At 38.6% G+C, this 57671-nt stretch carries 55 protein-coding genes and 1 pseudogene (1 of these 56 running past the window's edge); 31 read left to right on the forward strand and 25 right to left on the reverse strand.

Going from position 1 to position 57671, the window contains the following annotated elements:
• Positions 1 to 157: 157 nt before the first annotated feature.
• Positions 158 to 700: a flagellar biogenesis regulator UmoA gene (gene umoA, locus ACYUCW_RS03250; RefSeq protein ID WP_004246526.1), complete on the reverse strand. Its 543-nt coding sequence runs from the start codon at positions 698 to 700 to the stop codon at positions 158 to 160.
• A gap of 213 nt (positions 701 to 913) precedes the next feature.
• On the opposite strand from umoA, the gene ACYUCW_RS03255 reads away from it, so the two are divergent.
• From ACYUCW_RS03255 to ACYUCW_RS03285, 7 genes are all read left to right on the forward strand, one after another.
• Positions 914 to 1885, forward strand: a complete 972-nt coding sequence (locus ACYUCW_RS03255; protein ID WP_004249780.1) for a nitrilase family protein — start codon at positions 914 to 916, stop codon at positions 1883 to 1885.
• A 124-nt stretch (positions 1886 to 2009) separates the two neighbouring features.
• Positions 2010 to 2897, forward strand: a complete 888-nt coding sequence (locus ACYUCW_RS03260; protein ID WP_004249779.1) for a LysR family transcriptional regulator — start codon at positions 2010 to 2012, stop codon at positions 2895 to 2897.
• A gap of 412 nt (positions 2898 to 3309) precedes the next feature.
• Positions 3310 to 4122 (forward strand): Slam-dependent surface lipoprotein, encoded by an 813-nt coding sequence (locus tag ACYUCW_RS03265; RefSeq protein ID WP_004249778.1) that lies wholly within the window; start codon positions 3310 to 3312, stop codon positions 4120 to 4122.
• Positions 4123 to 4296: 174 nt separating this feature from the next.
• Complete coding sequence (locus ACYUCW_RS03270) at positions 4297 to 5484, forward strand: tetratricopeptide repeat protein (RefSeq protein ID WP_460408204.1); 1188 nt, start codon at positions 4297 to 4299, stop codon at positions 5482 to 5484.
• A 43-nt stretch (positions 5485 to 5527) separates the two neighbouring features.
• Complete coding sequence (locus ACYUCW_RS03275; RefSeq protein ID WP_245217709.1) at positions 5528 to 5644, forward strand: surface lipoprotein assembly modifier; 117 nt, start codon at positions 5528 to 5530, stop codon at positions 5642 to 5644.
• A 44-nt stretch (positions 5645 to 5688) separates the two neighbouring features.
• Complete coding sequence (locus ACYUCW_RS03280) at positions 5689 to 8742, forward strand: TonB-dependent receptor domain-containing protein (protein WP_004249776.1); 3054 nt, start codon at positions 5689 to 5691, stop codon at positions 8740 to 8742.
• 27 nt (positions 8743 to 8769) lie between these two features.
• Entirely contained in the window at positions 8770 to 9573 is an 804-nt protein-coding gene (locus ACYUCW_RS03285; RefSeq protein ID WP_004249775.1) for an energy transducer TonB family protein, read from the forward strand.
• A 53-nt stretch (positions 9574 to 9626) separates the two neighbouring features.
• Here the strand turns inward: ACYUCW_RS03285 and ACYUCW_RS03290 are convergent, their stop codons facing one another.
• The 10 genes from ACYUCW_RS03290 to rpmH all read right to left on the reverse strand — a co-directional run bounded on the left by ACYUCW_RS03290 (position 9627) and on the right by rpmH (position 19210).
• Positions 9627 to 11588 (reverse strand): insecticidal delta-endotoxin Cry8Ea1 family protein, encoded by a 1962-nt coding sequence (locus ACYUCW_RS03290; RefSeq protein WP_460408205.1) that lies wholly within the window; start codon positions 11586 to 11588, stop codon positions 9627 to 9629.
• Between the two features lie 31 nt (positions 11589 to 11619).
• Positions 11620 to 12549 (reverse strand): metallophosphoesterase, encoded by a 930-nt coding sequence (locus tag ACYUCW_RS03295; protein WP_460408206.1) that lies wholly within the window; start codon positions 12547 to 12549, stop codon positions 11620 to 11622.
• A gap of 184 nt (positions 12550 to 12733) precedes the next feature.
• Positions 12734 to 13198 carry a DUF1097 domain-containing protein gene (locus tag ACYUCW_RS03300; RefSeq protein ID WP_004249773.1) on the reverse strand — a complete coding sequence of 155 codons (465 nt, stop codon included), beginning with the start codon at positions 13196 to 13198 and terminating at the stop codon, positions 12734 to 12736.
• A gap of 402 nt (positions 13199 to 13600) precedes the next feature.
• Complete coding sequence (locus tag ACYUCW_RS03305) at positions 13601 to 14914, reverse strand: type II toxin-antitoxin system HipA family toxin (protein ID WP_004249772.1); 1314 nt, start codon at positions 14912 to 14914, stop codon at positions 13601 to 13603.
• Entirely contained in the window at positions 14915 to 15172 is a 258-nt protein-coding gene (locus ACYUCW_RS03310) for a helix-turn-helix domain-containing protein (RefSeq protein WP_004249771.1), read from the reverse strand. It lies immediately after the preceding gene.
• A gap of 148 nt (positions 15173 to 15320) precedes the next feature.
• Positions 15321 to 16685: a tRNA uridine-5-carboxymethylaminomethyl(34) synthesis GTPase MnmE gene (gene mnmE, locus ACYUCW_RS03315; RefSeq protein WP_004246513.1), complete on the reverse strand. Its 1365-nt coding sequence runs from the start codon at positions 16683 to 16685 to the stop codon at positions 15321 to 15323.
• Between the two features lie 137 nt (positions 16686 to 16822).
• A complete protein-coding gene (yidC, locus tag ACYUCW_RS03320; RefSeq protein ID WP_460408207.1) occupies positions 16823 to 18463 on the reverse strand; it encodes a membrane protein insertase YidC in 1641 nt (546 codons plus the stop codon).
• Between the two features lie 2 nt (positions 18464 to 18465).
• Positions 18466 to 18726, reverse strand: coding sequence for a membrane protein insertion efficiency factor YidD (gene yidD, locus ACYUCW_RS03325; protein ID WP_012368639.1), 261 nt, complete (start codon positions 18724 to 18726; stop codon positions 18466 to 18468).
• Positions 18690 to 19049 (reverse strand): ribonuclease P protein component, encoded by a 360-nt coding sequence (rnpA, locus tag ACYUCW_RS03330; protein ID WP_004246510.1) that lies wholly within the window; start codon positions 19047 to 19049, stop codon positions 18690 to 18692. The genes yidD and rnpA overlap by 37 nt, the downstream gene beginning before the upstream one ends.
• A gap of 17 nt (positions 19050 to 19066) precedes the next feature.
• Positions 19067 to 19210 (reverse strand): 50S ribosomal protein L34, encoded by a 144-nt coding sequence (rpmH, locus tag ACYUCW_RS03335; RefSeq protein WP_004246509.1) that lies wholly within the window; start codon positions 19208 to 19210, stop codon positions 19067 to 19069.
• A gap of 722 nt (positions 19211 to 19932) precedes the next feature.
• Here rpmH and dnaA point away from each other — a divergent pair.
• From dnaA to gyrB, 4 genes are read left to right on the forward strand one after another with little or no spacing between them, the layout of a single operon-like run.
• Positions 19933 to 21333 carry a chromosomal replication initiator protein DnaA gene (gene dnaA, locus ACYUCW_RS03340; protein WP_004246507.1) on the forward strand — a complete coding sequence of 467 codons (1401 nt, stop codon included), beginning with the start codon at positions 19933 to 19935 and terminating at the stop codon, positions 21331 to 21333.
• 4 nt (positions 21334 to 21337) lie between these two features.
• On the forward strand, positions 21338 to 22441 hold the full coding sequence (gene dnaN / locus ACYUCW_RS03345; RefSeq protein ID WP_004246506.1) for a DNA polymerase III subunit beta: 1104 nt from the start codon (positions 21338 to 21340) through the stop codon (positions 22439 to 22441).
• Positions 22442 to 22452: 11 nt separating this feature from the next.
• Complete coding sequence (gene recF / locus ACYUCW_RS03350) at positions 22453 to 23541, forward strand: DNA replication/repair protein RecF (protein WP_004246505.1); 1089 nt, start codon at positions 22453 to 22455, stop codon at positions 23539 to 23541.
• Between the two features lie 20 nt (positions 23542 to 23561).
• Positions 23562 to 25976, forward strand: coding sequence for a DNA topoisomerase (ATP-hydrolyzing) subunit B (gene gyrB / locus ACYUCW_RS03355; protein ID WP_004246504.1), 2415 nt, complete (start codon positions 23562 to 23564; stop codon positions 25974 to 25976).
• A gap of 77 nt (positions 25977 to 26053) precedes the next feature.
• On the opposite strand, the gene asd is transcribed toward gyrB, so the two are convergent.
• Entirely contained in the window at positions 26054 to 27160 is a 1107-nt protein-coding gene (gene asd, locus ACYUCW_RS03360) for an aspartate-semialdehyde dehydrogenase (RefSeq protein WP_004249769.1), read from the reverse strand.
• A gap of 499 nt (positions 27161 to 27659) precedes the next feature.
• On the opposite strand from asd, the gene ACYUCW_RS03365 reads away from it, so the two are divergent.
• Positions 27660 to 28229, forward strand: a complete 570-nt coding sequence (locus tag ACYUCW_RS03365) for a class I SAM-dependent methyltransferase (RefSeq protein WP_004249768.1) — start codon at positions 27660 to 27662, stop codon at positions 28227 to 28229.
• Positions 28230 to 28284: 55 nt separating this feature from the next.
• On the opposite strand, the gene pdxR is transcribed toward ACYUCW_RS03365, so the two are convergent.
• Positions 28285 to 29772: a MocR-like pyridoxine biosynthesis transcription factor PdxR gene (gene pdxR, locus ACYUCW_RS03370; protein ID WP_049208367.1), complete on the reverse strand. Its 1488-nt coding sequence runs from the start codon at positions 29770 to 29772 to the stop codon at positions 28285 to 28287.
• A 128-nt stretch (positions 29773 to 29900) separates the two neighbouring features.
• Between pdxR and ACYUCW_RS03375 the strand changes: the two genes are divergently transcribed.
• The gene (locus tag ACYUCW_RS03375; RefSeq protein WP_049203077.1) at positions 29901 to 30359 is read left to right on the forward strand and encodes a GNAT family N-acetyltransferase; all 459 of its coding nucleotides are present in this window, start codon (positions 29901 to 29903) and stop codon (positions 30357 to 30359) included.
• 95 nt (positions 30360 to 30454) lie between these two features.
• Here the strand turns inward: ACYUCW_RS03375 and ACYUCW_RS03380 are convergent, their stop codons facing one another.
• Positions 30455 to 31192, reverse strand: a complete 738-nt coding sequence (locus tag ACYUCW_RS03380) for a tetratricopeptide repeat protein (protein WP_004249950.1) — start codon at positions 31190 to 31192, stop codon at positions 30455 to 30457.
• Positions 31193 to 31300: 108 nt separating this feature from the next.
• On the opposite strand from ACYUCW_RS03380, the gene murQ reads away from it, so the two are divergent.
• A complete protein-coding gene (gene murQ, locus ACYUCW_RS03385) occupies positions 31301 to 32200 on the forward strand; it encodes an N-acetylmuramic acid 6-phosphate etherase (protein ID WP_017826985.1) in 900 nt (299 codons plus the stop codon).
• Between the two features lie 299 nt (positions 32201 to 32499).
• Here murQ and ACYUCW_RS03390 read toward each other — a convergent pair whose 3' ends face one another.
• The 4 genes from ACYUCW_RS03390 to ACYUCW_RS03405 form a co-directional block, all read right to left on the reverse strand.
• The gene (locus ACYUCW_RS03390; RefSeq protein WP_004246498.1) at positions 32500 to 32814 is read right to left on the reverse strand and encodes a helix-turn-helix domain-containing protein; all 315 of its coding nucleotides are present in this window, start codon (positions 32812 to 32814) and stop codon (positions 32500 to 32502) included.
• 407 nt (positions 32815 to 33221) lie between these two features.
• Positions 33222 to 33605, reverse strand: coding sequence for a type II toxin-antitoxin system death-on-curing family toxin (locus ACYUCW_RS03395; RefSeq protein ID WP_004246497.1), 384 nt, complete (start codon positions 33603 to 33605; stop codon positions 33222 to 33224).
• Positions 33602 to 33823, reverse strand: a complete 222-nt coding sequence (locus ACYUCW_RS03400) for a type II toxin-antitoxin system Phd/YefM family antitoxin (RefSeq protein WP_004246496.1) — start codon at positions 33821 to 33823, stop codon at positions 33602 to 33604. Before ACYUCW_RS03400 ends, ACYUCW_RS03395 begins: the two co-directional genes overlap by 4 nt.
• 244 nt (positions 33824 to 34067) lie before the next feature.
• Positions 34068 to 34931 (reverse strand): YicC/YloC family endoribonuclease, encoded by an 864-nt coding sequence (locus ACYUCW_RS03405; RefSeq protein WP_004249947.1) that lies wholly within the window; start codon positions 34929 to 34931, stop codon positions 34068 to 34070.
• Between the two features lie 125 nt (positions 34932 to 35056).
• Between ACYUCW_RS03405 and rph the strand changes: the two genes are divergently transcribed.
• Both rph and pyrE read left to right on the forward strand, forming a co-directional pair.
• Positions 35057 to 35773, forward strand: a complete 717-nt coding sequence (gene rph, locus ACYUCW_RS03410; RefSeq protein WP_460408208.1) for a ribonuclease PH — start codon at positions 35057 to 35059, stop codon at positions 35771 to 35773.
• An 80-nt stretch (positions 35774 to 35853) separates the two neighbouring features.
• A complete protein-coding gene (pyrE, locus tag ACYUCW_RS03415) occupies positions 35854 to 36498 on the forward strand; it encodes an orotate phosphoribosyltransferase (RefSeq protein ID WP_004246493.1) in 645 nt (214 codons plus the stop codon).
• Between the two features lie 318 nt (positions 36499 to 36816).
• On the opposite strand, the pseudogene slmA reads toward pyrE, so the two are convergent.
• From slmA to coaBC, 3 genes and pseudogenes are all read right to left on the reverse strand, one after another.
• Positions 36817 to 37422: pseudogene (gene slmA / locus ACYUCW_RS03420) on the reverse strand (nucleoid occlusion factor SlmA).
• A 119-nt stretch (positions 37423 to 37541) separates the two neighbouring features.
• Entirely contained in the window at positions 37542 to 38000 is a 459-nt protein-coding gene (gene dut / locus ACYUCW_RS03425) for a dUTP diphosphatase (RefSeq protein WP_004246490.1), read from the reverse strand.
• Complete coding sequence (gene coaBC / locus ACYUCW_RS03430) at positions 37984 to 39192, reverse strand: bifunctional phosphopantothenoylcysteine decarboxylase/phosphopantothenate--cysteine ligase CoaBC (RefSeq protein WP_036919447.1); 1209 nt, start codon at positions 39190 to 39192, stop codon at positions 37984 to 37986. The genes dut and coaBC overlap by 17 nt, the downstream gene beginning before the upstream one ends.
• A 286-nt stretch (positions 39193 to 39478) precedes the next feature.
• Here coaBC and radC point away from each other — a divergent pair, with 286 nt between their 5' ends.
• From radC to ACYUCW_RS03465, 7 genes are all read left to right on the forward strand, one after another.
• Entirely contained in the window at positions 39479 to 40150 is a 672-nt protein-coding gene (gene radC / locus ACYUCW_RS03435; protein WP_049203078.1) for a RadC family protein, read from the forward strand.
• Between the two features lie 247 nt (positions 40151 to 40397).
• Positions 40398 to 40634 carry a 50S ribosomal protein L28 gene (gene rpmB, locus ACYUCW_RS03440; protein ID WP_004246485.1) on the forward strand — a complete coding sequence of 79 codons (237 nt, stop codon included), beginning with the start codon at positions 40398 to 40400 and terminating at the stop codon, positions 40632 to 40634.
• Positions 40635 to 40645: 11 nt separating this feature from the next.
• A complete protein-coding gene (rpmG, locus tag ACYUCW_RS03445) occupies positions 40646 to 40813 on the forward strand; it encodes a 50S ribosomal protein L33 (RefSeq protein ID WP_004246483.1) in 168 nt (55 codons plus the stop codon).
• A 148-nt stretch (positions 40814 to 40961) separates the two neighbouring features.
• Entirely contained in the window at positions 40962 to 42089 is a 1128-nt protein-coding gene (locus tag ACYUCW_RS03450; protein WP_460408209.1) for a glycosyltransferase family 4 protein, read from the forward strand.
• A 138-nt stretch (positions 42090 to 42227) separates the two neighbouring features.
• The gene (locus ACYUCW_RS03455; protein ID WP_012368652.1) at positions 42228 to 43229 is read left to right on the forward strand and encodes a glycosyltransferase family 9 protein; all 1002 of its coding nucleotides are present in this window, start codon (positions 42228 to 42230) and stop codon (positions 43227 to 43229) included.
• 3 nt (positions 43230 to 43232) lie between these two features.
• A complete protein-coding gene (locus ACYUCW_RS03460; RefSeq protein WP_036919452.1) occupies positions 43233 to 44339 on the forward strand; it encodes a glycosyltransferase family 4 protein in 1107 nt (368 codons plus the stop codon).
• Complete coding sequence (locus ACYUCW_RS03465) at positions 44336 to 45514, forward strand: glycosyltransferase family 4 protein (RefSeq protein ID WP_036895900.1); 1179 nt, start codon at positions 44336 to 44338, stop codon at positions 45512 to 45514. The genes ACYUCW_RS03460 and ACYUCW_RS03465 overlap by 4 nt, the downstream gene beginning before the upstream one ends.
• On the opposite strand, the gene rfaL is transcribed toward ACYUCW_RS03465, so the two are convergent.
• Entirely contained in the window at positions 45507 to 46775 is a 1269-nt protein-coding gene (gene rfaL / locus ACYUCW_RS03470) for an O-antigen ligase RfaL (RefSeq protein ID WP_163748160.1), read from the reverse strand. The two genes, ACYUCW_RS03465 and rfaL, sit on opposite strands and share 8 nt — an antisense overlap.
• 121 nt (positions 46776 to 46896) lie before the next feature.
• On the opposite strand from rfaL, the gene mutM reads away from it, so the two are divergent.
• The gene (gene mutM / locus ACYUCW_RS03475; protein ID WP_004249751.1) at positions 46897 to 47721 is read left to right on the forward strand and encodes a bifunctional DNA-formamidopyrimidine glycosylase/DNA-(apurinic or apyrimidinic site) lyase; all 825 of its coding nucleotides are present in this window, start codon (positions 46897 to 46899) and stop codon (positions 47719 to 47721) included.
• On the opposite strand, the gene coaD is transcribed toward mutM, so the two are convergent.
• From coaD to waaA, 3 genes are read right to left on the reverse strand one after another with little or no spacing between them, the layout of a single operon-like run.
• The gene (coaD, locus tag ACYUCW_RS03480) at positions 47718 to 48203 is read right to left on the reverse strand and encodes a pantetheine-phosphate adenylyltransferase (RefSeq protein WP_004246474.1); all 486 of its coding nucleotides are present in this window, start codon (positions 48201 to 48203) and stop codon (positions 47718 to 47720) included. The genes mutM and coaD overlap by 4 nt on opposite strands.
• Positions 48193 to 48972, reverse strand: a complete 780-nt coding sequence (locus ACYUCW_RS03485) for a glycosyltransferase family 2 protein (RefSeq protein WP_004246473.1) — start codon at positions 48970 to 48972, stop codon at positions 48193 to 48195. The genes coaD and ACYUCW_RS03485 overlap by 11 nt, the downstream gene beginning before the upstream one ends.
• Entirely contained in the window at positions 48972 to 50249 is a 1278-nt protein-coding gene (gene waaA / locus ACYUCW_RS03490; protein WP_004246472.1) for a lipid IV(A) 3-deoxy-D-manno-octulosonic acid transferase, read from the reverse strand. Before waaA ends, ACYUCW_RS03485 begins: the two co-directional genes overlap by 1 nt.
• A gap of 217 nt (positions 50250 to 50466) precedes the next feature.
• Here waaA and rfaQ point away from each other — a divergent pair, with 217 nt between their 5' ends.
• The 7 genes in view from rfaQ to ACYUCW_RS03525 are tightly spaced (at most 1 nt apart) and all read left to right on the forward strand, a layout consistent with a single transcriptional unit that may run on beyond the window.
• Entirely contained in the window at positions 50467 to 51531 is a 1065-nt protein-coding gene (rfaQ, locus tag ACYUCW_RS03495) for a putative lipopolysaccharide heptosyltransferase III (RefSeq protein ID WP_460408212.1), read from the forward strand.
• Positions 51528 to 52658, forward strand: coding sequence for a glycosyltransferase family 4 protein (locus tag ACYUCW_RS03500; protein ID WP_163748165.1), 1131 nt, complete (start codon positions 51528 to 51530; stop codon positions 52656 to 52658). The genes rfaQ and ACYUCW_RS03500 overlap by 4 nt, the downstream gene beginning before the upstream one ends.
• Positions 52655 to 53770 (forward strand): glycosyltransferase, encoded by a 1116-nt coding sequence (locus ACYUCW_RS03505; protein WP_163748168.1) that lies wholly within the window; start codon positions 52655 to 52657, stop codon positions 53768 to 53770. Before ACYUCW_RS03500 ends, ACYUCW_RS03505 begins: the two co-directional genes overlap by 4 nt.
• Positions 53770 to 54858, forward strand: a complete 1089-nt coding sequence (locus ACYUCW_RS03510; protein ID WP_104459525.1) for a glycosyltransferase family 9 protein — start codon at positions 53770 to 53772, stop codon at positions 54856 to 54858. Before ACYUCW_RS03505 ends, ACYUCW_RS03510 begins: the two co-directional genes overlap by 1 nt.
• Complete coding sequence (locus ACYUCW_RS03515; RefSeq protein WP_004246467.1) at positions 54849 to 55940, forward strand: glycosyltransferase; 1092 nt, start codon at positions 54849 to 54851, stop codon at positions 55938 to 55940. The genes ACYUCW_RS03510 and ACYUCW_RS03515 overlap by 10 nt, the downstream gene beginning before the upstream one ends.
• Positions 55937 to 56899 (forward strand): polysaccharide deacetylase family protein, encoded by a 963-nt coding sequence (locus ACYUCW_RS03520; RefSeq protein ID WP_163748171.1) that lies wholly within the window; start codon positions 55937 to 55939, stop codon positions 56897 to 56899. The genes ACYUCW_RS03515 and ACYUCW_RS03520 overlap by 4 nt, the downstream gene beginning before the upstream one ends.
• Before the next feature lies 1 nt (position 56900).
• On the forward strand, positions 56901 to 57671 hold the 5' portion of the coding sequence (locus ACYUCW_RS03525) for a glycosyltransferase family 9 protein (RefSeq protein ID WP_460408213.1). It continues 306 nt past the right edge of the window; only the first 771 of its 1077 coding nucleotides appear in the window; the start codon lies at positions 56901 to 56903; the stop codon falls past the right edge of the window.

The raw sequence follows: 57671 nt of genomic DNA on the forward strand, positions 1-57671 counted from the left end.
AAAGAATACAGATATATTCTTTGTTGTATTATCATTTTTTTATATAGAATCAATGGCTTTCTAGATAAGCTTTATAGAATAAAAAAACTATTATAGAAGAGAAAGCAATATTGACATTAAGAGAGAATTAATAAAAAGATGAGAAATTAAATATATATTAATATGTAGACCAATTTGTTATATTTATAGGTCTATCCCAGCGGTTAAAACGCAATCCTTTGCCTGTCCTATTTCCATGTGTATCTAAAATCTCATAATACTCTTCAACTATTTGGCTACGACCGCGTTGCCATTCATTGGTGGTAGCAGCAGGATCGATTAAATAAATATCACCGACAACGGTATATAACTCACCTAAATAACGAACTTTACGTGTGGTGGTGGTGGAATAGTGAGAGAACATCACTTGGTAGGTTTTATAGTGTTCAGGTTGCCCATAAGGGCCATATTTCATCGCAATATAGCGAATTCCTTTAGTACCAACAGGACTCGTGCCACCTGGCGTTGGCATATCGGGTGTAATATTAAAAAGAGTATAACGTGAGCCAACCGTTGGTTGCCTTAGCGCTTGGCGATAACTATAGCTATCCATTCCTGAAGCTGTCCATGTTCTATCCACCAGACCATTTCCTGCCCAACAATAGCAAGATAAGGCGAGTAAAGGGAATGAAAGAGGGATAAACAAGGCTCTAGCCAACATAAATACTCCTTTTTATTACTATTATGATGCCAGAAAACTAGGGTGTTATTCCGTAAAATAACGCTATAACAGCGTGCCATTTCTGATGCTTATCCCTTTCCATTCCAAAAGGTTATTAAAAACAGAAAATAATTGATTATATTTTGGACAAAAAAACGTTTAGATAATAAAGGTGAAAAGGTGATAAATAAGACAGTGTAGAGGTAACCGTTTATGAACCCATTAACGACATTACGTGTTGCAAGCGTACAACTACAACATAAGGCTAATGATAAAGATTATAATTTAGCCAAAATACATCAGTTTATTGAGATGGCTGCCAGTGAAAAAGTGAATCTTCTAGTATTTCCTGAAATGTGTATCACGGGATACTGGCATGTCCCTAAATTACCGGCGCAACAGGTTTATGCATTAAGTGAAAAACTGGCTGATAGCGCATCATTAAAATCCATTAAACAAAAAGCACAACAGTATGCAATGGCTATTGGTGTTGGATTAATTGAACGGGATAACAATAATAATTTGTATAATACTTGGGTTGTTTGTATGCCTGATGGTTCATTACAAAAACATCGTAAATTGCATGCATTTGAACATCCGGTTATTTGTAGCGGAGATCAATACACCGTATTTGATACCCCATGGGGGATTAAAATGGGTATTTTAATTTGCTGGGATAATAATTTAGTTGAGAACGCACGGGCGACGGCGTTATTAGGGGCAGATATTTTATTGGCTCCTCATCAAACTGGCGGAACCCACTCTCGTAGTCCACACAGCATGAAACCTATTCCAATGGCGTTGTGGGAAAATCGTCAGCAAGATCCACAAGCGTTACAAGCTGCTTTTCAAGGTGAACATGGCAAAGGATGGCTAATGCGCTGGTTACCTGCTAGAGCTCACGATAATGGTATGTTTATCATCTTCAGTAATGGGGTTGGGCGTGATGAAGAAGAGGTGAGGACGGGTAATGCGATGGTTATCGATCCTTATGGACGTATTGTAAAAGAAAGCTGTGCGATAGAAGACGATATAGTCGTCACGGATATTGATTTAACGCTTTTGCCTGAATCAACAGGGAGACGCTGGTTAACGGGCAGAAGACCAGAGCTATATCAGATCCTCACCACTCGACAAGGTAATGAACAAGATCCGATTTCCGTTCGTTTTGGTAACAAGGACTAATAGAGATAATTATAAAAAGAGCATAATTATTTATCAGACAAAAGATTAACACCTAATATTAATTTTACTAATTTATTTTATGTTAGAATAATAAAAGAAACTAATATAGGTTTGATGATAAATAATGGATACACGTTTATTAAATGCTTTTGTGGTGTTAGCTGATACAGGGCACTTTGGTGAAGCCTCCAAACAGCTTTGTATTAGCCAGCCCGCATTAACTAAACAAATTAAAACGTTGGAATCACAACTGGATATCGTGTTGTTTGAGCGTGGTCGCCATGGTGCAAAGCTCACGCAAGAAGGACAATATTTACTCAATCAAGCTCAAGTGGTATTACGGGAATCCCATATTTTAGAAAAACAAGCTCGTCAATTAGTTGAGCCACAAAAAGTCTCACTTTATGCGGGATTCGGTCTGTCATCATTAAGTTTTATTACTTCACTATTGGCGAGATTTAATCAAATTGAGCCAAATATTAGCGTCAATATTGATGATATGTCTTCTCATAAAATGGAAGAAAAATTATTAATAGGTGAACTTGATGTGGCTTTTTCTCGTTTACCCGTTATGCCCCCTTTACAAGGGATAGCGTTGACACAAGAGCAACTGATGTTAGCTATTGCAACACAACATATTACGGTGTTGGAGGCAGATTATAACCCATTACATTATTTCGACTCATTAGGGCTTATTCTACTTGCTCCAGAAAAAGGGAAAAAACTGTATCAGCAGATACATGCTTTTTTACAACAGCATAAACTAGCACCGCGTTTATTACAGCAATCTCAAGATATTCAGACCCAATTAGCGCTAGTCGCGGCTGGATTAGGGATAGCATTAGTGCCTAAAAGCGCGCAATTAATTTGTGATAAACAAAGAGTCACATTGTTACCTCTATCTGGGTTATACACACAATGGAAAATTGGTGTAATTTGGAATAGTAATATTAAAAATAAAGAACGTGATCTTTTTATTAAAATAATTACTGAAAAAATTGATATTAAATAAACAATTAGCTTTCTTTATTTTTTAATATAAATATTCTATTTCAATTTTTAGTCTCTATTAAATATTAATTAGTTTTAAAATAAATAGGAATAATCAACTGAGATCACTCTCACAAAAAATAAACATAAGTTTATAAAGGTTTTATTTAAGCTTTATGATAAAAAATAATTTAAAACATTAAGTTAAATGATTTTTGTTTTGTTAAATGTATTTAATGGGAATTAGCGTGCTTTAAAAGATCTATTTACAATAAAATAAGAATGTTTAATATCAAAGGGCAGTCAACTCAAGAAAGGTACTTGCCTTGTTTTAATATTGAGTAAGAAAGAGAGAATTAAAATATCTCTCTCATGGATAATTTATTATCACTAATAAATTATGATCTTATGTAATAAATAATAAGGAAGTTATTATGAAAAAAATAAACATTTTTACGGGTACTCTATTTGTTTTATCTAGCATAAGTATGGCACAAGCAGAAATCCATTCTAATCAAAGTGGCCCTTTAACCACCATGAGTGTGGGGGCGAGTGATCCCGTGACTCGAGGCCCTCATCAATCAGCAGGTGGGGAGCCGGGTGTCGGTATTTCTAATCTATATGGAGGGAAAAAAATTGGTTTTGCGTCATTAACACCAAATAATATGAGTGGTGGGGCGGATAGCCATGGTGTTTATACAATACAACCCAATGAAAATACACCAGCTAGCCATAGTAATATGGGGGTATTTCATTTTTCACAGGTGACTGATGCTAATGTCTATTTTGGTACTTGGGCAAAAACAACCTCTGTTACAGATATCACTCATCAGTCTTATTATGTAGGTAAAGAGGTTACTAGTACGCTACCGACAGACAGTGCAACTTATACCGTAACAGGTATCAGTCAATATAGTGGTGATAATTTACTGTCTGGTACTTTTGATGTTGATTTTTCACAAAAGACAATTGGTGGTTCACTGGCTAATAACCTACGTACTGTCGAGTTAGAACGTGGCAATATTTATACCGCAAATAACCAAGTAACCTTCTCTGCAGATGCAAAAGAAGATACCACATCCGGTATTGTTGAAGGGGCTTTCTTTGGTGAAAATGCTGAAACATTGGCTGGTATTGTCGTCTTCCACACCGATCATACTAAAGATATTGGTTTTGGGGGAAGCAAAAATAGTGCTGAAGTAGATACTGCAACAGATAGCGTAACAGATAGTGCAGAAGCCTCTTAACGTTAGGTTTTAAGTTCGGAGCTTAAAAACAATTTAGTCCTTTTACATACGTGGTATTAGTGGTCATTAAGCTAGTTTTTAGCAACAGATAATCAAATATACGGTTATCTGTTTTTTTTTGCCTTAAAAAACGGATTGTAAGGAATAGATCTATTGTTATTATAAGGATAAACCATGCGTTATTATCAAAGGCTAATAAAGTCATTATTTATTATTAATATCTTATTTCATTCGTCACAGGGGGCGGCAACACAACCTAATCAAGAGCCGCTTAATAAAGAGAAGGTCGCTCAATTAGGTCAACAACTGTATCATCATTTACAGCAACAGCAGTGGTATCAAGCGGAAAAACTATTAGTTAATTATCAGCAATTACCATTACACGAAACTTTATTAGTCTATTATGCTCAAGCACTATTAGCACAGAAGAATGGTAATTTCTTACAAGCTGAATTTTATTATCAGCAGCAACTTAAGCAGCAAGCAGATTTTATTCCGGCACAAACAGGCCTAATTCAGCTATACTTTTCTCAAGGAGAATATAAAAAAGCACAATACCAGCTAAATCAATTAAGTCGTTTATCGGGATTATCACCTACCATTAATCAAGCAATTATCTATTATCAGAAACAGCTTAACGATTATTTTAAAGCTAGGCGTTTTTATCAAATCAGTTTTTTTTATGATGATAATATTAATCATGCACCTTATCTTGATGAGCAAATTGTTTCGCAATCAACACAAGTCATCATGACCAGAAAAGGCGCTCAACCTATAGCATCGATGGGGGTTAGTCATCTTTTTTCTTTCTATCAGCCCACTTTTATTTACGCTAATAATACCTTATCAGGATATTTTTCAGCACGCTATCGTGATTATTTTGCATATAAACAAGCTAATTTTACACATTTATATACTCAATTAAGTTATCAGTACCAAAAAAAGGATTATCGGTGGACTTTATCCCCCTATTATGAAATAAAATCACCTAAAAAGGCGTTTGAGTATCAATCTATTGGGGTATATACCGGGCTATTTTTCTCCATTAATAAATATCATTCTATTAATTTATCTATAAATTATTATATAAAGAAATATAATAAAGAATTAATAAACTTAAATAATCATAAGCAGCTATATGCTATTAGCTATTACTATACATTAGCAGAGAATGTTCAATTAGTTAATCAATTAAACTATTATAGTAGTCGTAAAAAAAATACTTTATTAAATTATCAGCAATATGATATAAAAACGGGTGTTTATTACTTATTACCAAAAAATTGGCATATTTCTCTTTTTTTACAATATCAATTTAAAAGTTTTAATAATTATAATCCATTATTAAATAAGAAAAGATAATGGCTTTGTTTTTACAACAACTATTAAAAATAAAGCACCTATTATCTGGGGTTTTTATCCAGCAATAGAATTAAGTTATACCCGTAGATTAAGCAATGTGGATTGGTTATATCAATATCAGCAGCATGAAGTCTTATTTAAATTAGAAAAACAATTTTAATTAATTTAATGCATGACTTCTTTACTAATTAAGTAGGTAACACAATGCATGTAGTGCTTTTTCACAAACGTACGTTAGTCTCCATGATAGTTTCACTCTCCTTATTTTCTCTCAATAGTTATTCCAAGACTAAGGATAATACAACCGATCTTGGACAAATTCAGGTTGCAGATAATTTAGAAAAAGATCAACAAGGTTATGCTCAAGTCTATGAAAAGGATGTGGCTAATATTTATTTAGGTAAAGCCCTTATTGAACGTTATCAAGGGGTATCACCTGCAGATTTATTTAAAAGCGCGATAGGTGTTTATAGTGGTGAAGCCCGTAATGGAGGAGCATTGGATCCGAATATTCGTGGTATTCAAGGCCAAGGACGTATCCCCGTTACTGTGGATGGTACTGAGCAGGCGATTACGGTTTATCGTGGTTATAGCGGTGCATCTAATCGTAACTATATTGATTCAAATTTGATAAGCAGTATCTATATAGAAAAAGGTCCTTCACTTAATCCTAATATAAAAACAGGGATTGGCGGAGGGGTTGCCATTAAAACATTAGATATACGTGATATTGTACCCATTGGTGAGTCTTTTGGCATTAATTTTAAAGGGGATATTAGTAATAATGCCACAGGCTATAAAGATATTTATACTAATATGATTGAAGAGTACCGTTATTATCCAAAATTCTATCAACAAAATGCTTATATTATCGATCCTGCATTAGAAATAACACCTAAAAAAAGTAAAATAGAAAACTTTCAAGATTATTCATTTCGCTTAGGTGTAGGATTTGATAAAGAAAAATTTAATTTACTTTTTGCATATGCAATACGTGAAAAAGGTAATTATTTTGCAGGAAAGAGAAATGTAGAAGAGTATAATAAAGTAGATGAGCAATTGCTTAATTCTGTTTATATAATGGACGGGAAAAGACATTTTGAGCCTTATTTACCTTTTATTGCTCATATTTATCGACCTGGTAATGAAGTACCAAATACATCTAATCGTAACCGCTCTTTTTTAGTAAAAGGAACTCTATTTCCACAACAAACGCATCGTTTCTCCATTAATTATCGATACACCGATTTATTATTTGGCGATATTATGCCATCACGATTAAGTTGGGTTCGTTATCAAGAAAATTTAGTTAATCAATGGCCTTTGGCAAATATTACACAACAAGCAGGCACATTAACCTATCAATATAAACCAGAAGATAAAAAAACAGATTTATTACTGCGTTTATGGGGAAATTTAACGTTAGGACATACTAATACTAGGGGAGGAAAACCAAGAGAGCCTAAAATGGTTGATTTTAGAGCTAGCAGAAATACAAGGTGGGATCCCTCTATTGATACAGGCTTTTTAGATACAGCTTCTCTATATCAAGATAATAATCGTTATGGTGTTGATTTTTCATCGTTATTTAAATTATCGCCTCAGTTTTCTATTTCTTTTTCCGGTCAATATCAATTGGAAAAATTAGACAGTCATGAGCTTGAACTTCCCATGGGTTTTGATTTCGTGACCGAGGGGCGAGCAGGGCAACGTCATGAAGTCAATTTAGCGTTAGCCACAGATTGGAAACCATTACCCTGGTTTGCGATGAATATTGGCGGTAAATATCATTACTATCATCTGACGGATACCTTTTTAAATAATAAACGGAAGAATAGGGTTAAAAATTACGAGAAAACAGCCCCTATCCGCGGTTATCTGATCTCTTATCGACGAGTATTAACCCCAGAAGAGTATTTACTCTATCGCGCGGTTAACAAAATTGATGTCGATACTTTACCTGACGAGTTAAAAAATTACCGAAATTCTGCTGAGCTGAGTAAAAAAATTAGAGACTTTCAACAAGCGGTTTTAGTTTACCCTGAAGGTGGCGCTTTGCTAGAGGAAATCAAGGAGCAGGTTGCTAGGCCATATCTTCAGAGAATACAGCATGATATGGAGCATGAAGATTTTATTCGTAATAACCATGGAAAGATGCAAATAAAAAACGCTAAAGCCATCCCGATGAAAAGAGAGTTTAGCCTTTGGTTATTTGATGAAAATGGCGTACTGCTTAAGAGTAAGAATATTTTACTTAATGGTTTTCTTGATATGGAGGAAAAAGTCCCTCATCCAGTGACGGGTGAGTTAGTTTATCGCTTTGAAAAAGATGTTATTAATCCTCAGGCATTTTCTCTATCAGAAGATATTCAAGATCCCTACGCACTGGAGCCTAGCTATCAGCATGGCGCATTTTCCCCTTTAATCTCTGCCACCCTTTATGCCAACGATATGGTGCGTTTTTATGGCCGTTATACTGAGCAATTGCGTTTGCCTAACTTATTTGAAGATACCAGTGGTTTTTCAGGCTCTAAAGCTCGCTATTATGGTTTTAAGTTAAAGCCAGAGCGTGCCAAAAGCAGTGAGTTTGGTGTGGTTGTTGATTTTACGCATTGGTTGAATATAGAGCGCCACGCTGATATTAAAATTAATTACTTTAAAACGAACATTGAAAATGTATTTGATAGAGATGCTAATTGGCAAATTAGACAGTTAGAAAAACAAATATTAGAAGGTGTAGAGTTACAAGCCCGGTTTGATAATGGATTTATTTTCTTTGATACCGCATTAGTGTATAGCCATAAAAATAAAGTCTGTGATGAAAATGCTTTTTATGAGCTTGATGCATCAGGATTATCGGGTATTAAAAACTGTATGACAGGGGGATACCCTGGCGGATTTTTGCGCACCTCAATGCAGCCTAAATACTCAGTTAACCTACATTTAGGCACGCGCTGGCTAAATGATAAATTAGAATTAGGTAGTCGCTGGCTCTATTCATCAGAAGTTGAAAATAAAGATGAGAAATGGCTTAAAGAAAATTTACCTAATAGCTATTTTGGCATAAATAATAATCCGATGCGTTGGGCAAAAGTATTTACTATTGATGCTTATGCAACTTATCAATATAGCCCCAATTTATCTTTTGAAATAACAGGAAGTAATTTATTAAATGAATATTACATTGATCCGCTGACCCGTTCTGGTATGCCGGCACCAGGAAGAAGTTTGCGATTAGGTGTAACAGCCCAATTTTAATACAAGGATAAAATAGGAGTTTTATTTATGTTGGCACTTTCTGTCAGACAGCCACTTAATATTTATTATTGGCTCATTGCGATATCATTAGTTTATATCAGTTTATTGAGTTGGGTACTTAATTCATGGTCTATGACAGAAAGTGCGCACCATATTGATCAGCAACAGCAAAATACATTATCGGTCTATCAGGTGATGTTTTCGCCACCTAAACAATCTACTACCATGATTGAACCGAGAATAAAGATCGAGTCACAACAACCACCTATTGCACTACCAAGAAGTGAGAACGGTGAATTTATTGAAGCGCCCAAACAACCCGCAAAAAAGCGTCAACAACAACCGGCCCCAATAACACCTAAAGCGATAAAACAGGTAAAAAAACAGCCAGTAGTAGACAAAACAGTACCTATAAAACTACCTGATTTAACAAATCACAACATAGTTCAAAGTACATCACAACCATCAGCAGAAAACTTAACACAGCATACCGCGAGTTCATTGGCAGGGAGCAGTCGTGCATTAAGTGAAAATGGTATTGGGCAGGGAGAGTCTGAAAATCACTATATCAGTTTATTGCGCCGAGAAATTGAGCGTCATAAGCGCTATCCTGCGCAAGCTCGTCGTATGCAAGATGAAGGGCTGGTTGTTGTGCGTTTTTCATTAACCGATGAAGGCTATATTTCATCCGTTGTACTTGAGCAGACCTCAGGGGTGGCATCTCTTGATAATGCTGCACTTGCAGCGGTAAAACGGGTAAAACCAATTGGCCCGAAACCTAATAACTTATCTGATCCTTTAACTATCTCGTTAAAATTTCAATTAAATTGAATAAAAAATACCTAAGTCAATATCACACTTAGGTATTTTATGGAAATAAAACATTAGAATAAAACAGTCATATCAGCCAACAAGGTATTAGGCTCAAAGAAATAGAGATGAAAATAGAGATTTTTTTGATCTTCTTGACTAAAAATACAAGATAAATCAATTTGGTAAGTATAAAAATAACTTTTATTATCGGAAATAGGATGATTAAGTAATGGGGTTATTTTATAAATAATATTATCTTGATCTGTGGTGAGCTTAAATTCAGCAGAACCAATAATAGTGCCTTGGGTCGCATCGCCCGTTCTTGCCACTATGGCTAACGATTGTTCCTGCGTAATTGCACACTGTAATAACAAGGTGATTTTTTGTGATAAACCTACTTTGCCAATCGGCTCTTCTGATGGTAAACAAAAATAAGCATCGTGATTTAACAAAATACAATTTTTCCCCACTAACATATCACTATAGCCATATTGAGCTTTGCTTAGTTGAGTCATAAATCCATGATTTAAATCGAGTTCATAGCTCTTTTTTGCTGTGGGTAAATGATTTTTAGTGTCAAGGGGTAAGGATGCATAACCATCATAAAAACGAAATATAGGTGCAGATTCGGTTAACCAAGCTCCTGAGTTAGCTTGACAGCTTTTTCCATTGTGACGACTTAAATAAAGATTTACGCCATTAAAGCAGTAGCCAGGAATATTAAGATACGATTTATTATCTCGATTACCTTGACCGATAGTAAAACTATTATTGTTAACATCATCAAGTACCATATATTTTAACCCTCCCCAAGGTGTGTCAGAAATATAGCGAACGGAGGGTAAAATTTGCGTTGGTGACAGATAGGCTTTCTGACTGTCTGGGGTAAAAAATGTGTCGTTTTTTATAACATCATGGCTATCTCCTGCCACGCCATTACAGCCTTCATATTGAAAACTATCTACCTCTTTTTCAGGTGTTAAGTAGTTCTGTTTTAAACGGATCACTGCATCAATATGAGAGTAGGATTCAATACTTTGTAGCATGGATGTTCTATGTAATATATCTTTTCCCATCTCAACGTAAGTCTTGTAATAACTGATTTTTGGATCATGGCTATAGTCATTTCCATAAAGCTCTAAGCTATTCCAACGAGCAAAGGGGGTTGTAAATTCAATTTCAAAACTACGTTTAACCCAAGTTTGATAGAAAGATAAACCAGAAGTATAGATACCCACTAAAAAAGTATTACATTTATTATAATCATCTTTAAAAACTTGGGAGGTCTGCTGATAAATGGCTTTATGAATATTGGCGTTAAATTTATCAATGCTGTTTCTTAATGTTTTTAGATTATTTTTGAAATAATCCTCTTCCAGAGCAAGTTTTTCTTTATTGGTTAATATATCGCAATGGGCGGCGACAAAAAGTGCGCAACAGTGGCAATAAAAGGGCAATCCTGCTGATTGTGCTAAATTTAATACTAATGGTTGTTGAGCAATAATTGTCGAAATCACATCATCAAAACGGTTAAGAACTTGTTCCCGTAAATCTCGTAGTTGTGTTTCTGAATAATGCACATTGGGGTCAAGGTAACGAGCGAGAGAATCTGAAAATAATTGATAAACGTCGCTAATACCTTCTGTGGTGAGTTTAATGATTTTTATATTGTTATCAGTGATTTTAGCATCAATAATACGAGAGACATGGGCAATAATTTGCTCAGCTAAAGAGCTATCTTTCATATTTTTATTCATGAGGCCAAAAGGTGCGGAAGTAATTTTTGAAAGTACCCCCCCAACAACAGGTATTAGACCAATGATATGACCCACGACCACTTCACCCACCATAATAGGCGCATTAAGCGGATCTTGTTGATTAAATTCATCCACAACAGTGGGTAATATATTACTGTTGCGATTAATCATATCTAACATCCCATCCTTTAAGTCCTCATATTCAATGCAGGTTAAAGGTTGAGTACAGGGGAGTGACGAAGGGCTTATTGATATTTTTAACGGATTTAAATGCATAAAAGAGACTCCTTCTCTGACGTAGTATTATTTAATTCCATTTTTCTATTAATTGAGGTGTACCTGATAAGCCGTTATAAACAGTGATAGATAATTCTGTACCACGGATTTCTACGGCTAAATAATCTCCTTTAAATAGCGCACCACTATTATAAACTGGGACATCGCCGAAGATCTCACTGCCACCATAACGGTTATCTTGACCAACATAATGGGTATGCCCAACAAATACCGCCTTTACCCCGTAATGTTCTAGCATATATTTAAAGAAGGTCAGCTCTTCTTGAGATGATTTTTCTGGGAAGTGTTGGTTTCCATCATGGAAGTTTAATATGATGGTTTTATTGCTATTTCGCGCCTGAATTAAATCTTTTTCTAACCAATCAATAGAATCTGTGACATTAATGGTTGAAGCTGACCAGTGATCGAGCACCACATGATAAGTGGGATAATTTTGTAATTGTACAAAATGAATATCACCATATTCCCAAGAGTAAGCCTTACTACCTGAATATTCGCTACTATCGTATCTAAAATTACCTGAAGTTGCATAATTACGATACTCTTCAATACGGTAGTGCATATCAAAAACCATGCCTCTTGCACAGGCATTCATACTGTAATCGGCATTACTCGGCTCTGCACAGTCACCCACATTGTTTTGATAATCGTGATTACCAAGTCCAACATAGGTATTAAATCCTAAAGGTGAAGGGGCAAACAGTGCACGAAAACTCTCACGTTGGGAGCGACGGCCAAATTCTGTTAAGTCACCATTTATAATGCCAAAAGCAAAAGATTTTTCACGGTGTAATGCTTGAATACTGTCTCTAACGCTTTTTACGGTGGTTTCCCAACGGGATTGATCATTATTGGGGTCATTATTATCTAGATCTAGACGCCAAGGTTGTGGAACTGACATGACAATAATATTGTAATCAGTAGATTGTGTTGTTGTCATCGCGATACTCCTCGTTACATTTTTATGGGTTAGCCTCCTTTTTGACCTAAATAGCCATAAACTACAATTGCAAAGTTTATTAGTGGACTGTGAGAAACATTGGAGAAAGTAGTGAAAAAGAGAAAGCGGCGCTCTAGAAATAAAACCTATAGAGTTACCGCTTTTTTATGGTGAGGTAAATTGATTAAATGGCTTTCTTCTGTGATTTATTCGCGATCCACAGTCCGCTCATTTTCATCGAGTAACCAAATAAAATACCGAGAATGAGTGAAGGGATAGTTTGTGTTAAATGACCTTGTGCGGCAAAAATAGTACATGCGCCAATAAAAGTACCCGGAATATAAGCCAGTAATGTGCTTTTAGCTTGTACGCACATTACAAAGGCAATTACACCGGTGACGGCGTAGCCAAAAATCGCACTATCATTAAACAGTTGGCTACCATAAATAATCGCTAATGCCCAAATAACACCACTCATAATAGTCGCAATCGTCACGACTAAGCCTTTAAAACCTTCTTTAGGGTAGGCGAAATAAGCCGTGCAACCTAAAAAACCAGCCCAACTTAATAAGTCAAATTGGCTAGCAACAAATGCCCAAATGGCAGAAAGAATGCCTGTTGTCAGCGCAGTAAAATAAAGCGTTCTCACGATAGACTCTTAAAAGTAGTGGGGATATTTACCCTGTTAACTAAAGGTGAAGTTTAGCATTGTCATTAGTTGATTTACTATATTTAGATCATTAAACATCATCATTTAAATAACAATTTTTTTGCTATCTGAAATCTATTTATCTATTGAAAAATAAAAAGATAAAGTAAACGATTGCTTTATTAGATTTATCGTTAAATAAAAAATAACCAAGTATGTTGTTTGATATATATTATTAATAGGTTAATTAAAATCGAGTATATAAATAATATAAGAAATAAAAATAATTAATTTATGACACTCTTTTTGAAAAAAGCATTACCTAACTTTATATCGTATATATGCAATTTTTACCTGCTATAACCGGTAAAGTGATATTTACACGCTATAGCAGGTAAATGGCTAAATGTTAGCTAATCTAACAGCGCGTGCTTTCATTCCATCTAATATTGTATTGCTAATCTCAGAAGGGAAATCCTCGGGTAATTGCTGTTTTACGCGTTGTATGACATCGTCCATTTCTTGATAAAAATAACGAAGAATATCGCTCATTAATGAAGGATCGAAACCGACAGCTTCAGCTGTTTGGTAGAAATGACGAGGAAAAATTTGTTCTATTGCGTATTTTTTGCCTCGGCTTGCTTTTAATCCCATAGCAAGTTTTGCATCTCGTGGATTAAGTCCTCGTCCTCCGAAATTGGGATAGATGGACATAATGTCATAAAGGGGAGTGAGATGGAAACGTCCTTCTTGGTTGATAAAAACAGAAAAATTCTTTGCGTGTCCATCCGTTGCAGCCAAAAGCCAAAATAGCACTTGTGCCTTCATAAAATGAAAACGATCTTGATCGGCATTTGATGAACCAAGTAAATATTTCATAATATCGATAATGCCAGGCCCTCCTTCATTTTCATATTTTAGCGCAGAAGGTATATTTAAAATTTGGCAAAAATCTTCTTGAGGTAAACGTATTATCCACGATTTATCAGATGAATATTTTCTATCAAAACGTTCTACAGCAAGCGCTTTAACATTTTTTGTTTTAATAATAGAGCAGTGGGGGACGGGAAGATCAAATTCTTTGGCAATTAAGGTACAAAGATACTCATTTTCTACACTATTGGATAAATCCATTGTATAAGAATGACTTTCAATAACACCAATTGGCAGTTTAATAATATGGGTAGTTGGTGTGTTATTATGTGGCACACACCAATGATTATCTTTTAAAAGTAATGCCGTTTTTTCTTGTGCTCCAGCGATGGAAATTCTGAAATCAGTATATTCTTTAAGCATACCGAGTGGAGTATTGGATTTATATCCTAGTAGAATTTTTTCAAGCTCAGTATCATTGAGTTTTTGATATTCTATTTTTTTGATATCCGCAGGCGTACTGCCACTAGGAAGTAACCTTAATGCACCAACAGTATCTGCACCGATAGCCGCTAATAGGTCAAAGGGTTGATTTGAGTTCGCATTATAGCGACTCACAATACGATTTCTAATTTCAGTATTATCAGGTAACAGATTATCAAAGAAATTATAGACACAGTCTCCTTGATATTCTTGAAGCTGTAATGGCATCGAAAGAGAGATGGGACGACTTCCTGGTTGATTAACCCAATCTTCAGTATATTGGAATGAATGCGCACCTGAGCTTTTTTTAGTAAAGATGCCCACATAGTATTCATTCATATATACATCAAGACTCGCCATTTACCACTCCTCTTTCCATTCACTTTTGTGTGCTAAATTATTTTTAGCATCTTTAGGATGAATTTCCATCTCTAAATTTAGTGCGGAGAGCAGTTTGAAAAAGGTTTCTAGTTTGGTGGAATTAGGATTAAGTTCAAAATTGGACACGGTATCTTGTCGGATCCCTACTTTTTGGGCGACTTTACTTTGAGACAGTTTTTTTGTTAATCGGACATCTTTTAGATGCACACTGAGTTGATAGGCATTAATTATGATCATCATCTTCTACCGGTTATAGGCGTTAATATCTAATATACCGGTTATAGCGTGTAGATCAAGATTTAATGGTTATAGCGTGTAGAGTTATAATTACCTGCTATAACCGGTAAAGTAATATTTACACGCTATAGCAGGTAAAGTTTGGTCGTTACTTCCCAATACAGAAACTAGAGAAAATTCGCCCTAATAAATCATCTGATGTAAATTCACCAGTAATTTCGCTTAATGCTTGTTGAGCAAGTCTTAACTCTTCTGCTAATAGCTCACCTGACTTGGCATAAACCAATTGCTGATAGCCTTGTTGTAGGTGTTCAGCGGCTGTGTTTAATGCTTGTAAATGACGACGGCGCGCTAAGAAGCCCCCTTCAGTATTGCTGTTAAAGCCCATGGCTTCTTTAAGGTGTGAGCGTAGTAATTCAATGCCCATTCCATCACGGGCAGATAAACGGATCATCGGATAGTCACCTTGCGAGGTGATCTCGGCAGGTTCACCCGTTAAATCTGATTTATTGCGAATAACGGTGACCGGCAGTGTGCTAGGTAAACGAGCCATAAACTCAGGCCAGATCTCTTCCGGTGTCGTCGCCTCGGTGGTGGTACTATCAACCATAAAGAGGACTCTATCTGCTTGCTCAATCTCTTGCCATGCACGCTCGATACCAATACGTTCTACTTCGTCACTGGCTTCACGTAAACCTGCTGTATCGATAATATGTAATGGCATACCATCAATATGGATATGTTCGCGTAATACATCTCGTGTCGTACCCGCTATATCGGTGACAATGGCTGCTTCTCTTCCCGCTAATGCATTTAATAAGCTTGATTTACCGGCATTAGGGCGCCCGGCAATGACGACTTTCATTCCTTCACGTAATAGGCTGCCTTGGCGCGCTTGCGCACGAACATCGTCTAATTGACTGATAACCGTATTGAGTTTGCCCTCAATCACCCCGTCAGAAAGAAAGTCTATCTCTTCATCAGGGAAATCAATAGCCGCTTCAACATAGATACGCAAATTGGTTAAGGACTCGACCATCTCATTAATATGAGAGGAGAAAGCACCTTGTAAAGAGTTAATCGCAGAGCGTGCCGCTTGCTCTGAACTGGCATCAATTAAATCGGCAATTGCTTCAGCTTGCGCTAAATCGAGTTTATCGTTTAAGAAGGCTCGCTCTGAGAACTCACCGGGCTTAGCAATACGGATACCGGGAATTTGTAGAATACGCTTTAAGAGTAAGTCGAGAATAATTGGGCCACCATGGCCTTGTAGTTCTAAAACATCTTCACCCGTAAAAGAGTTAGGATTAGGGAAGAAAAGGGCGATACCCTGATCAAGCACTGAGTTATCTTCATTGCGAAAAGGAAGATAGTCGGCATAACGTGGCTTAGGTACTTTGCCTAAAATAGTTTGTGCCACAACAGCTGCTTTAGGGCCAGAAACGCGTAGGATACCAACACCGCCTCTTCCAGGAGGTGTGGCCTGAGCGACGATAGTATCAGTGCTATGCATGGTGAACTCGCTTAATCAGAATAATCATTAATCGTATAAAAATAAAAAAACAGAAGGCGGCCTATTAGACCGCCTTCACTATTTTATGTCACTTTTCTTTGAATGTAACCAAAGAAGAGGTTTTTCCTGATGTGACCTTATTTTTTGTCTCTACTATGTAGCCCACGTTTTTCCAGACCGCGGTAGATTAACTGCTGCTGGATAATGGTTACTAGGTTACTGACGATATAGTACAGAACCAGACCTGATGGGAACCACAGGAAGAATACAGTAAATACAACCGGCATAAAGGTCATAATTTTTTGTTGCATCGGATCAGTGACTGCTGTTGGTGACAGTTTCTGAATGATGAGCATCGTCACACCCATTAATAATGGCAGGATATAGTACGGATCTTGTGCTGATAAGTCTTGGATCCATAATATAAATGGTGCATGACGTAATTCAACCGAGCCCATTAACATATAGTATAAGGCAAGGAAGATTGGCATCTGGATAATCAGCGGTAAACAACCACCAAGAGGATTAACTTTCTCTTGTTTGTATAACGCCATCATTTCTTGGCTCATACGTTGTTTATCATCACCAATACGCTCACGAAGTGCCGCCAGTTTTGGTTGCAGTAAACGCATTTTCGCCATAGAGGTGTATTGCGCTTTCGTGAGTGGATACATAATACCACGAACGATAAAGGTGATCATGATGATGGAGAAACCCCAGTTACCGATAAAGCTGTGCAGGAATTTCAGCAGCTTAAACAGTGGCTGAGAGATAAACCATAACCAACCATAGTCAACAGATAGGTCTAAATGTGGTGCGATTGCAGACATTTCAGACTGGATCTCAGGCCCGACCCATAATGTTGAAGTGATATCCTGTGTGCTATTCGGTGCAACAGTAATAGGTGCTGATTTATAACCAATCAGTGCGATAGATTTATTATCTAAAGTGATAGAGTAGAAGTTGTTATTCTGACTATCTTTAGCTGGGATCCACGCGGTTGCGAAGTATTGTTGTAACATCGCAATCCAACCATTGTTGGTTGTGATAGAAAGGTTTTTATCTTCGATATCACCAAAGCTATATTTTTTATAGTTGGTTTCATCTGATGAATAAGCCGCACCACGATAGGTATGTAGCGCAAAGTTGCTACTTCCAGTATCACGGTGTTCTGGTAACTTAACAGATTGTTTTAACTGACCATAAAAGTTCATTGTCAGTGTTTTATCTGTTGGGTTCTCAACTTTGTATTCAATACCAATGTCATACTGACCTTTTTTCAGAATAAAGGTTTTGACGAATTTCACGCCTTCTTCATTCACAAAAGTCATAGGTACACGTAATTCATCTTGGTTTTCACCTAAGATAAATTCTTGTTGTGTGGCACTGTAGACAGGGCGAGATTTCTGATCTGGACCATCAGGGCCAATTAAGCCACTTTGAGCCTGATACAGGAATTGAGGTGTAGTTTCCAGTAAACGGAAAGGGGTTTTTGAATTAAGCTCGGCGGGATAGGCTAACAAATCAGCCTCATCGATAGTACCGCCCTGAGTATTGATACGAAGATCAAGTACGTCAGTTTTTACGGTAATCAATTTTGCCTGCTCATTGCTGTTACCAGTCACAGCAAGACTATCACTGCTTGGCATGTCCGCTTGTTGCGAGACCTGAGTAGTAGTGGTGGTGTTTTGTGATACTTTATCACCCTCCCACTGCTGCCAGATCAGGAAAGAAACGAACAGTAAAGCGATGAATAGAAGATTGCGTTGCGAATCCATCGTTAATTTTCTCTGTTATCGTCGTTTTTTCTAGGTGGGACAGGATCATCACCACCTTCGTGTAAAGGGTGGCATTTTAATATGCGTTTCACTGTTAACCAACTACCTTTTATCATTCCAAACCTGCGCAATGCCTCAATACCATAATGAGAGCACGTAGGATTGAAACGACAACGAGGCCCCAACAGAGGACTAATCCCCAGTTGATAGCCCCTAATCAGCAAGATCAGGATTTTTGAGCCAAGCGACAATGACGACGCCATAATTTACCCAACACTTCCGTCAATTGGTGGTTATCAAGTTCAGCTACCCCCTTCCTTACTAATACCACAAAATCCATAGCAGGTAATTGATGCTGATGTAAACGAAAGTATTCACGGGCTAATCGTTTAATCCGATTACGCTCATGAGCACGTTTAACGTTTTTCTTTGCGATAGTTAGACCGATGCGGGGATGCCCCAGCTCATTCTGGCGACCCAAAATTGTAACTTCTGGTGAACTCGCACGCTGTGGCTGCTGGAAAACAAAATTGAAATGCTTGGGAGTTAACAAACGTAACTCCCTTGGAAAAGCGAGCTTAACCACGGAATGGTTAGCTTTTATTATTTCGAAGAAACGGTCAGACGAGCGCGGCCTTTCGCACGACGGCGAGCCAGAACCTGACGACCATTTTTAGTGGCCATACGAGCGCGGAAGCCGTGGTTACGGTTGCGCTTCAGTACAGACGGTTGAAAAGTGCGTTTCATAGCGATTTCTACCTACTTTATATTATTACTGATTCAGCAAATGCGTTGACAGACAGGAGTGCAATAAATAAACAAACCAGTACTTCAATCGCAGCATCAATGATGGAAAGATGCGGGATTGTAATAAAATCACTCAAATGCGTCAATGAAGATGACGTTTTAAGTACCGATTTTTGTCGTCTTTTTTAGCAAACCCGATTATCAATCCTTACTTATGCGCAACGCTCGCTCTTATCGATACCCTAAAAAGGGAAGATAAAGGGCGAATTGTTGGTACAAGCACGCAGGGTGCAAGATTATACGGACTCAGGGTGAAAGCGCAAGGATCTTTGGTGGATCATCATGCAGATAATTGATCATCCTTTATAAGAAGAGCAGAAATTTACTTACAGAAAGTTATCCCCAATTGCTATTTATAGGGTGACTCAAGTACACTAGAACTCCCTTACCTATTTATTTCGGAGAATTATCACAAATAGGTAAGCCTGTGGATAAAAACCATAAAAACTGTGTAAAAGAAAGAGGATCTTCGTTTCATTTTGCGATATGATCCCCCGTCACGATCAGAACAACCAGTCTGCGATCGTGAAGCACGATGTAAAAATCGTGGTCATCAAAGTTGTTCCTTATTAAGAATTGAAGAGGAACGGTGTTGTGTACCTAAGTGTTTAATCACATTTTTCCTGTTTATTTTTTAGTCTTGTTTTTGAGGGGAGTCCGCCGTGTCACTTTCGCTTTGGCAGCATTGTCTTGCCCGATTGCAGGATGAGTTACCTGCCACTGAATTTAGTATGTGGATACGTCCCTTGCAGGCAGAACTAAGCGATAACACGCTGGCACTGTATGCACCTAATCGTTTTGTGTTAGATTGGGTAAGAGAAAAGTACATTAATAATATTAATGCGTTATTAGTCGACTTTTGTGGTTCTGATGTCCCTTCGTTGCGTTTTGAAGTGGGGAATAAACCTGTATCAGCACGTACCACCGAGAGTGTTCCCAAAACCGTGACACATCCCGCGGTTAATTCCACACCGACTAACAGCCAGCCTGTGCGTCCTAGCTGGGATAATCAACCGCAATCCCAGTTACCTGAACTTAATTATCGTTCTAATGTTAATCCTAAACATAAATTTGATAATTTCGTTGAAGGTAAATCGAACCAACTTGCTAGAGCTGCCGCAAGACAAGTTGCTGATAATCCTGGAGGAGCTTATAACCCACTGTTTTTATATGGGGGAACGGGTCTGGGTAAAACGCATCTATTGCATGCGGTGGGCAACAGTATTATGGAACGTAAAGCCAATGCTAAAGTTGTTTATATGCATTCGGAACGTTTCGTGCAAGATATGGTAAAGGCGTTACAAAATAATGCTATTGAAGATTTTAAACGCTACTATCGCTCTGTAGACGCGCTATTAATTGATGATATTCAATTTTTTGCCAATAAAGAGCGTTCACAAGAAGAGTTTTTTCATACCTTTAACGCTTTGTTAGAGGGAAATCAGCAAATTATTTTAACCTCAGACCGTTATCCTAAAGAGATTAACGGGGTAGAGGATCGATTAAAATCGCGCTTTGGTTGGGGATTGACTGTAGCCATTGAACCACCAGAATTAGAAACGCGTGTGGCGATTTTGATGAAAAAAGCGGACGAAAATCAAATCCAGTTACCTGATGAAGTGGCGTTTTTTATTGCTAAACGACTCCGCTCTAACGTCCGTGAACTAGAAGGTGCATTAAACCGAGTAATAGCTAACGCAAATTTTACCGGTCGAGCCATTACCATCGACTTTGTGCGTGAAGCATTACGTGATTTACTCGCATTACAAGAGAAACTCGTTACTATCGATAATATTCAGAAAACTGTAGCAGAATATTATAAAATTAAGGTAGCGGATTTGTTGTCGAAGCGACGATCCCGATCGGTTGCCCGTCCGAGGCAAATGGCAATGGCGCTGGCAAAGGAATTAACAAACCACAGCTTGCCTGAAATCGGGGATGCCTTTGGTGGTCGTGACCATACTACGGTACTGCATGCTTGCCGAAAAATAGAGCAACTGCGTGAAGAAAGTCACGATATCAAAGAAGATTTTTCTAACTTAATCAGAACATTATCATCCTAGCGCTATGAAATTTATCATTGAACGAGAACAGCTGCTAAAGCCGCTGCAACAAGTCAGCGGCCCTTTAGGCGGTCGCCCAACTTTACCTATTTTAGGCAACCTGTTGCTTAAGGTGACGGAGAATACCTTATCGCTAACAGGTACAGACCTTGAGATGGAGATGATGGCAAGAGTGAGTCTTAGCCAATCTCATGAAATCGGTGCAACGACTGTTCCTGCGCGTAAGTTTTTTGATATTTGGCGCGGATTACCTGAGGGAGCAGAAATCAGCGTAGAATTAGACGGTGATCGCTTACTCGTTCGTTCAGGAAGAAGTCGTTTTTCTTTATCGACACTCCCTGCATCTGATTTCCCGAATTTAGACGATTGGCAAAGTGAGGTTGAATTTACTTTGCCACAAGCCACTCTAAAACGTTTGATTGAATCCACACAGTTTTCAATGGCGCATCAAGATGTGCGTTACTACCTCAACGGTATGTTATTTGAAACGGAAAACACGGAATTGCGCACGGTTGCTACTGATGGTCACCGTTTAGCGGTCTGTGCCATGGATATTGGACAATCTTTACCCGGACATTCTGTTATTGTGCCACGTAAAGGTGTTATTGAACTGATGCGTTTACTTGATGGCAGTGGTGAGAGTTTATTACAGTTACAAATTGGCAGTAATAATTTACGCGCTCATGTAGGCGACTTTATTTTTACCTCGAAACTGGTTGATGGTCGTTTCCCTGACTATCGCCGCGTATTACCGAAAAATCCGACTAAAACAGTTATCGCAGGTTGTGATATCCTCAAACAAGCGTTCTCTCGTGCGGCGATTTTATCGAATGAAAAATTCCGTGGGGTGCGTATTAACCTCACTAATGGACAATTAAAAATTACCGCTAACAACCCTGAACAAGAAGAAGCAGAAGAAATTGTCGATGTTCAGTATCAGGGGGAAGAGATGGAGATCGGTTTTAATGTGAGCTACCTTCTTGATGTGTTAAATACACTCAAGTGTGAAGAGGTAAAATTATTACTGACTGATGCTGTTTCAAGTGTACAGGTTGAGAATGTGGCAAGTGCAGCTGCAGCTTATGTTGTTATGCCGATGCGCTTGTAATCACGATTAATATGATTTTATCCCGTTTATTGATCCGCCATTTTAGAAATATTGAACAGGCTGATTTGCCATTAGCGGATGGTTTTAATTTTCTTGTAGGACCAAACGGGAGTGGGAAAACCAGTATACTTGAAGCGATTTACACATTAGGCCATGGACGGGCATTTCGTAGTGCCCAAGCGAATCGAGTGATCCAGCATGATGAAAATGCGTTTATTTTACATGGGCGTTTAAGTGGCCTTGATGAAGAAAGTCGCGGTTACTCGATTGGTTTAAGTAAAGATCGCGAGGGTAACAGTACGGTACGTATTGATGGTAGCGATGGGCATAAAATTGCAGAGTTAGCGAAGTTATTACCGATGCAATTAATCACCCCTGAGGGGTTCACATTACTTAATGGTGGGCCTAAATATCGTCGTGCTTTTATCGATTGGGGTTGTTTTCATAATGAGCCTCGATTTTTTGCTGCATGGTCAGATTTAAAACGCGTCTTAAAACAGCGTAATGCAGCACTCAGGCAAGCGTCGTCTTATCGACAACTCTTACCTTGGGATAAAGAGCTTATCTTACTGACAGAACAGATAAGCCAATGGCGAGCTGAATATACAGAAGATATCGCCAAAGATATTGAAGAAACGTGCCAATTATTTCTCCCTGAATTTACCTTGAAAGTCAGTTTTCAACGAGGATGGGATAAAGAAACCGATTATGCACAGTTGCTAGAACGTCAATTTGAACGTGACAAAGTGTTATCATATACCTCGTTAGGTGCTCATAAAGCGGATTTACGTATTCGTGCTAACGGCACTCCGGTAGAAGATATGTTGTCACGGGGTCAGCTTAAGTTGTTAATGTGTGCATTAAGGCTGGCACAAGGTGAATATTTCACTCGTAAGAATGGGCAAAGATGCCTGTATCTGCTCGATGATTTTGCTTCTGAATTAGACGCAAATCGGCGCCAGTTGTTAGCCGAGCGTTTAAAGTCTACGCAAGCTCAAGTGTTTGTCAGTGCAATCACTTCTGGGCAAGTTAAAGATATGCTAGATGTAAATAGCAGGCTATTTAGCGTAGAACATGGCAAAATAGAGGTTAAACCATAGGAATAAAGCGAGAAACGTTGATGTCGAATACATATGACTCCTCAAGTATCAAAGTATTAAAAGGGCTGGATGCGGTGCGTAAGCGCCCGGGGATGTATATCGGGGATACAGATGATGGAACCGGTCTGCATCACATGGTCTTCGAGGTGGTCGACAACGCTATCGACGAAGCCCTCGCGGGTTACTGTGATGAGATTATTGTCACTATCCATTCAGATAACTCAGTCTCTGTTCGCGATGATGGCCGTGGTATTCCAACGGGTATTCATGAAGAAGAGGGCGTTTCTGCAGCAGAAGTGATTATGACGGTTCTGCATGCGGGTGGTAAATTCGATGATAACTCCTATAAAGTCTCTGGTGGGCTGCATGGTGTAGGGGTTTCCGTTGTTAATGCGTTGTCTGAAAAACTTGAACTGACTATCCATCGTGATGGTAAAATTCATCAACAAATTTACCGTTCAGGTGTACCTGACGATCGCTTAAAAGTGATTGGTGAAACAGATAAGTCAGGAACCTTTGTTCGTTTCTGGCCAAGTCTTGATACCTTTAAAGGTGAGACTGAATTCCAATATGATATTTTAGCGAAACGTCTGCGTGAGCTCTCCTTCTTAAACTCAGGAGTCTCTATTCGTTTAATTGATAAACGTGATAACCGCGAAGATCATTTCCACTATGAAGGTGGTATCAAAGCATTCGTTGAATACTTAAGCCGTAATAAAACGCCTATTCACCAAAATGTATTCTATTTTTCTACAGAGAAAGATGGCATTGGTGTTGAAGTGGCGATGCTGTGGAATGATGGTTTCCAAGAAAACGTTTATTGCTTTACCAATAATATTCCACAACGTGATGGTGGTACTCACTTAGTTGGTTTCCGTACCGCAATGACCCGTACGCTAAACAACTATATGGATAAAGAAGGCTTTAATAAGAAATCGAAAATCAGTGCAACGGGTGATGATGCTCGTGAAGGCCTGATTGCGGTTATTTCTGTTAAAGTACCTGATCCGAAATTCTCATCACAAACGAAAGATAAACTGGTTTCTTCTGAAGTTAAAACAGCGGTAGAAACGCTGATGAATGAGAAGCTGGTGGAATATCTATTAGAAAATCCGACTGACGCAAAAATTGTTGTTGGTAAAATTATTGATGCCGCTCGTGCCCGTGAAGCTGCGCGTAAAGCACGTGAGATGACGCGTCGTAAAGGCGCACTCGATTTAGGTGGTTTACCGGGTAAATTAGCGGACTGCTCTGAGCGTGATCCTGCTTTTTCTGAACTCTACTTAGTGGAAGGGGACTCTGCGGGTGGCTCGGCAAAACAAGGGCGTAACCGTAAAACGCAAGCGATTTTACCGTTAAAAGGTAAGATCTTAAACGTTGAGAAAGCGCGTTTTGATAAGATGCTGGCATCTCAAGAAGTGGCAACGCTTATCACGGCATTAGGTTGTGGTATTGGCCGTGATGAATATAACCCAGATAAACTGCGTTATCACAGCATTATTATCATGACGGATGCGGACGTCGATGGTTCTCACATTCGTACATTATTACTGACGTTCTTCTATCGCCAAATGCCAGAAATTATCGAACGTGGTCATATCTTTATTGCTCAGCCACCTCTCTATAAAGTGAAAAAAGGGAAACAAGAGCAATACATTAAAGATGATGATGCGATGGATGAATATCTGATGTCTATTGCGCTTGATGGTGCAGCGCTTTACGTCAGTGAACATGCCCCAGCTATGCATGGTGCACAATTAGAAAAACTGGTTGTCGACTATCATGCTGCGCATAAAATTATTCGTCGTATGGAGCGTCTCTATCCACTGAGTATGTTAAATAGCTTGGTCTATCACTCAACGCTGACAGAAGATGATCTCTCTGATAAAGCGAAAGTGGAAGAGTGGATGAGTGGCTTGGTGAACCGTTTAAATAACGCGGAAGAGCAAAGCAGTACTTACAGCTATACCATCACACAAAACGAAGAAAATCGTTTATTTGAGCCAGTATTACGCATTCGTACTTACGGTATCGATACAGACTATAAATTGGATTACGATTTTATTCATAGTAGTGAATATCAACGTATTACTAATTTGGGCGATATTATTGGTAACCTGATTGAAGAAGGGGCCTATATTGAGCGTGGAGAACGTCGTCAGGCGATTTCAAGCTTTGAAGAAGCCCTAGAATGGTTAACCAAAGAATCACGTCGTGGTCTTGCTGTACAGCGTTATAAAGGTCTTGGTGAAATGAACCCAGAACAATTATGGGAAACCACCATGAACCCAGATACACGTCGTATGATGCAAGTCACTGTGAAAGATGCGATTGCGACCGATGAGTTATTCACAACCTTAATGGGTGATGCTGTTGAACCTCGTCGTGCCTTTATCGAAGAGAATGCACTAAAAGCAGAAAATATCGATATCTAATAACGTTTTTTAAGTCAAACAAAACCCGCTAATTCAATAGGTTAGCGGGTTTTTATATTTATAATATTCGTTGTGTTTTAAGCTAAAATCTTCAGCATACGACGAAGTGGCTCTGCAGCACCCCATAACAACTGATCACCCACTGTAAAGGCAGAAATAAATTCAGGCCCCATATTCAGTTTACGAATACGTCCTACGGGGGTACTTAATGTGCCCGTTACGGCTGCTGGGGTTAATTCGCGCATTGTTAATTCACGATCGTTCGGCACTACTTTTACCCAATCATTATGTTGGGCAAGCAATTGCTCAATTTCGTTAACCGGTAAATCTTTTTTCAGTTTTAAGGTGAATGCTTGGCTATGACAACGTAATGCACCTATACGAACACAAAGACCATCCACAGGAATGATATTTGAACCGGTGTTTAAGATCTTGTTGGTTTCAGCTTGGCCTTTCCACTCTTCACGGCTTTGGCCATTTTCCAATTGTTTATCAATCCAAGGAATTAAGCTACCTGCCAGTGGAACACCAAATTGCTCTGTCGGCATAGTACCACTGCGAGTAAAGTTAGTGACTTTGCGTTCAATATCTAAAATTGCCGAAGCTGGATTTTCTAGCTCTTTAACCACTTGGTTATGTAATGCACCCATTTGTGACAATAATTCACGCATATGACGCGCACCGGCGCCGGATGCGGCTTGGTAAGTGGAGACACTAGCCCATTCAACTAAATCGTTAGCAAAAAGTCCGCCCAAAGACATCAACATTAAGCTTACGGTGCAATTCCCCCCCACAAAGGTTTTAATACCTTTATTGAGGCTATCTTGGATATGTTGACCATTAACGGGATCAAGAATAATCACCGCATCATCATTCATGCGTAGTGCAGATGCCGCATCAATCCAATAACCTTGCCAACCCGCTTGACGTAATTTGGGATAAATATCATGGGTGTAATCACCCCCTTGGCAACTGATAATGATATCGAGTGAGGCGAGCGTATCAATATCATAAGCATCTTGCAGTGTACTACGATGATTGCCATAAGCAGGTGCTGCTTCACCTAATTGAGAAGTGGTGAAGAAAACAGGGTTTATCCCATCAAAATCACGTTCTTCAACCATTCTTTGCATTAAAACGGAGCCGACCATACCACGCCAGCCCACAAAACCAACATTTTTCATTGTAATTACCCTGTCTTTGTCTGTAGGAATAGTGAGAGACTTCACACTAACCTGACAAAATATAGAGAGAGGTGCAAGTGAATTTATTGATTATTTACCAAAGAATTAGAAGTGTTTCTAATAGTCTGCATAGAGTTAACAAAAGGAAACCACAGAACGAACAAATATCACGAATTTGTTAAAAATAATGCGCCATTAATTAAGTGAATATTAAGCATAAATCATTTATAAAAAAGATTAAGATGATTCCGTTATGACTTATTTCATTTTTTTGATAAATAAATTTATATTCTTGTCTAATAAACAATGATAAAAATAGAAAAATGTAAAATAGTGTAATATATAAGAAAAACGTATTTACTTAGAGATAGCTCCAAGCTTTATACTGAAATCCGTCATTAGTGAGATGACATAAATTCATAAATAAAAAATAACGATGAATGTACTTCATTTTATCTGATTTTTATTTTATCTAGATAAAAGCTTTAGGGGGCGCAAGATGGATTTATCAACCTACTTTCCATTATCAACCTATTATTCATATTTAAAGCGGTTTGTACTGTCTCCTACTACAATGGGAACTATTGCGCCTTCATCACGTTGGTTATGTTATGAAATGCTCAATAAATTAAATTGGCAACAAGATATCCAAATCGCCGAATTAGGTGCGGGTACTGGGGTGATTACGCAACAGATCTTAAAACGTATGTCATCAAACTCGGTATTAGATGTTTTTGAGATAGAGCCGGCATTCGCTAATGAGCTGAATAAGATTAATGATCCCCGTTTAACCATCTATACAGCGTCGGCTGAAAAGTTAGATAGTCATTATAATATGATTATTTCTGGGTTGCCTTTCTTGTCTATTAACAGAAGGTTAGGGTTAAAAATCTTAAAGCGGGTACATAGCGAATTATTAAAAACCCAAGGTTGTTTTGTGTTGTTTCAATATACCACTCGATATGAAAAAACATTATCTCGTTATTTTCATTTAGAGAAAAAACGTGTGATGTTAAATGTACCGCCAGCTTGGGTTTATTATTGCACGCCCAAAAATAAAATAGGGTAAATAGAAATCTTATTCGATTTTTATAGTGAAAATGATAAATAAGAATAAATGTTATTTATTTAGATAAAGCTTGAGCAAGCAAAATAATATTTTTTTCAATTTCAGAGGGATGGTGTGCGGCATACCCTAATAATATACCCTGTTTAGGATAAGATTGAATACAATAACGCGATAAAGGCTGTATGGCTAACCCAATTTTCCGTCCCTCTTTCACAATATATTCTTCTGTATAACCAGACTGTAACCAGCAGACAATATGGATGCCAGAATCAGTCGGTTCAATACGAAAAATGTGAGAGAGATACTTTTTTATCGTATTGGTTAACGTTAGATAACGTTCATAACAGGCTTTTCTGATCCGTCTAACATGGCGAGCATAATGTCCTTGAGATATAAATAGCGCTAATGTTGCTTGTTCTAAAAAACCAGAATGAGAGTCGGTGTAGTATTTAGCGACTTTAAAGCTGTCAATTAAAGATGGAGGTACCACTAAAAAGCCTAAACGAAATCCTGGGTACATCATTTTTGAAAAGGTTCCGGCATAAATAACCCGCTGATGTTTGTCTAATCCTTGTAGAGCTTGAATGGGTTTAGTGTGATAGCGAAATTCGCTATTGTAATCATCTTCAAAGATCCACATGTTATTGGACGATGCCCACTCTAATAAGGCAATACGACGTGAAAGTGAAAGAGTATTACCCAAAGGGAATTGATGTGAAGGTGTGGTGAAAACTAGTTTTGCTTGCGGGCATTGGTCTATAGCTTGAGAAATATCCATACCGTCACTATCTGAACGAACGGGGTGTATTTTTATACCATACGATGTAAAGATAGCTCGAGCGCTGTCATAACCAGGATCATCTAACCAAGCAGTATCTCCCTCTTGTAATAGCACTCGAGTAGCAAGATTAATCGCTTGCTGTGTGCCATTGACAATGATGACTTGCTCAGGTTGACAGTTAAGCCCACGCGTTGATTGGGCATATTGGCATATCATCTTTTTTAATGGTGTATAGCCTGTTGGCGAGTTAAAGGTTGCGAGTTCTTTTTTGGAGTGTCGCCAAACTCGTCCTAATAATCTTCCCCAAAGCTCATGGGGGAAAAGATCAATACACCCAACACCCACATGAAACATAAAGTGACTATTGGTATTTAGTTGTGATTGTTGCCAAAAAGCATGCATCTTTTGCAAATTAGGATTAAGTGTTCCTAATTCATTATCGATATGCAATGAAGACGTCGGCAGGGTTGTTTTAACCCACTGATTGGAATTAATGCTATCAGGAATGGTATTCGTAACAAAAGTGCCCGACCCGCGACGAGTAAATAAATAGCCTTCATCAATTAAACGTTCAAATCCGGCAATAACAGAATTGCGAGAAATCGACATCATTTCAGCCAATGTGCGACTTGACGGTAGACGGCTACCCGGAGATAGAACACCTTCTAAAATAGCCTTTCTAACGGCGTAATAGACTTGTGAGCTAATAGACCCTTCTTCTAATACAAGGTTAGGGAAATAAGCTGTTGGTTTCTGTTTCATAAAGTGGATCCTATAAAAACACAAAAAGTGTACCTTATTAAGAGCCAGAATTAAACGTACTATGACAGCAATAACAGGCCGAGTGATATCTTTTTATCGCGTTGATGAAAGTAGAAGGAAGTAAATAAATGAGCACAATATCGATGGCAGTTTCCGTTCAACTTATTGAGCAAGAGCATTATGCTCAATGGTTACCATATTGGTTAAGTTATCAGGAATTTTATAACGTTGAATTATCAGAAGAGATAACATTAAAAACATGGGCGCGCTTTTTTGATGAGAAAGAGCCGATTTACTGTGCTGTTGCAACAGATGGCAAAAAAATACTGGGTTTTGTTCATTATCTTTTTCATCGTTCAACTTGGGCTGAAAGTGATTTTTGTTACCTCGAAGATTTGTTTGTTTCACCAGAAGCTCGTGGTTGTCATGTGGGGAAAAAATTAATCGATTTTGTAAATCAACAGGCTAAACAGCATAATTGTGCTCGTTTGTACTGGCATACACAGGAAACCAATTTACGGGGTCAACGTCTGTATGATTGGGTGGCTGAAAAACCAGGTGTAATTGAATACCGTATGGCGTTGTAAAAAATAGGTGTCACGTCGAGATGAATAGAAAAGAGATGATATAAGCATAACCATCCCTTTTCTGAGCTAGGGGCATTTATTAGCTTTAATTTCGGTTAATTTAATTCTGGTTGGCAATAAAATTCATTGCCAACTTTTCTCGCTTCTTCACAGGCTTGTTTCATAAATGCATCTGCTTTTTGTTTGTTGGGCTCGATAATATGATATTGACCTGAGAACATAAAAGAGGCCATTGCTTGAGCAAATCCTTCAAATGTCATTTCATTGGCTTGTGCAAATAATTTATTGGTTTTTTCCATATCGACAGGAATATTACCTATACCACTATATAAAATACCTAACCAAATGGGGGCATAAACAAGTTCTTGTTGATGCGCTTGTGTGGCTTCTTCAAGTAATACCATCGCTTGCTGATAATCTACTTCACCAGATAAAGGGGCAATAAGCGCGGTTGCTAAGCTGATTTTTCCTCTCATGCTTCCTTTATTAACGGCAGTGGTGGCTAACTCTTTTGCTTCGACATAATAGCTTTTAAAATAAGGGTCAGCATTAAAGAGGTAAATGTCAGCAAGGAGCGCATAGGCATCGGCATAGCCACTTTTTATTGCTTCATTTGCCCACAGCTGTGCATTTAGCAGGTTTTTTTCTACGCCATCCCCCAGTAAATACATTTCGGCTAACTGATATTGAGCGAGTGCATTATGGTTTAGTGCTTCTTTGCGGGTATCTTCAAATAATTTTTTATCTTGCTCTTCGAAATTAGCGTGTAAAGAAAATGAGCAAAAAAGTGTTATTAGACTGATAAAGGTCGAAATAGATTTAATAAATGTCATGTAGAGTACCGTTTATAATGATTTTGAAAATATTACCAATAATAGTGGTATAAAAGCAGTTAATTTCTTTGTCTTAATCAAATAATTAATAATATTTGGAGAGTAATAATGGCTATTGACCTTAGCAATCTTGTCACGGAAAGTCGCAATCATCACAGTGAACATATTGATACACTTTCAACACTTGAAATGCTAAAAGTCATTAATAATGAAGATAAAAAAGTGCCTTTTGCGGTTGAAGCCACATTACCCCATATTGCACGGCTGGTGGATAAGGTCGTAACAGCATTTTCTCAAGGTGGTCGATTAATTTATTGCGGTGCAGGTACTTCTGGTCGTTTGGGAATTTTAGATGCCAGTGAATGTCCTCCAACCTATGGAACCCCCCATGACATGGTGATTGGCTTAATTGCCGGGGGACACAAAGCTATTTTACAAGCGGTTGAAAATGCAGAAGATAATGTCCAATTGGGGGCAGAGGATTTACGCCAGCTTAATTTTAATGCTAAGGATGTGCTAGTTGGGATTGCAGCCAGTGGTCGAACGCCTTATGTGATTGGCGCATTAGAATATGCACGCTCACTAGGTGCGGTGACCGGGGCAATTAGTTGTAATCCTGATAGTCCCATAGCGCAACGTGCCGATATTGCCATTACGCCGATTGTGGGGCCTGAAGTGGTAACTGGCTCATCACGTATGAAAGCAGGCACAGCACAAAAACTGGTATTAAATATGATAACCACAGGTGCCATGATAAAGATGGGTAAAGTGTTTGGTAATTTAATGGTGGATGTTGAAGCCACTAATGCCAAATTAATTGAGCGCCAAATTCGTATTGTGATGCAAGCAACAGAGTGTGATCGAGCTACTGCTGAACACGCACTAGCACAATGCCAACGTCATTGTAAAACAGCGATTTTGATGATTTTAGCCGGCGTAGATGCACAACAAGCAACACAGTTGTTGGCGCAAAATAAAGGGTTTATTAGACAAGCTCTAGCGAAATGATAGCTTTACAGATTTGCTTTTAAACGGAATGATAAATGCTATCTTCGCATTGGTGAGTGATCCGTCGCAATGTTAATAAGCGAAAATTCAATATGTCACTACCTTGTCATATTTGGTATGAAATATTGAAAGAAGCCTTTATTTTATGTTCATGTTTATAGAAATAAGCGCAATATAAATAAACTAAAGCTGAAATGTTCTTTGCCTCTAATTTCTGATGATCGTAATGTACCAACTAATACAGGGTCAGTTGATTCAGTCCAATCAGCATAAACGTAGATTTCCATAATGCGATACCCTTATTTTTTTTTCAGCAATTGGATGTCTTGCAGCTTTCTTCCCAATTCGTCATCAAAGGCGACTTTGGTTAAGTCTTCTAAGAGGCCTAAGGAGGCTAATACGTTGACATAGTGACCAAGCGAAACGGAAGGATCGCCTTTTAGGATTTTTCGTAGCGTTGGTTTAGACAATCCTGTTCGATTATGCATCATTTCTTGGGTAATACCACGTCGCTTCATTGCTAGAGTTAAGTTCTCGCCCAAAATGCTTAACACCTTTTTATGTTTTGGAAAAACGACAGCAGTGCGCTTTGTTGTTGATTCGATGGTATTCATAGTGAAACTATATTTTCTTAAATCTTCAGTTAGTGAAAGTATAGCTTCACTTTTGGCTTTGAGTAAAGTGACTGTTCGATATTCTCAAACAGATTAAAGAGAAATAATACTTTCATTTTTAATCGAATAAGGAAATTATAGTTTCACTTTTACCCAGCTGCGTCGTAAAATAAAGTTACTTCAGAAATCAGTGCTGGAGAGGCTTTTTTGCTGAATGTGTACATTGTAAAAATTAAGTTTTCAGTGGACTAGGATTGGGGAGGTATTGAGAGGTAAAGTTGTTAGCTGTCCTTAATGCGGTAAAACTAATTATAGCTATCTCATTTTAGGGGAAGTGGGCTGTGCCACCTTGTCATATTTGGTATGAAATATTGAAAGGGGCCTTTATTTTGCTAATGAAAACTATTTTAGTTAGTTTTCTCTACCAAGTTTTGTAGATGTTTTGCTAACTGGTCGACGGTTTTCTCACCTGTAGCTGCTTCTACTGTTAAGTTTTCCAGCATATTGCCAGTATCGCGGATCCTGATGCCATTACGATAGAGAAATGTCATGGTCACAAAAAATGCGGTACGTTTATTACCGTCATTAAATATGTGCCCTCGAGCGATAGCGACCCAATAAGTTGCTGCCAGTTCAAACACATCTGTAATGCCTTCATAATGTTTACGGTTTTGCACCCGGTAAATAAGAGCTTCCGCTCTGCCAGGATCGGACATACCGGCCACACCTGGGAAACGTTGTAATATACGATCATGGAAAGCGATAACTTCCTGTGCGCTAACCCATATCATCGATTTGTCAGTGCCTCTACGGTATGTCCATGACGTTGCATCATCATATCAAACTCTGCATCTAGCTTAGCATTCTGGTATGACTCAAATTCAGTTTTACTGATAACAACCGCTGAACAACCGTCTCTGCGGGTGATTTCAACAGGTTCACCGTGGGTCGCAATATCTAATACTTCTGAGATATTGGCTCGGGCTTGTGTCGAGGTATATGTACGCATAATATTTCTCCTATAATGTACATCTTAAGTGTACATTTTAAATAATAAATATGCAATTGTACTCAGTGATCAGAGATAACTATTTGTTGATGTAGTTTATACAAGCTTTTTAAACTCGTCCAAATTCTCTTGCGCTTTTATTTAGTGATATCAAAATATGACTTAAGTAACTTAAAAAGCCAGCATTTACACTGGCTTACTGCGTTGGGTGATGTCGTGAGACTGAATAAATATAAGCGATAATTTACTCAATATTCTGGATCTGCTCACGCATCTGTTCAATTAATACTTTTAATTCAATAGCGGAATTGGTGACATCCGTATTAATTGATTTGGATGCTAGTGTATTGGATTCACGATTAAACTCCTGCATCATAAAATCAAGGCGACGGCCGACAGCCTCTTTTTTACTGAGAATTTTGCGTGTTTCTTTAACGTGGGCATCTAATCTATCAAGCTCTTCAGCGACATCTAAGCGTTGCGCTAACATCACTAATTCTTGCTCTAAACGATTATTATCAACTTGAACTTGTGCTTCTTCTAATTTGCTGGTTAAGCGCTCACGTTGCCATTGGAGAATTTCTGGCATCTGTGCTCTTACTTTTACGACCTCAGCACTTACGGCATCTAAACGTTGCTCAATCAGCGTTTTGAGTGCTTGGCCTTCAGCTTCTCGACTTGCAATAAAGGCATCGATAGCTACATCAAGCTCTGCTAATAGTTCGCTACCAATGGCATCTAAATCTTGCTCTTGGGCTGAGATAACCCCAGGCCAACGTAAAATATCAAATGGGCTGATAGTACCTTCATGACTTTGGCTTTTTACCCAGTTAGCAGAAACAATCAGTTGCCTTGCTAAATTTTCATCCAAAGTCAGTTCACCTTGTGAGTGAGCATTGAGTTCAAAACGCAAGTTACATTCTATTTTACCGCGTGTTAAGCGATTACGTAGACGTTCACGAATAACAGGCTCTAAACTACGTAATTGCTCAGGTAAACGGATATATGTTTCAAGGTAACGTTGATTAACGGAACGCAGTTCCCATGCGGCGCTACCCCACTCTTTTTTGATATCTCGACGAGCGAAAGCGGTCATACTACGGATCATAATAGGGTCTCAATATTGTAAATGATGTAACGATTATAACCCTAGGTATCAACACAAGGATAGGCATAAGCCGTTTTAGGTCGTATAATGCGCCCCAATATGTCAGAGAAAGCGGAGATAACACCATGCGTCCAGCAGACAGACAAGCAGACCAAGTACGTCCGATTACCATTACTCGCCACTATACAAAACATGCTGAAGGTTCTGTATTAGTTGAATTTGGTGATACCAAAGTCTTGTGTAATGCCACTGTAGAAGAGGGTGTACCTCGTTTTCTTAAAGGACAAGGGCAAGGCTGGGTGACTGCAGAATATGGCATGCTTCCTCGCGCCACTAACAGTCGTAATGCTCGTGAAGCCGCTCGCGGTAAACAAACTGGCCGCACAATGGAAATCCAACGTTTAATCGCTCGCTCACTACGCGCCGCTGTGGATTTAAAGGCCTTGGGTGAATTTACTATCACGGTTGATTGTGATGTTATTCAAGCCGATGGGGGTACTCGCACCGCCTCTATTTCTGGTGCTTGTGTCGCGTTAGTGGATGCTTTAAATAAAATGGTTGCAGAAGGTAAGCTGAAAAAGAGCCCTCTTAAATCAATGGTAGCTGCTGTTTCTGTGGGTATCGTTAATGGTCAACCATTATGCGATTTGGAATATGTTGAAGATTCCGCAGCCGAAACGGATATGAATGTGGTGATGATCGATGATGGCCGTATGATTGAAGTACAGGGTACGGCAGAAGGTGCACCATTTAGTCATGAAGAGTTACTTGCTTTACTCGCCCTTGCGAAAGGGGGATTAGAAAAGATATTTGAAGCGCAAAAAGAGGCGCTAAAGCAATAAATTCTATTTTTAAGGCGACTGAAAAGTCGCTTTTTTTATGTCTAAAATCTGTCATTAAGCAATCTTAATAGGAGAAAAAAATGAAAGCCTACCAGCGCCACTTTATCGAACTTGCATTAGCAAAAAATGTATTAAAATTTGGTGAGTTTACGCTGAAATCAGGTCGTGTTAGTCCTTATTTTTTTAATGCAGGTTTATTTAATACTGGGCGTGACTTGGCTTTATTGGGACAGTTTTATGCACAAACATTAATAGATAATCATGTGCCTTGTGATGTGCTGTTTGGACCGGCTTATAAAGGTATTCCCATCGCGACAACGACCGCAGTGGCCTTAGTTGAACATCATGATATGGATGTTCCTTACTGCTTTAATCGTAAAGAAGCTAAAGATCATGGTGAAGGAGGGACATTAGTCGGCAGTCCATTAACAGGGAATGTGGTGATTGTTGATGATGTTATTACCGCTGGAACGGCTATTCGTGAATCGATGGAAATAATCAAACAACATGATGCGACGCTGTCAGGGGTATTGCTTAGTTTAGATAGACAAGAAAAAGGGCGTGGTTCGCTTTCTGCAATACAAGAATTAGAGCGCGATTATCAATGCCAAGTTTATTCAATTATTACTTTGGATGATTTAATTAGCTACTTAACTGAAAGTGAGACATTATCGGCACATTTGCCAGCAGTAAAAGCCTATCGTGAACGTTATGGCATTAATTAAAAAAGCAAAAATACAATAAAATCGCTCAATAGCTGTAAAAAAAAGCCCTCGCCCAATAATGGGCGGGGTGAGTAGTACAATGAATTTTCTGCGATAATTATCACAGATATTGAAAGATAAAAAGGACTTTTACAGTAGGGACAAGGCGCGTTGCCACTGTCACAGATTGGGGATCGCTTAGTGCCATTCCCAGTAAATCTATTTAGATACTCTGATATCAATAGAGCGCATGTTAACACAAATAAGAAAAAAACGGCATATATGTCATTTTCAAATTATTGAGTTAAGTCACGAGTCCACTCTTTCATTGTTACTTGCTCACTGTAATTGCGCCTGAATTAATGGCCAACGTGCTTCAAATTCCTGTGTAGGATGATAACGAAATTCCGTACGTACAAAACGTGCTAGCATACCTTCACAAAACGCAAGCAGTTGTGAAGCGAGTAGTGCTTCATCATGTAAAAAGGCACTTCCTTCGCGAATTTTACGCTCTTTAATCACTTGGCGAAGTTGTACTTCAATTCGCTCATACAATTGGTTAATGCGCCCTTGTAATCTATCTTGCTCAAACATTAATGCGTGTCCGGTAAGAATGCGAGATAGCCCAGGGTTTTTCTCTGCAAAGCCAAGGATCAAGATAAGAATAAGGCGAATGCGTGCGATAGTTTCTTTCTCATCTTTTAAAATCAGGTTGATACGCGAAACTAAGCTATCTTCGATAAACTCAATTAGGCTATCAAACATCTTTGTTTTACTGGGGAAGTGTCGATAAAGTGCTGCTTCAGATACCCCAACGGTAGCCGCTAATTTGGCTGTAGTAATACGTTAACTACCATCACTAGACTCCAACATTTGAGCGAGCGATTGTAGTATTTCATCCCGTCTATTTCTGCGTTTCTTTTTGGTTTCTTTTTCTTCTGCCATGACTGATAAGGCCCCTGCTAAAAGCAAAACAAATCAGTAAACCTTTGCACTAAATAAAAGTGTTAGTGCAAAGGGAGTGATATCGTCATTGATATTAAAATAAATGCAAGACGTCGTGCTTATTGGCGACCAGAGTGTCCAAAACCGCCTGTACCACGCTCTGTTGCCGTAAAATCTTCTACAATATTAAATTCTGCTTGAACAACAGGTACGATAACCATCTGGGCAATACGTTCGCCGGGTTCAATAGTGAACGCTTGTTGACCACGATTCCATACCGATACCATCAGTTGACCTTGATAATCAGAATCAATTAATCCCACTAAGTTACCGAGTACCACCCCATGTTTATGACCGAGACCTGAGCGAGGAAGCACCATTGCCGCTAACCCTTCATCAGCAATATGTACAGCAAGACCTGTAGGTAACAGCTCAGTTTGTCCTGGTGCTAATACCAGTGGAGCATCAAGGCAAGCACGTAAATCTAAACCAGCAGAGCCTGTTGTTGCATAAGCAGGGAGTGGATACTCTTGTCCAATTCGTGGATCAAGGATTTTAACGTCAATTTTTTTCATCATAATGTTTGGCTATCTCGTCAAGTAGGCGATGACTCAGTTGCGTTTTACTACTATGTGGTAAACGCGTTTCTCCATTTGCCCAGATAAGGTGTAATGCGTTGTTATCACTATTAAAACCAGCATCTTTTAGTGATACATCATTAGCACAGATTAAATCGAGTTGTTTTTGTTCTCGTTTACGGCGGGCATATTCTTCCACATTCTGGGTTTCGGCTGCAAATCCGACAACAAATGGGCGATGCTCAACCATTTTTCCGACACTGGCAACAATATCGGGGTTTTTTATCATAGTTATCGTTACTTCATCACCTTGTTTTTTAATTTTTTCAGGGGCAACCTGTTTGGCTCGATAATCGGCAACGGCAGCACAACCAATAAAAATATCTTGGGATGGCACAATATCCATCACTTGTTGATACATCTCTTGGGCACTTTCGACGTCGATACGTTTAACACAAGCAGGTGTCGGCAATGTGACAGGGCCGGCAATGAGTGTCACTTCTGCCCCCCGTTGAGCGGCCGCTTGCGCAATAGCAAAGCCCATTTTTCCTGAGCTATGGTTGCTGATAAAGCGTACTGGATCTAAGGCTTCACGTGTTGGGCCAGCAGTAATGGTGATTTTTTTACCTTTAAAATCGTGTTGAGTCGCAAATTGTTGCTCTGCTAATGCCACCAATTCAAGAGGATCTAACATTCTACCGGGTCCTACATCACCACAGGCTTGGCTACCAGAGTCAGGCCCCCAGATAAGACAACCTCGTTGTGCCAAAGCCGTTAAATTTTCTTGTGTAATCGCCGCACGATACATTTGTTGATTCATCGCTGGGGCAATCGCAATAGGTGCTGCACTGGCTAAACAGAGTGTGGTTAACAGATCGTTTGCCATCCCCATGCGTAAACGAGCAATTAAATCTGCGGTAGCAGGGGCTAATAAAATCAGATCAGCCCATTTTCCTAGTTCGATATGTCCCATTGCGGCTTCTGCGGCAGGATCAAGCAAATCATCCGCAACAGGGAAGCCTGATACCGCTTGTAGCGATAACGGGGTGACAAAGGCATGTGCTGCAGGCGTCATAACGACGCGCACAATAGCGCCTTTATCACGTAAACGACGGACTAGCTCAGGCGCTTTATAGGCCGCAATACCACCACTGATACCCAGAATAATCTTTTTGTCGTGAAGTGTAGTCATGATGAAATGCCTAATTGCATAAATAAATGTCCATAATTTTACCACAAGCTAAGCCAGAGTTAGGCATTCTATGTAATACGATGTTTTATAAAATAAATTATTGTGTATTACCTCGCACAAATTTTATCTGTGGCTTTTTCATTCAACTTGTACAGTTTATAGTAAATTAACTGTATATAACAACAGTTGTTTTGTGATAAATATTGCATGAAAGATAAAATAACAACATAGGCCAATTATAACGTATTGATGTTTAAATGCTTGGCGAAAAGGGAGAGCACAAAGAATGGAAAACGCAACCATAGAGACACTCTTACCGAGAGAAAAACTGCTGTTGCATGGTGTAGAATCGTTAACGGATGCAGAGTTATTGGCCATTTTTTTACGTACAGGCACCTATGAAAAATCGGTATTAGAATTAGCAGACTTTTTACTTAGAAAGTGTGGTTCTATCTATCATGTGATCAATGCGGATTATGAAACATTAGGCTGTTTTAAGGGGATAGGCGTGGGTAAATTTACCCAATTACAAGCCATTAATGAGATGGCTCAACGCTTTATTAAAACAAAGTTTATGCATAAAAATATCCTCTCCTCATCCGCAGAAACCAAAAGTTATTTGCAAAAACGACTTAATTGGCGTGATAGAGAAGTATTTGTCGTGCTATTTTTAGATAACCAAAACCAAATGATCGATTGTGAGGAAATGTTTAAAGGAACGGTGGATCGTGTTGAAGTTCACCCCAGAGAAATTATTCGCCAGTCGATTAAAAAGAACGCTGCATCGATTATTTTAGCCCATAACCATCCTTCAGGTCTGTCTGAGCCAAGTCTTGCCGATAAGCAGATGACAGAAAAAATTTTTACAGCCTGTCAATTAGTCGGTATAAAAGTGCTTGATCACCTTGTGGTAGGGCATGATAACTGTGTTTCTTTTGCTGAACGAGGTTGGTTATAGCCAATATTTTTTAAAATTATTGACAATCTTTATTGTACGGGTCTTGAGCGTTGAGGCCATTGGGCGTATACTACGCCACCTTTGAGGATCTTGGGTTTGGCGAGAAGAGCCTATCTCAGCAAGTTTTTTCTGAGGTGTTTACACAGTTTTTCAATCGTTAAAAGTTGCTGAGATGGGCTCCAAAGCCTGACGAGGCGGTCAAACCTGATACTAAAGCTCGAGCTGATTAGATTTTTGGAGAATAGACATGTCCCGAGTCTGCCAAGTTACCGGCAAGCGTCCTGTGAGTGGAAACAACCGCTCTCACGCATTAAACGCGACTAAACGCCGTTTTCTGCCAAACCTGCACTCTCACCGTTTCTGGGTTGAGTCTGAGAAACGTTTCGTAACTCTGCGTGTATCTGCTAAAGGTATGCGTGTGATCGATAAGAAAGGCATCGAATCTGTATTAGCAGATTTACGTGCCCGTGGTGAGAAGTACTAAGGAGCTGAAAAATGGCTAAAGGTATTCGCGAGAAAATTAAACTCGTTTCTTCTGCTGGTACAGGTCACTTCTATACCACTACGAAGAACAAACGCACTATGCCAGAAAAACTGGAAATGAAAAAATTCGATCCAGTTGTTCGTCAGCATGTGACTTATAAAGAAGCTAAAATTAAATAATTTTAGTTCTCTGAAAAAAACCCGACCATAGTGTCGGGTTTTTTGTTATCTGGCTTGCGCTAAGTATAACAAAGTAAAGCTATTATGATCTTTATTGACTCTTTCGTTATACTAGTGCCCTTTTTATCTATCGAGTGAATAGTTGCAGATGAGTAAATCGGTGTTATCTATCTTACATACAGAGTCGTCTTGTGGTTGGGGTGGTCAAGAAATCCGCATTTTGACAGAATCTCAAGGCATGGTGCAAAGAGGGCACCATGTGACACTGGTTTGCTGTCCAAACTCAAAAATTGCCAAAGCAGCCCCTGACTATGGTATTGAGGTTGTCACATTACCGATTGAAAAAAAACGCGGATCTGCACTGATGGCATTGCGTAAGTGGTTAAAAGTCCATCGTCAGCAATTTGATGTGATTAATACCCATAGCTCGACAGATGCTTGGTTAGTTGCGCTATCTTGTGCTTCATTACGCCACTCTCCCGCCATAGTACGTACTCGCCATGTATCTACCGATGTATCACGTTCACTGCCCACGCGTTGGCTCTACCTGTCTTCAAGTGCCCATATTGTGACTACCGGTGAAAAATTACGCCAAACCTTACATCAATATAATCGTTTTCCGCTCAGTCAAATGACCTCAGTTCCTACGGGGATCGATTTAGAAAAGTTCTCGCCACAAAATAAACAGCAAGCACGAGAAAAAATAGGTGTGCCTAATAAACCTACATTAGGGATTGTGGCAACAATGCGGGTATGGAAAGGACATAAATACCTAATAGAAGCATGGAAAACATTGCATCTGCAATTTCCTGACTGGCAACTACTTCTCGTCGGAGATGGCCCACAACGTAAAAATTTACAACCGATGGTTAAACTTGCAGGATTAGAAGAGAGTGTCTTTTTCTTAGGCAACCGCAATGATGTGCCGGATTGCTTAAATGCAATGGATTTATTTGCCTTACCCTCTTTTGGTAACGAAGGGGTGCCACAAGGTATTATGCAAGCGATGGCTTGCGGATTACCGGTGGTATCAACCACAGTAGGTGCAATTAGTGAAGCGGTGATTGATGGTAAAACCGGCTTTACATTGGCACCTAAAGTACAAGAAACCCTAATTAATTACCTTGCTAAATTAATGGCCTCTGATGAGTTACGTCAACAAATGGGGCAAGCGTCATTAGCCCATGCCAAAGCTCAGTTTGGTTTAGATAACATGCTAGATAAAATGGAAAAAATATTTATTAACGCCATTAGCCTTAAAGATAAATCACGATAATTGATATCCAATAAAGTCGCTAAGGGCTAATTATCCTGTATCTGATGTTATATTTTCATTCTGTTTATGAATATTTGTAATGCTTTTTAGTGTATAGTCTGGAAAGTAAATGTATCATTTAAACTAAATAAAAAGTGTATGGATCCAAAAAACATATTGGTTATAGCAATTGCGCGTTTTGGTGATACGTTACTGATCACGCCGGTGATCCACGCACTAAAAGAGCGTTGGCCGAATGCGCGTATTCATGTATTGGCGCATAAACGCAGTGCCTGCATTTTGCAGCACAATCCTGATATTTTTAGTGTTAAGCCTTTCTCGAAAAAGCGCGCCCGTTGGCGAGGATGGTTACCCCATAAACCTTATGATTTAGCTTTGGTATATGGAAATGATCATTCATTAGTGCAGTATGCCCGCCGTCAATCACAACATGTAGTGGCTTTTGCTGAAAATAACCAAAAGCAATCAGACATAACATGGGTGGCTTACCCTAAAGAGTTAATGGTGGCACAAAAAGAGCGTGCTTTATTAATTAATGCATTAGGAATTTACCCAACCAATTGGCAATTACGCTACTCTATTAGTTCAGAAGAAAAGCAATTTGCCCAACAGTTTATAGAGAGTAATGCATTAATTAATAAGCACATTATTGGCTTACAATTACAAAGTTTTCCTGCCAAAGCTTACCGCGATTGGCCTATAGAACACTTTTTGCAGTTAGCCAAACAGATAATGACTCATGACGAGCAGGCCTATTTTCTGTTATTAGGTGGGAAAGAGAGCCAACAAGTCGCCATTGAACTGGCGAAAAAAATAGGTACTGAGCATTGTTTGGCATTAGCAGGGCAAGTTTCTATGCGCGAAAATGCTGCCATTATGGCGCATTTGTCGCTCTATATCGGGGTTGATACAGGGCCGACGCATTTAGCTGGCGCGTTAGGTATTCCGATGGTAGCCATGTATCACAGCTATCATCCCGGATGTTATTTAGCGCCATTACAACATTCATGTTGTCATATTATCCAACATCCTATTGCGTTAGCCGATGCAAGTCGTGAAGATAGTATGTCTGATATTTCTGTCGCCAATGTTTGGCATGCCGTTAGCGATATTTTAAATGGAATAAAGGTGAAACAGTAACTCATGAAGATTGGCTTAATTGATGTCACAATCACAATGTCTTATGGTGGGATCCAAACCGCAGTATGGGAGCTTGCCAAACAGTTACATGATGCGGGACATGAGGTACATCTTTATGGGGGCAATGGTGATGTCAGGCATGAACTAGCAGGCCGACAAATTCATATTCATACCTATCCTTATACACCAAGAGAGAAAGTTATCGATCTCGGTGGTCGTTTTCGTCGTATTGTTGAACGTTATAGTTTTGCTCGCTATGCTAAACAAGATGTTATTCGACAAAATTTTGATTGGGTTATTTTAACTAAGCCGTTTGATTTCTTTTGGCCTGCAATGATGCCCAAATCTTGCTCGACACGTTTTTGTTATATGAGTGGTGGCACCAGCTTTTTTAAAGGTGATCGTAAACTGGCGAAAAAAATCTCTGCTTGGGTTGCGTGTAGCCATTTTAATGCTTGGCAAATTCAGCAGCATTTTAAACAATTTCCTGCGGTTATCTATAATGGTGTTGATATGGCAAAGTTTAAGCCTATGACAACATCTTTGCGCCAACAGCTCGGGGTGAGTGAGCCTACATTTTTATTGGCATTTGCGGGGCGTGTAGTCGGTTGGAAAGGCTTAAGTGTTGCTATTGATGCAATAGCCCAATTGCGAGATGAAGACGTTAAGTTACTGATCATCGGCGCGGGTGATGCGCTTGAACAATTAAAAAATAAAGCGATGGTAAAAGGTGTTGCTGAACAAGTTATTTTTCATCAACCTGTTGAGCATGCAATGTTACCTGAGTTTTATGCCGCTTGTGATGCGGGGGTTTTCCCGAGTATCGGCGATGAAGCATTTGGGATCACCATTGCAGAAGCAATGGCATGTGGAAAACCGGTGATTGCCAGCTATATTGGCGGTATTCCTGAGGTGGTAGGCAATGAGCAAAGTGCAGGATTATTGGTAACCCCAGGTGATGTAACCGCGATGGTGAAAGCCATCAACCATCTTCGGGCATTGCCGGATAGAGGTAAAGCAATGGGCGAAAATGCACGCCAACGCATTGCTTCTCACTATACTTGGCAACATTCAGCACAACGATTACTACAGGCATTAAAAACAGAATGATGAAAATCGCCTATCTTGATCCTTATCCCGTTCCCGATTTGCGTGTGGCTTCATTGCAAATATTGCAAAACGTTGATGCGTTTGCCCGTGCCGGTGCACAAGTGACGCTAGTCACCCCTAAAGGACAGTATCGAGATAGCGATATTCTCGGGCGTGATATTCATAACAATGCGCGGTTAATTGCGCTAAGAGATATCAGACGTAAATGGTATTTTCCCTTTAATTCGCAAAAGCTATTTTCATTACAAATTGCACGTTGGTTAAAACAACACCCTGTTGATGCACTATTTACGCGTAATTTAAAACTGGCCTGCTATTTGGCTGAGAACCATGCAGATATTCCGCTTTTTTTCGAAAGCCATGAGATTTTTGCGCAATCTTTTGCAGAGTCGCACTCTTTTGAAACGAAAAAAAATCGCCTGAAATACCATAAACTGCTAAAAATGGAGAAGTTGGTATACAGTCGCGCAACGGCAGTATTTGTGCTGACCTCGCTGTTAAGGGACGATATTATTTCGCAATATCAAGTAACCACGCCTATTACTATTGTACCCGATGGGGTAGATTTATATGCCGCAGATAGCAACAAAGATAGCCATAGAGATATAATCGCTACGACCAATAATGTAACAGAGGTACTTTATCTAGGTAGTTTGCATAAATGGAAAGGGATCCCCACCATGATGCGAGCGATGAAATATCTGGATAATGCTAGACTGAATATTGCTGGTGGAACGGCTGAGCAAATTAAAGGGCTGCAATTGCTTGCTAAGGAGATGGATGTAAAAGAGAAAGTTAACTTTCTTGGTTTTATCGATCCTAAACAACGCTTTCAGGCGATTGCTCAACATGATATTTGTGTGCTGCCTTTAACCTTAACCAGTATCGGTAGTCGCTACACCTCTCCGTTAAAACTGTTTGAATATATGGCGATGAGAAAACCGGTGGTTATTTCAGATTTTCCATCAATTCGTGATGTGGTGGATGAAAAAGCGGTAAGTTTTGCTGATAGTGGTGATGCGCAGAGTTTTGCCCAACAAATTAAATTACTAAGAGAAGAGCCACAACGTACCAGTGAGAAAATCAATCACGCCCGTTCATTAGTTGAAAATTATTACAACTGGGATAAACGGGCAGAGACGATTTTACATACCATCAATAAACTGATTAGCTAACGGATTTATCTTCTTGGGTCGGTGTTGCTGAGGGCTGATTTAATAATGAATAGCGCAATGCTAACATTAACCCTAATAAAATACCCACTTGATTAATATAGGCATTTTCAAATAATCCACGCAGTACATAAACCCCTAAAAACGATATTAATAACACTAGCGCTGCTTGGCGAATAATCCCCTGATTTTTGCGGATCAGTTGAATACCCTGAGCGATAAAAGACGCGCAGAAATAGAGTAGACTTATTAACCCCAAAATACCGCCGGCAAACCAGAAAGCTAAAAATACATTATGGGGACCAATGGATTTTTTAAAGACCCAGTTTTTATGCTGTTTTACTTGCTGATTATAAACATTATGATAAAGCTGATTACCATAACCATAGCCTTTAATAGGTTGTTCTAAGATTAAATCTAAGGCTGAGCCTTGGGTACCACCATCAAATCTTAGTCCGCTATTGGTTTGCGATAGTTTATGTTTAAGTTTGGCGTTAATAAATTGGTTATTAGGTAATTGTGTTACACCGAAAAAGAGCGCAACGCAGATACCCATGCTGAGTAAAGTAAATATCCACTGGCGATTAATGATTAAGATAAGTAATGTACTAATCGCTAATGCGACCCAAGCCCCGCGTGCTAATGTCCCTAAGATTGCAAATAAAAATAATAGGCTAACCACACTTAATAAAAGCCAATTAATTATCGAATGATTTTTTTTCAATGCCCATAAGGCCAATATAATAGGAAAGAAAAATAGCAGAGCATAAGAGATTTCTCTATGCGCTAATTGACTTTTTGTTGTAAAAGGCAAAAGATTTTGCTGATATTCCAAATAATACTGCACCAACTCCTTTGCCATAATCACCAATAACCCCATGGCGAATGACACCATCACCATCTTCGCAATTGCCGTAGGTGTTTCTTTATACAATACAATGGGAAACGCAATAGCAAAGAGCAGTAAGCCATTTAAAATCGGCTTATTCATCTCTTTTAGACTCAGTGCGGGCTCTACGGAAATCACGACTGAATAGCCAATGGCGAGCAATAAAAAAAACAGCGCATAGGCGAGATTATTTTTAAAAATCTGACCAATAGTGCGAAAATCACGCACCAGGTACCAAAGTGCCGTTGCACCAATTAGCCCCATCACTATATTTTTATAGCGAGTGATATCGGGTAAGTAGATCAATATAATGTAAAGTCCAATAATGGATAAATTCCATAAAGATTTTTTACTATCGTCTTTAAACAACATCATAATAAGCTGCCACTGTCCTTTATGTTATATTGCTCTAGCGGTTTGTGGGGATGAATGGCTCATCATACAATAAAAATGATGTTATCGCTGTATTTCTCAAGTGACAATAATGGAGTGACTTGTGCCAGAATTACCAGAAGTTGAAACCAGTCGCCGAGGTATTGAGCCTCATTTAGTGGGCAATATCTTACACTACGCAATAGTGCGTAATAGTAAATTACGTTGGCCTGTTTCTGAAAAAATCAAAACCTTGCTGGATGAACCGATTTTAAGTGTTAAACGGCGCGCTAAATATCTGTTAATTGAATTAAATCAAGGATGGATCATTGTTCATTTAGGCATGTCCGGCAGTGTACGTATCTTGCCAGAAGAGCAGCCTGAAGAGAAACACGATCATATTGATTTAGTGTTTCGTGATGGCAAAGTACTACGCTATACCGATCCGCGTCGTTTCGGTGCATGGCTATGGTGTGAAGATTTAGCCACCAGCTCCGTATTAGCCCATTTAGGGCCAGAGCCGCTTTCGGCGCAATTTAACGCGCAATATTTATATCAACAGAGCAAAAATAAAAAAATCGCCATCAAACCATGGCTAATGGATAACAAACTGGTGGTGGGTGTCGGCAATATTTATGCGAATGAAGCACTCTTCTCATCAGGGATCATGCCAGATAGAAAAGCCAATAGCTTAACCGAGCAAGAGTGTGACGTATTGGTTAATGCCATTAAAGCGGTATTAACTCGCTCGATAGAGCAAGGGGGAACCACCTTAAAAGATTTTCTACAATCTGATGGTAAACCAGGTTATTTTGCCCAAGAGCTATTTGTCTACGGGCGCAAAGATAAAGCGTGCTTAATTTGTGGTCATACTATTGAAAGTATTAAGCAGGGGCAACGTAGCACTTTCTTTTGCCGACATTGCCAACATGGTGAAATAACCGATTAACGCTTACCGAGCTTTTGTAGCATTGCTGTAGCAACTACTTCAGGTAAAAAAGTCGATACATCGCCGTCATGACGTGCCACATCTTTGATCAGTGAAGAAGAAACAAAAGAGAGATTTTGTGAAGGTAACAAAAAGACACTATCGAGATCTGGGGCAAAATGACGGTTCATATTCGCCAGTTGCCACTCATATTCAAAATCAGAAACCGAGCGTACGCCACGGATCAAAATGGTCGCTTGCTGTTTTTTAGCAAAATTCGCCATTAGCTCACAAAAGCCGACAACTTCCACATTAGGCAGGTGTTGGGTGACTTCTTTTGCTAAAGCGACACGCTCTTCTAAACTAAACATAGGGTTTTTACGGGCGCTGGCAGCAATAGCTAATAACACCGTGTCAAACATACCCGCAGCACGAGTGAGAATATCAATATGCCCATAGGTGATGGGATCAAAGGTTCCAGGGTAGATAGCTTTATTTTTCATATTCACGGTTTTTCCGGCTAAGTTCCCATAACGAGGCGTATTTATTAAAGGTATACTGTGCATTAACAAATGCCAATATTAATCCCTGTTTTCCATCTAAAATACCCATTCTCAGTAACCAAGTTTTAAAAAATGCCCCCAGCGTATGGCTAATAATGGCACTATAACGGGTGGTTTTACCCTGCTGATTGCGCTCTTGTGCCCATGCTTTAGCGTATTTTAGCTGTTTTTGTTGGAACTCGATTAAATCACGACAAGTAAGATGCAGCAGATCCCCTGGTAAAGTTTTAATGGTTGCGCCTTGGGTTTCTAAAGACTCATGAACCAAATTATCATTATATTGATACTGTTCACGAGCATAAAGGCGGGTTACTTTATCGGGATACCAACCACTATGTTTCATAAAACGGCCCATAAACAGGTTACGGCGAGCACAATTATAAACCACACCCGATTCAGGTTGTTGTAACACGGCTTGAATACTGGCTTTTAACTCAGGGGTAATACGCTCATCACTATCAATCATAAAAATATAATCGCCTGTGGCGTATTGCTGTGCTAATTGTCGCTGTTTACCAAACCCCGGCCATGGAGTGTTGCTAAATACTTTAGCCCCTTTTTCACGGGCCAATTGGCAAGTTGCATCGTCGCTCCCTGAGTCTAAAACAATAATTTCATCAGCCCATTGTACCGAGTCTAAACATGCTTCAATAACATCCGCAACGTTTTTACTGATCATCACGACCGAGAGGCGTTTACTTTCACTCATCAGTGACTCCGTGGTGGCAGATAGGGAGAGAGTAAGGTTAATAAGCGCAATAACGCCCCTTGATTCTCATGAAGTACCTCTACGGCATGGTGTCCATAATAGCGGCGATAATCTTCATCATTGAGTAATGAGGCGATTGCCGTCGCCATAGAGTCACTATCAGTAACGGTAATTAGCCCTTCAGCTTGGTCTAATTTGGCACAGATATTTTTAAAATTAAAAGTATAAGGCCCCATTAATACCGGAATAGCATGGGCTGCGGCTTCTAATGGGTTATGTCCACCGCGCTCGACTAAACTGCCTCCAACAAAGGCCAGATCAGCAATTCCATATAGCAACATTAACTCCCCCATAGTATCGCCTATCACCACTTGGGTTTGTGCATCGGGAATAGCATCGCTACTGCGTAGGGTATATTTAAAGCCAGCCTCTTGGGTAAGTTGCTCTGCTTTTGCAAAACGCTCTGGATGGCGGGGAACTAAAATCAGCAACAGTTGAGGAAATTGTGCCAGTAATTTTTTATGGGTATCTAAGACAATCGCCTCTTCCCCTTCATGGGTACTGGTGGCTATCCAGACAGGGCGATGTGCTGCCCACTGGCGGCGTAATGCCACTGCTTTAGCGGCGAGCTCAGGGGTGACCGAGATATCAAACTTTAAGCTACCGGTAATATGCAGATGTGAGCGTTTTAGCCCTAAAGCAATAAAACGTTCGCCATCTTCCTGATTTTGGGCAGCAATTAAGGTAATTTTTCTCAGCATCGTTTTGACAAAACTACCTAGTTTTTGATAACCCGCTGCTGAGCGCTCTGATAAGCGAGCATTAGCAATAATCAATGGGATTTTGCGACGATAGAGCTGTGAGATAAGATTTGGCCACAGCTCTGTTTCCATGATGATCACCAATTTCGGATCAACCGTTGTAAGAAAACGATTAACCGAGCCGGGTAAATCATAAGGAAGATAGACATGGTACACATCGTCACCAAATGCAGAGCGTACGCGCTCTGAGCCTGTTGGTGTCATGGTGGTGACGGTAATAGGTAAATCGGGATAATGGTGGCGTAATGCACGAACAAGAGGTACAGCGGCAAGTGTTTCACCCACTGAAACGGAGTGCAATAAAATGCCATGAGGCGCGACTTTGCCTCGACAAAAGCCATAGCGCTCACCCCACCGTTTGCGATAGGCGGGTGCTTTGCGGCTGCGTAATAAAAGACGTAGCCAAATCAGAGGTTGAATAAGGTAAAGAAGTACCTGATATAAACGCAACAACATGCTATCAAATTCACTTATCTGGACGAAAGCCTATAGTACCACACTGTGTAGGAGAAAGTGTGTAAAAACAAATGATATGATGATAGACCACGTTATTTATCATTTAACGGCTTTTTGGTGTACTAAAAACAGATTATTCAGATTATTTAAGAAATTAGTGAGGAAATTTTTTATAATCAAATAATAGAACGGATCAATAGGGTGCTTTTGGAGCGTTATGAGTAAAAAAATGACATTAATACAACGGGTTCTAATTATAAAACTACGCCATCATGGTGATACGTTGTTAATTACCCCTGTTATTAATACGCTAAAAGCGAATTATCCAAATGTGGAGGTTGATGTTTTAATTAACAAAGAAACCGCACCCATGATTGAGAATTTCTCTGCTATTGAAAATATTTTTTCCTTAGACAAGGCTTGGAAAAAAGAGGGTAAATTAGCTCGATTTCGCTATGAGTGGTGGTTAGTTAATCAGTTAAGACATCGACAGTATGATGTGGTGATTAATTTAGCTGATCAGTGGAATAGTGCGCTTATTACCCGCTTTACAGGCGCAAAAGTCCGTATCGGCTATGATATTTATAAACGACAAAGCCCTGTTTGGAAAAAGTGTTTTAGTGATTTAATCCCATTAGGCTCAGTCGATAATCGACATATTGTTGAACAAAATTTAGCACTACTACAACCGCTGTCATTGCAACAAATAGATACTCAAGTATCCATGACATACAGCCATCAAGATAAACAGGCTGTGATGGAAAAATTAAAAGCTTATGGTGTGTTAACCCCTTATATTGTGATCCAGCCGACGTCTCGGTGGTTCTTTAAATGTTGGGATGAGCATAAATGGTCTGAATTAATAGATACCCTACAACAACAGGGACATCAAATTGTTTTAACATCAGGGCCAGACTCCCGAGAAAAAGAGATGGTTGAAACCATTATTCAAGGATGTAAGACAAATGATAGCGTCTCTTTATCAGGGCAGTTATCTTTACCGCAACTTGGTGCATTGATTGATAATGCTGAGTTATTCATTGGAGTTGATTCAGTACCAATGCATATGGCTTCAGCACTAAAAACGCCACTGGTGGCACTGTTTGGTCCATCAAAATTATTTCATTGGTCGCCATGGCAACATATTGGCGAAGTTTTATGGGCGGGAAATTATGGAGAACTCCCAGATCCTGATGATGTGCATACCAACACGCAAACGCGTTATTTAAGTTTAATTCCTGTTAAAGATGTACTTGAAGCCGTAAGGAGACAACTAAAATGAATACATTCCGCTTGGCGATAGTACGTCAAAAATATCGACCAGACGGTGGCGCTGAGCGTTTTGTTTCTCGCGCACTGGAAGCGTTAGATAATCAATCCGTAGAGTTGAATGTGATTACACGCTCTTGGATTGGCGCGGTGCAACCACAATGGCATATTCATATTGTTAACCCTTTTAAATGGGGACGGATTAGCCGTGAAAAAGGGTTTGCACAAGCAGCAAGACACTGTTGGCAACAAGAAAAGTTTGATTTAGTACAAAGCCATGAACGTATTGCTGGTTGTGATATTTACCGCGCAGGAGATGGTGTACATCGCCGTTGGTTACTGCAACGCTCTCGGGTTTTATCACCTTTACGAAGTAAATTACTGCTTAATAGTTGTTATCATCGTTATGTAATGAACGCAGAAAAAGAGATGTATCAATCTCCTGAGCTAAAACGGGTGATTTGCAATTCAGAAATGGTCAAACGTGAGGTGATGGAAGATTTTGGCGTTGAAAGTGAACGTATTAGTGTGATTTATAATGCGATTGATCATCAGCGTTTTTTCCCTGCCACGGCTCTTTATCGGCAACAATTACGTCAGCAATATCATATTCCGGTTGAGAGTAAGTGTTTTATTTATGTCGGCTCAGGGTTTGAACGTAAAGGATTAAGAGCTGCTATTGAGGCGATTAGTCATACTAATGCTTACCTGTTAGTGATTGGTCAAGACAAAGAGTACAAGAAATACCAACAATTAGCTCATCAATTAAACTGTCATCAACGGATCTTATTTTTAGGTGTACAGAAAGACACCTTACCTTTCTATCAAATGGCTGATGGACTATTGTTACCCACACTGTATGATCCTTTTCCTAATGTTATTTTAGAAGCCATGGCATGTGGATTACCGGTGATCACCAGTGATACATGCGGTGGAGCAGAATTTATTGAACAAGGTCTAAATGGATTTGTCACAGATGCATTAGATATATCCGCAATGATCGGTGCAATAGAGAGTATTCCGGCCGATAACTTAGGTAATAAGATGTCTAAGGCTGCACGAAATAAGATACTACCCTATACACCTGAGAATTTGTCTCAACAACTGATCGAGCTTTACCAAAAGGTTCTTAGCCTATGAAGGAACATATACTTTTTATTATTGATGGATTACCGGGTGGTGGCGCTGAAAATGTCACGATCAGGCTTTGTCATGGCTTAAGTCAACGTGGTTATCAAGTTACATTACTCTCATTAGCAGAAAAATGTGACTATGCTATTCCTGCAGATATTGAACTATTAATTGATGCAGATAGTTACCATGGCTTATTTTATCGACAAACAGAATTAAAACGACGTGCCAACTCGATGGATAAGACCCTTCAGGCATTGTTTGCGCGCAAAGGTATTCCTGCGTTAATTGTCTCTAACTTACATAAGACTGACAGAATTGTTGCACTATCAAAACAACTGGCAGATAAGAATGTATGGTATTGTATTCACGGTATTTTTTCACAGTCTTATTTAGGCAATAAAAAAGGTTTTTCCCGCTGGTTAAAACAGAAGAAAATTCAAAAAGTCTATCAGGGTAAAAATATTATTACGGTATCAAATGCGGCAGGACAAGATTTAATAGAGAATATTAAAATTGTCCCTAATCAATTAAAAACAATTTATAACCCATTTGATATTCAAGAAATCAGAACACTGGGATCAGAAAATAATCCCTACCAAAAGCAGGATTATTTATTGCATATTGGTCGTTTTCATCAAGTAAAGCGCCATGACCGCTTGCTAGAAGCGTTTGCTTTAGCCAATCTACCTTGTAAATTATTGATTGCAGGACAGGGATCTTCTGAGGTCACCAGCAATATTAAAAATAAAATTGTTGCACTAAATTTAGAAAATAAAGTGAGCTTAATTGGCTTTTTAGCCAATCCATTCCCTGTGATCAAAGATGCTAAAGCGGTGGTATTAAGCTCTGATAGTGAAGGCTTAGGAAATGTTTTAGTCGAATCACTTATTTGTAATACCCCTATAGTAAGTACTAATTGCCTTGGTGGGATCAGTGAAATTATGGAGGGTGAATTAGCAGATTATAAGTCTGAATTAAATTCAGCATCCTTGGCTGAAAAAATGCGTTTAGCTTACTTTAACCCGCCTAAAATTACGCCTAATATGTATCAAAAATTTGATATTGATGAAGTGATCCGTCAGTATATTGAGCTTATTATAGTTAGAGAATATCAATAATGAGTCAGAAACGTTTTAGTACAATTCGACGTCTAAATAGGCAAAAAAATTACTTTTTAAAAAAAGTAAAATTTGCCATTGCAAAATTTTTTATTGATCCTATTTCACGTAAGCCTTTCGCTTTGAAAAAGCAGCCTAAAGTCCTTTTTTTGCGTGATGATGACAAGATTGGCGATATGGTTGTTTCGACATCAATCTTAAGAGAACTAAAGAATAGTGGATATAATATAGATATAGTTACTGGGAAAAGTAATTTCTGTGTTATTGAATACTCTGACTTATACAATGATCACTATACATATGAAGAGAAATTATTTTCTATAATAAAATTAGCTTTAACGTTAAGAAAGAATAACTATGATCTTATAATAGATATGGGAGAATTAATATCTATACCATATTTGATGTTTATAAGATTGATTAATGCTAGGAATGTTGTAGGTTTTAATAAAAATAATATTAAATCTTATAATTTAAATATTAATTATAATGAGTATACATCGCATGTTATTGAAAGATATAAAAAAATGCTTGATGCTCTTAATGTGCCTTTTGGTGATCTTAAATATGAGATTAACATACCTGAAATAGTAGAAAATCGTATAGTAGATTTTATTAATAATTTACCTTATAAAAAAAATGTAGTAATAAATCCTTTTTCTGCATCAGAAAAAAGAGATATTTCAAAAGAGCAGTTATTGTTTATAATTTCTTATTTAAAAAAGTATTCTGTAAATATTATATTTATTGGGCGTCAAAATGATTTAGTTAATCTTCAGATCGATAGTTTTTTAAGTAACCCTATTGGTGATTTTATTAGTGCATCAGCAATAATAAAACATGCTGATTTAATTATAACACCAGATACATCTATTGTGCATGTTGCTACTGCTTTTGATAAACCTACGCTCGCTTTATATGGAAATGATTATCATGGTAAGTATGTAAATAATTTTATGTGGTCACCTAATAATAAAAAAGCAATTCAGATAACACAGAAGAAAATAGATAGTAAAGTGAGTGATATATCAATAGACCTAATTAAATCTAAATTAGATTTTCTTGTGGATAAATATTTATGTCAATAAAAAAAATAGTTATAGTTGGTATTGAATTGCAAGGCTTAGGAGGTATGGAAGTTGTTTTTAATAAATTAAATGATTTATTAAAAGAGCACTATCCAAATATTAGCCTGTCTATAATTCTTCTAAAAGAAAGAGATATATGTATTAATGAAAATTGGCATAAAAACCTAAATGTAAGATTTATAAGATGTAAAATAAGAAATCATAAGATAAGACGATTTATGTTCTCGTGTAAATTATCAGGTATCTTAAGGAAAGACAACCCAGATATTATTATTGCATCAGATGTTATTGGTTGTTATATAGCAAATTTAGCCTCTAAGTTTTCATTGAGAAATATCCCTGTTTTTTCTTGGATACATACATCATTATGGACAGCATATAAAGCAGTATATACTTTAAATGTAAATTATCATATCCCAATTAGCTCGGGTAATAAAAAATACTTATTAAATCATAATGTACCAGAATCTCATATTAATGTGGTTTATAATCCAGTTGATAGAACAGATAAGATAATTCATCGTCCATCAAATAAGATTAAGTTTCTTTATATTGGGAGATTATTGTCTAAAGAAAGTAAAAATCTTGAATTTATGTTCTATGCATTAGGTAAACTTAAGGGAAATTGGGAACTACACTTAGTGGGGGATGGGAAAGATAGAAGTAAACTTTTTTCTCTCGCCCAAAAACTACATATTGATAAAAAGGTTATTTTTCATGGGTGGCAAGATAATGCTTGGGATTATGTATTAAATCATATTAAAGAAGTCACGGCTTGTTTATTGACATCTACTCATGAAGGACTTCCCATGGTCTTAATTGAAGCTCAATCTTATGGGATCTATTGTGTTAGCTCTGACTGTTTAACTGGGCCTTCTGATATTATTGATGGAGATAATGGACAATTATTCCCTGTTAATGATGAATTATCATTTTTAAAAATATTAAATGATATCATCAATGGTAGATTAGATTTACCTGAATACAGCAAAATAAAAAAATCGATTAAAAAATTTTATGGAGATGTCTACATAAAAAACATGATAGATTTTTTTGAAAAAAAGAGTAAAAAAATACAATGAAAAAAACAGCATTTATTATCACATTAGATACCGAAGGCGATAATCTTTGGGAAAATGAGCATAATATTACTACGCAAAATACGCATTTTTTACCCCGTTTTCAGCAACTTTGCGAACGTTTTCAATTTAAACCCGTTTGGCTAACCAACTATGAAATGGCAATAGATGAAGCCTATATTGAGTTTGCACAAGATGTGATAGCCCGTAACACTGGGGAAATTGGTATGCACCTTCATGCATGGAATAGTCCCCCACTTGTTGCGTTAACGGACAATGATCTCCATTATCAGCCTTATTTAATTGAATACCCCAAATCGCAGATGCGCGACAAAATTGCCTTTATGACTGACTTACTGGAAAATAAACTACAAACAAAAATGTTAAGTCACCGTGCTGGGCGTTGGGCATTTAATGAAACTTATGCGCAGCTATTGATTGAATTTGGTTATCAAGTGGATTGCTCAGTCACACCAAAAGTCGATTGGCGTTTTACTAAAGGTGATCCGGCACAATCCGGCGGTACAGATTACAGTAATTTCCCAAGCCATGCATACTTTATGGATGTTAATGATATCAGCAAAGCAGGGGATTCAACGTTACTTGAAGTGCCAATGAGTATTCAATATAAACATTCCCCTTTTATGAATAAAATTAAGCAAGGGTACGATAGGCTAAGAGGTAAACAACGCTCACCTTCAGTGAATTGGTTACGCCCTAAAGGGGGAAATGCACAACAGATGGTTGAAGTGGCACAAAAATCTTTAGCCCAAGGTCACTCTCATATTGAATTTATGTTGCATTCTTCTGAGTTTATGCCTGGTGGAAGCCCTACTTTTAGAACAGAACAAGATATTGATGGCTTATATAATGATTTAGAAACACTATTTAATTTCTTACAAGATAAAGTACAGGGAATGACATTGGCTGAGTATTATCAAAATAAAGTGCAGGCAAAATAAGATGAAGTTAAAGAAATTAAAATGGGTGCACTATTTTTTAAATCTCTATAACCCACTCTTTGGTAAGATGAAAAAAACGGCAACATTTTCATCTGATATCAAATTTAACAGTATTGTTATTTTTTCAACCACGGCGCTGGGGGATTTTATGTTTAATACCCCAGCCATCAGAGCAATTCGTGCACATTATCCTGATGCACATATCACACTGGTTTCTAGTGTAAAAAATAAGCTATTAGTGGAAAACTATGAGCAAATAGATAGTGTGGTGTATTGGGATAATAAGATCAGAAACTTGTTACCGGTGGCTTTACAAGCTAAAAAGTATAAACCTGAGTTAGCGATTATTTTACATTCCCACCTTCCTTATGACGTATTATTTGCCGTGATGGCAGGTTGCCAATATATTTTACGTAATACATCAGATATTATTCCTAAATGGTTTCAAAAATGGATTATTGCTGATCATAATCCAGCTGGAGGTCATGTTATTCAAAGTAAACTTGATATTATTGTTTATTTAGGAATTGATAGTACTGATACTAGAATGGAGCTCCCTTGTAAAATAGAATCATTAGCTCAAAGTAAAAATAGCATTGTTGGTTTTCAGATGGGAGCATCCACACAAGAGCGTAGATGGCCTGTTGTATCTTTTGTGGAATTAGCGAAAAAATTAATTGATAGTGCGCCATCATTACAAATAAAGCTAATAGGTTCATCGAGAGAGCTGGAATTGCCAGAAGAGTTTTTTGCTTTATTACCTGAAAGATAT

Source organism: Proteus sp. MB838 (assembly GCF_054767435.1).

Bases quoted from the DNA above. Each gene is read 5' to 3' on its own strand.
- pdxR (WP_049208367.1), bottom strand. From the start codon at position 29,772: ATGAAACAGAAACCAACAGCTTATTTCCCTAACCTTGTATTAGAAGAA.
- ACYUCW_RS03295 (WP_460408206.1), bottom strand. From the start codon at position 12,549: ATGACAACAACACAATCTACTGATTACAATATTATTGTCATGTCAGTT.
- ACYUCW_RS03510 (WP_104459525.1), top strand. From the start codon at position 53,770: ATGAGTCAGAAACGTTTTAGTACAATTCGACGTCTAAATAGGCAAAAA.
- rpmH (WP_004246509.1), bottom strand. From the start codon at position 19,210: ATGAAACGCACTTTTCAACCGTCTGTACTGAAGCGCAACCGTAACCAC.
- ACYUCW_RS03380 (WP_004249950.1), bottom strand. From the start codon at position 31,192: ATGACATTTATTAAATCTATTTCGACCTTTATCAGTCTAATAACACTT.
- umoA (WP_004246526.1), bottom strand. From the start codon at position 700: ATGTTGGCTAGAGCCTTGTTTATCCCTCTTTCATTCCCTTTACTCGCC.
- ACYUCW_RS03290 (WP_460408205.1), bottom strand. From the start codon at position 11,588: ATGCATTTAAATCCGTTAAAAATATCAATAAGCCCTTCGTCACTCCCC.
- rpmG (WP_004246483.1), top strand. From the start codon at position 40,646: ATGGCTAAAGGTATTCGCGAGAAAATTAAACTCGTTTCTTCTGCTGGT.
- rfaL (WP_163748160.1), bottom strand. From the start codon at position 46,775: ATGATGTTGTTTAAAGACGATAGTAAAAAATCTTTATGGAATTTATCC.
- dut (WP_004246490.1), bottom strand. From the start codon at position 38,000: ATGATGAAAAAAATTGACGTTAAAATCCTTGATCCACGAATTGGACAA.
- ACYUCW_RS03390 (WP_004246498.1), bottom strand. From the start codon at position 32,814: ATGAATACCATCGAATCAACAACAAAGCGCACTGCTGTCGTTTTTCCA.
- pyrE (WP_004246493.1), top strand. From the start codon at position 35,854: ATGAAAGCCTACCAGCGCCACTTTATCGAACTTGCATTAGCAAAAAAT.
- ACYUCW_RS03485 (WP_004246473.1), bottom strand. From the start codon at position 48,972: ATGAGTGAAAGTAAACGCCTCTCGGTCGTGATGATCAGTAAAAACGTT.
- ACYUCW_RS03260 (WP_004249779.1), top strand. From the start codon at position 2,010: ATGGATACACGTTTATTAAATGCTTTTGTGGTGTTAGCTGATACAGGG.
- ACYUCW_RS03270 (WP_460408204.1), top strand. From the start codon at position 4,297: ATGCGTTATTATCAAAGGCTAATAAAGTCATTATTTATTATTAATATC.
- ACYUCW_RS03405 (WP_004249947.1), bottom strand. From the start codon at position 34,931: ATGATCCGTAGTATGACCGCTTTCGCTCGTCGAGATATCAAAAAAGAG.
- ACYUCW_RS03400 (WP_004246496.1), bottom strand. From the start codon at position 33,823: ATGCGTACATATACCTCGACACAAGCCCGAGCCAATATCTCAGAAGTA.
- ACYUCW_RS03520 (WP_163748171.1), top strand. From the start codon at position 55,937: ATGAAAAAAACAGCATTTATTATCACATTAGATACCGAAGGCGATAAT.
- ACYUCW_RS03255 (WP_004249780.1), top strand. From the start codon at position 914: ATGAACCCATTAACGACATTACGTGTTGCAAGCGTACAACTACAACAT.
- ACYUCW_RS03285 (WP_004249775.1), top strand. From the start codon at position 8,770: ATGTTGGCACTTTCTGTCAGACAGCCACTTAATATTTATTATTGGCTC.
- radC (WP_049203078.1), top strand. From the start codon at position 39,479: ATGGAAAACGCAACCATAGAGACACTCTTACCGAGAGAAAAACTGCTG.
- ACYUCW_RS03375 (WP_049203077.1), top strand. From the start codon at position 29,901: ATGAGCACAATATCGATGGCAGTTTCCGTTCAACTTATTGAGCAAGAG.
- ACYUCW_RS03500 (WP_163748165.1), top strand. From the start codon at position 51,528: ATGAATACATTCCGCTTGGCGATAGTACGTCAAAAATATCGACCAGAC.
- ACYUCW_RS03395 (WP_004246497.1), bottom strand. From the start codon at position 33,605: ATGATATGGGTTAGCGCACAGGAAGTTATCGCTTTCCATGATCGTATA.
- yidC (WP_460408207.1), bottom strand. From the start codon at position 18,463: ATGGATTCGCAACGCAATCTTCTATTCATCGCTTTACTGTTCGTTTCT.
- murQ (WP_017826985.1), top strand. From the start codon at position 31,301: ATGGCTATTGACCTTAGCAATCTTGTCACGGAAAGTCGCAATCATCAC.
- ACYUCW_RS03465 (WP_036895900.1), top strand. From the start codon at position 44,336: ATGATGAAAATCGCCTATCTTGATCCTTATCCCGTTCCCGATTTGCGT.
- ACYUCW_RS03515 (WP_004246467.1), top strand. From the start codon at position 54,849: ATGTCAATAAAAAAAATAGTTATAGTTGGTATTGAATTGCAAGGCTTA.
- ACYUCW_RS03365 (WP_004249768.1), top strand. From the start codon at position 27,660: ATGGATTTATCAACCTACTTTCCATTATCAACCTATTATTCATATTTA.
- ACYUCW_RS03455 (WP_012368652.1), top strand. From the start codon at position 42,228: ATGGATCCAAAAAACATATTGGTTATAGCAATTGCGCGTTTTGGTGAT.
- ACYUCW_RS03460 (WP_036919452.1), top strand. From the start codon at position 43,233: ATGAAGATTGGCTTAATTGATGTCACAATCACAATGTCTTATGGTGGG.
- gyrB (WP_004246504.1), top strand. From the start codon at position 23,562: ATGTCGAATACATATGACTCCTCAAGTATCAAAGTATTAAAAGGGCTG.
- ACYUCW_RS03505 (WP_163748168.1), top strand. From the start codon at position 52,655: ATGAAGGAACATATACTTTTTATTATTGATGGATTACCGGGTGGTGGC.
- mnmE (WP_004246513.1), bottom strand. From the start codon at position 16,685: ATGCATAGCACTGATACTATCGTCGCTCAGGCCACACCTCCTGGAAGA.
- recF (WP_004246505.1), top strand. From the start codon at position 22,453: ATGATTTTATCCCGTTTATTGATCCGCCATTTTAGAAATATTGAACAG.
- coaD (WP_004246474.1), bottom strand. From the start codon at position 48,203: ATGAAAAATAAAGCTATCTACCCTGGAACCTTTGATCCCATCACCTAT.
- dnaN (WP_004246506.1), top strand. From the start codon at position 21,338: ATGAAATTTATCATTGAACGAGAACAGCTGCTAAAGCCGCTGCAACAA.
- yidD (WP_012368639.1), bottom strand. From the start codon at position 18,726: ATGGCGTCGTCATTGTCGCTTGGCTCAAAAATCCTGATCTTGCTGATT.
- ACYUCW_RS03450 (WP_460408209.1), top strand. From the start codon at position 40,962: ATGAGTAAATCGGTGTTATCTATCTTACATACAGAGTCGTCTTGTGGT.
- rpmB (WP_004246485.1), top strand. From the start codon at position 40,398: ATGTCCCGAGTCTGCCAAGTTACCGGCAAGCGTCCTGTGAGTGGAAAC.
- rfaQ (WP_460408212.1), top strand. From the start codon at position 50,467: ATGAGTAAAAAAATGACATTAATACAACGGGTTCTAATTATAAAACTA.
- rph (WP_460408208.1), top strand. From the start codon at position 35,057: ATGCGTCCAGCAGACAGACAAGCAGACCAAGTACGTCCGATTACCATT.
- waaA (WP_004246472.1), bottom strand. From the start codon at position 50,249: ATGTTGTTGCGTTTATATCAGGTACTTCTTTACCTTATTCAACCTCTG.
- ACYUCW_RS03280 (WP_004249776.1), top strand. From the start codon at position 5,689: ATGCATGTAGTGCTTTTTCACAAACGTACGTTAGTCTCCATGATAGTT.
- coaBC (WP_036919447.1), bottom strand. From the start codon at position 39,192: ATGACTACACTTCACGACAAAAAGATTATTCTGGGTATCAGTGGTGGT.
- ACYUCW_RS03305 (WP_004249772.1), bottom strand. From the start codon at position 14,914: ATGGCGAGTCTTGATGTATATATGAATGAATACTATGTGGGCATCTTT.
- ACYUCW_RS03310 (WP_004249771.1), bottom strand. From the start codon at position 15,172: ATGATCATAATTAATGCCTATCAACTCAGTGTGCATCTAAAAGATGTC.
- ACYUCW_RS03265 (WP_004249778.1), top strand. From the start codon at position 3,310: ATGAAAAAAATAAACATTTTTACGGGTACTCTATTTGTTTTATCTAGC.
- asd (WP_004249769.1), bottom strand. From the start codon at position 27,160: ATGAAAAATGTTGGTTTTGTGGGCTGGCGTGGTATGGTCGGCTCCGTT.